The sequence below is a fragment of the Rhodoferax sp. GW821-FHT09E07 genome, assembly GCF_059416145.1.
In genome coordinates, this window is record NZ_JBWKOP010000008.1 from 281,847 (window position 1) to 338,771 (window position 56,925).

A 56,925-nucleotide genomic window follows, 5' to 3' on the forward strand; every position below is an offset into this window, starting at 1 on the left:
CCTGCCCACGCAGGCGCGGCGCGTGGGCATTCTGTTCCAGGAGGACCTGCTGTTTGCCCACATGACAGTACGCGAAAACCTGCTCTTTGCCGTGCCCCCAGGCGCGCAGCCCGCGCGCGAAGCCCAGGTGCTGCAAGCGCTGGCCGATGTGGAAATGGCGCCTGCGCTGCACGCCAACCCGGCCACGCTCTCGGGCGGCCAGCGCGCCCGCGTGGCGCTGGCGCGTGCTCTGCTGGCCCAACCACGGGCGTTGCTGCTGGATGAACCTTTTTCCAAACTGGACGCGGCCTTGCGGGGCCGCATGCGCACACTGGTGTTTGGCCTGGTGCGGACGCGCCAGATTCCCGCGCTGCTGGTGACCCACGACGCCGCCGACGTGGCTGACCCCGCCCACGTCACCCAACTCGGTTCGGCCTGATTGCCAGCGCAACGCGTAAGAATTCGGCACTGTGAGCGACCAAGGTGTGTCCCCTCCCCATCCACCTTAGACTCCCCACCATGACATACCCCCTGCTCCGGCTTGCCACCCTGGTCGTTTTCTGCCTGGGCACTGGCGTGCAGGCACAACCCTCGCCCACCACGGTGCTGCCCGGCAGCAGCCTGCAGTTCAGCGCCAGCGACGCCAAGGGCCAACCCTTCCAGACCTCCGCCATCCGCAACAAGGTGGCCGTCGTCTTCATCTGGTCCACCGCCTGCGCGGTGTGCCGCGACAGCCTGCCTGAACTGCGCGCCAACCAGCGTGGCTGGCAAAACAAGCCCTTTGCCCTGGTCAGCGTGAACGTGGACCGCAAGACCGAAGACTGGCTGGCCTACGAAACCGCCGTGGGCCAGACACAGACGCCAGGCAGTGGCTGGATCAGCGTGCACCAGCGCGCGGAAGCACCGCCCACCGCCCGCCTGCCCGTGACCCTGCTGGTCAACCCCCAAGGCAAAGTCATCTCGCGCTTTGAGGGCCGGCTGGCCCCCGAGGTCTGGGACGGCGTGGCCGAGATGCTGCCCTGACTCTGCACCCCACTTCCCATGCTGGACCGCTACCTCACCACCCTGGTTCGCCCGCCGCTGCAGGCAGTGGCGCGCGTGCTCGTGCGTGCCGGTGTGGGAGCCAACACCGTCACGCTGCTGGGGTTTGGCATTGGCATGCTTGCTGCAGTTTTGATAGCTAATGGCGCTTATTCCATGGGGGCTATAGCCATCTTGGCTTCCAGATTGTGTGATGGCCTGGATGGCGCCATAGCACGCCAGACCCAGGCCACCGACGCCGGGGGCTTTCTGGACATCACACTGGATTTCCTGTTCTACGCCAGCATCCCGCTGGGCTTTGCCGTGGCCAACCCGGTGGAAAACGCATTGGCTGCGGCCGCGCTGCTGGCAAGCTTCATTGGCACCGGCTCCAGCTTTCTGGCGTTTGCGGCACTGGCTGCCAAGCGGGGCATCCAGGACCTGTCCACCCCTGACAAGTCGTTCTACTTTCTGGGCGGACTGACGGAAGCCACCGAAACGCTGGCCTTCTTTGTGGCCATGTGCCTGTGGCCCACCCACTTTGCCATGCTGGCCTGGATCTTTGCCGGCTTGTGCGCGGCCACCATCGTCACCCGCATCTGGTGGGGCTGGGAAGCGTTTCAGTGAAGCGCAGCCAATGGGTGTTGTTGCTGGGCTTTGTGGGCCTGGTGGCGGCCTTCTTTGCGCTGGGCCTGGGGCAATACCTGAGCCTGGACGCCCTGCAGCAAAGCCACGCGGCACTGGAAGACTTCCATGCCCAGCACCGCTGGGGCGCACGCGCGGCCTACTTTGCGGTGTACGTGGCGGTGGCTTCACTGTCGCTACCCGGTGCGGCGGTGCTCACGCTGGCCGGAGGCGGTGTGTTTGGCCTGGGTTGGGGCCTGCTGCTGGTGTCGTTTGCCTCCAGCATCGGTGCCACGCTGTCGTTTCTAGCCGCGCGCTTTGTGCTGCGCGACGCCGTGCAGGCGCGCCTGGGCCAGCGCCTGACCGAGGTGAACCGGGGCATTGCGCAGGATGGTGCGCTCTACCTGTTCAGCCTGCGCCTCATCCCCGTGGTGCCGTTTTTTGTGATCAACCTGCTCATGGGGCTGACCACGCTGCGCACCTGGACGTTTTACTGGGTCAGCCAGCTGGGCATGCTGGCGGGCACCGCGGTCTATGTGAATGCGGGCACGCAGCTGGCCAGCATCCAGTCACTGCGCGACGTGGCCAGCCCCGGCATCCTCGGTGCGTTTGTGCTGCTGGGCCTGTTTCCCCTGGGCGCAAAAGCCGTGATGAACGCCTTCCAGAAGCGCAAGGTGTACGCGCGCTGGAACGCCGTGCGACCCAAGACGTTTGACCGCAACCTCATCGTCATCGGCGGGGGCGCAGGCGGCCTGGTGTCGGCCTATATTGCGGCCGCTGTCAAGGCCAAGGTCACGCTGGTGGAAGCGCAGCAGATGGGCGGCGACTGCCTGAACTTTGGCTGCGTGCCGAGCAAGGCCTTGATCAAAAGCGCCAACCTGGCCCACCAGATCCGCCACGCAGAGCGCTATGGTTTACATAGCGCTTCGCGCAATGGTGACGGGGGCCAGGCACCGTTTTCATTTAAAGCTGTGATGCAACGCATCCAGACCGTGATTGCCGCCATTGCGCCGCACGACAGCGTGGAGCGCTACACCGCGCTGGGCGTGGAGGTGTTGCAGGGGTATGCCAGTATTGCCAGCCCGTGGACGGTGGAGATTGCGCTGAACGACGGCAGCACACAGACACTGACCACGCGCAGCATCGTCATCGCGGCAGGCGCCCGGCCCGTGGTGCCGCCGCTGCCCGGTCTGGAAGACGTGGGCTATGTGACCAGCGACACGCTGTGGGAGCGCTTTGCCCTGTTGGACGAGATTCCTCGCCGCCTGGTGGTGCTGGGCGGCGGCCCCATAGGCTGCGAGCTGGCACAGGCCTTTGCGCGTCTGGGCGCGCAGGTCACCCAGGTGGAAATGGCCCCGCGCCTGCTGCTGCGTGAAGACGACGACGTGGCCGCGCTGGCCACCCAGGCCCTGGAGGCCGACGGCGTGCGGGTGCTGACCGGCCACCGGGCGCTGCGCTGCGAATGGGCGGAGGGCGAGAAGGTACTGGTGGTGGAGCACAACGGCGTGGAACTGCGCATCGCGTTTGACGAGCTGCTGTGCGCCGTGGGCCGCAGCGCACGCCTGAGCGGCTATGGCCTGGAGGAATTGGACATCCCCACCGACAAGACGGTGCAAACCAACGAGTACCTGCAAACCGTGTACCCCAACATCTATGCCGCGGGCGACGTGGCCGGGCCCTTCCAGTTCACCCACACCGCGTCGCACCAGGCCTGGTACGCAGCGGTGAACGCGCTGTTTGGCGATTTCAAGCTGTTCAAAGCCGACTACCGCGTCATCCCCCGCGCCACCTTCATCGCCCCCGAGGTGGCCAGCGTGGGCCTGAACGAACAGGACGCCGCCGCCCAGGGCCTGGCCTGCGAGGTCACCCGATACAACCTCGATGACCTGGACCGCGCGATTTGCGACGGCAAAGCACAGGGCTGGGTGAAGGTGCTGACCGTGCCGGGCAAGGACACGATTCTGGGCGTGACCATTGTGGGCAGCCACGCGGCTGAGCTGCTGGCCGAGTACGTGCTGGCCATGAAGCATGGTCTGGGGCTCAACAAGATTCTGGGCACCATCCACACCTACCCCACCTTTTCCGAGGCCAACAAGTACGCGGCCGGCGCATGGAAGCGCGCCCACCAGCCCGAGCGCCTGCTGGACTGGGTGCGCCGCTTCCACGACTGGAGGCGCGGCTAGGTGCAAGCGCCGACTACCCCGATCAGCCGCGACATCGTTTTGGTGGGCGGCGGCCACAGCCATGTGGGTGTGCTGCGCCACTTTGGCATGCACCCGCTGCCGGGCGTGCGCATCACCCTCATCTGCACCGACGCGCACACGCCCTACTCGGGCATGCTGCCGGGCTACATCGCAGGCCACTACAGCTATGACGAGGTACACATCGACCTCAGCCGCCTGTGCACCGCCGTGGGTGCGCGCTTCATCCAGGCCGAGGTCACCGGGCTGGACCGAGACGCCCGCTGCGTGCAGCTGCGCGGGCGCCCCGACATGGCCTACGACGTCGTGTCTATCAACACCGGCTCCACCCCGCAAACGCAGACTGTGCCGGGGGCCACCGCGCACGTGGTGCCTGTCAAGCCCATCACCCGGTTCAACCAGCGCTGGCTGGCGCTGCTGGCCCGCGTGCGTGACCACGCGGGATGCACCACCCTCGCCGTGGTGGGCGGCGGGGCCGGCGGCGTGGAGCTGTGCCTGGCGCTGCAATACCGGCTGCGCCATGAAATGCAGACCCTGGGCCGCAACCCCGACGCGCTGAAGTTTCATATCTTCAGTGCAGAGGGCCTGCTGCCCACACACAACCCAGGCGTGCAGCGGCGCTTTGCCCAGGTGCTGGCGCAGCGCGGTGTGCAGGTGCACGCACATGCGGCCGTGGCCGAGGTGCAGACGGGCCGCCTGCGCACCGCCGACGGTGCGTGGTATGACGCCGACGAAGTGGTTTGGGTCACGCGCGCCACAGGTGCCGCCTGGCTACGCGGCACCGGCCTGGCACTCGACGCCAAGGACTTTGTGCAGGTCACCGACTGCCTGCAGTCCCCCACGGACCCGCGGGTGTTTGCCGCGGGCGACGTGGCCAGCCTGCCGCAACCGCTGGAAAAAGCCGGCGTGTTTGCGGTGCGCATGGGCATGCCACTGGCCAAAAACCTGGCGCGTGCCGTGCAGGGCATGCCGCTGCAGCCCTACCATCCGCAACGCCGCTGGCTGGCGCTCATCAGCACGGGTGACCGGTACGCCGTGGCCTCACGTGGCGCGCTGGGCTTTGCCGGGAGATGGGTTTGGCGCTGGAAGGACCAAATCGACGAGCGCTTTATGCGCCGCTTCAACGACTATCAGCCGCGCCCCGGCATGGCCGCCGCACCTGCGCAGGCCCTGCCACTGAGTGCCGAAGAATCGCAACAAGCCATCTCGGCCATCGCCATGCGCTGCGGCGGTTGCGGGGCCAAGGTGGGGGCCACGGTGCTGTCACAAGCGCTCAGCGGTTTGCAGCCCGTGGCGAATGCAGACGTGCTGATTGGCCTGCACGCCCCCGACGATGCGGCCGTAATGCGCGTGCCGCCGGGCCAGGCTTTGGTACATAGCGTCGACTTCTTTCGTGCCTTTGTGGACGATCCCTATCTGTTTGGCAAGATTGCCGCCAACCACGCGCTGGGCGACCTGTTTGCCATGGGGGCTAGGCCCCACACCGCCACCGCGGTGGCCACCGTGCCGCCCGGCCTGGAGCGCCAGGTGGAGGCCACGCTGCGCCAGATGATGACGGGCGCGGTAGAGGTGCTGAACGCCGCGGGTTGCACACTGGTGGGTGGCCACACCGGCGAAGGCGCCGAGCTGGCACTGGGTTTTGCGGTGAACGGTTTGGTGGACGTGGCGGCCGACGGCAGCCTGCCCACGGTGCTGCGCAAGGGCGGCATGCAAGCCGGCGACGTGCTGATCCTGACCAAACCCCTGGGCACAGGCACGCTGATGGCCGCCCACGCGCAACTGCAGGCCAAGGGCCGCTGGGTGCAGGCCGCACTGACCCACATGGCACACAGCAACCAGCAAGCGGCACACACGCTGCGCGCGCATGGCGCCACCGCCTGCACCGATGTCACCGGCTTTGGCCTCTTGGGCCACTTGGTGGAAATGACGCGGCCCAGTGGCGTGGACGCGCAGCTGAACCTCGATCAACTGCCGCTGCTGGACGGCGCGCAGGACTGTGTGGCGCGGGGCATCGTCAGCTCCTTGCAGAGCGCCAATGTGCGGCTGCGCCGCGCCCTGCGCGACCAGGAACGCTGGGTGCACCACCCGCGCTACCCGCTGTTGTTTGACCCACAAACCGCCGGGGGGCTGCTGGCCAGCGTGCCTGCGGCGCAGGCCCAGGCCTGCCTGGCTGCGCTGCAGGCCCAGGGCTACACCCAGGCCTGCGCCATCGGCCATATTGCTGCCCAGAGCGATGCGCTGGCACCGGTGGTATTGGCCGCCCACTCATGAAACAATAGCGCCATGAACGCTCTGGCTGCGCATCTCAAAGACCATGCCGAATCGGCCCACGGGGGGGACGCCCATGGCTACCAGCCCCGGCAGCTGGTGCTGCTGGGCGGTGGCATGGCGAATTTGCAGTTGCTCTCCAGCCTGGCCGCCAAGCCGTTGGCCGAGATGCGCATCATTCTGGTGGCGCCCTACCCGCGCAGCATCTACCCCGGAATGCTGCCCGGCTTTGTGGCGGGCCGCTACGCGCTGGACGAATGCGCCATCCCGCTGGAACCGCTGGTGCGACGCGCCGGCATCCGCTGGCTGCCCCGTACCGTGCGTGCGCTGAATGCGGTGACCCAAACCCTGGAACTCGACGACGGCAGCAGCCAACACTATGACTGGCTATCGGTGAACACCGGCCCGGTGCAAAACCGGGAGCAGATCGAACGCGACATTCCGGGCGCGCGCGAGCACGGCTTGTTTGTACACCCCATGGAAACCTTTGCTGCGTTGTGGCCCCGCGTCTGCGAGCTGGGCCAGACCCGCGCCCTGCGGGTGGCCGTAGTGGGCGGTGGCACGGCGGCCATGGAACTGGCGCTGGCCGTGCGCCAGCGCCTGACGGACAGCGCCGTGACCCTGGTGGCCCCCCCGCTGGCCGCCGACGGACCGCCGGCCAGCCCCACCGAGCTGCGGTTGATCGCTGCCATGAAAACCCAGCGTGTCACCGTGCTGCACGACACCGCAGTGGGACTGAAAGCTGACGAAATCAAGCTGGGCTGTGGCGCACGCTTGGCCTGCGATGTGCCCCTGCTGGCCATCGAAGGGCAAACTCCGGCCTGGCTGGCCAGCAGCGCGCTGGCGCTGGATACGCATGGCCAGATTGCCACCGACGCCTACCAGCGCAGCACCAGCCACCCCCAGGTGTTTTCCGTAACCGACAGCAGTCTGGCCTTGGCGCACAACCTGCCCGCGGCCACCACGGGCAAGCACTTGCACACGCCACGCCAGGCTTCGCATGCGCTGCAGCTGATGTTTGGCGGGGCGCACCAGGCCGTCGCCAGTTGGGGCACGTACAGCGCCCAGGGTCGGCCCTGGAATTGGCTCAAAGACTGGACCGACCGGCGCTTTGTGGCACGCTATCTGCAAGGCAGCTCCTGAGCGTTTTTTTTGGTAACCGGTTGGTAACACTGCTTTGGTGCGGCAGCCCACATAGGCACCGCGGCTGAGCGACAATGGTTTGCAAAGGCGCAGACCGCAACACCGTCGTTGCCACCCAACCTCCTACCGCAACTGCGATGAATTTTTTCCACCAGATTGCCTATGTCGCCCGCAACGAAGCGCAAGCCTTTTTGCGCTTCCCCAAGCTGATGCTGGCCACTGTGGCAGTGGCTCTGCTGCCTGCGCTGTACGCGGTAATCTACCTGTCCAGCGTATGGGACCCCTCCGCCAACACAGGGGCGCTGCCGGTCGCGCTGGTCAACCTGGACGATGGCGTGGAATACCGCGACCAGGTGTTCAACGTGGGCTGGCAGGTGGTGTCCAAGCTCAAACACTCGGGCCGGTTCGGCTATCTGGATTACCACGATGCTGAAGCCGCTCGCCAGCGTGTGCGCCAGGGCAAGCTTGCGTTCGCACTGATCATTCCGCGCGACTTCAGCTCCAACGCTATTCCAGGTGCACAGCCTGGTGGCGGCAAGCTGGTGATCTACACGTCGGAAGGCAATAACTACGAGACCGCGTCGATTGCGCGCCAATTCGCCACCGAACTCGGACACGAGGTCAATGAGAGCCTCAACGAACGCCGCTGGGCGCTGGTCCTGACCAACGCCGCAGGCTCGCAGCGCAGCGTGTCGCAGCTGCGCGCGGGGGTGCACCAGTTGCAGGTGGGTGCCCAGGAACTCAGCGCGGGTACGACCCAGACAGCCACCGCCGCCAAGACCCTGACCAACGGCGCCAACCGCGTGAGCGATGGCGTGGGCCTGCTGACCAGCGGTATGAAGCAACTGGGCGCCGGCCTGCGCACCATGGATGCACGGCGCCCACCCAATTCCGAACTGAACCGGCTCAGAAGTGGCGCTGAGGCCCTGGCGGAGGGCCATATCGAACTGGGACAAGGCATGGAGGCCCTCCAGTACGGAAACCAGAAAATCCTGGAAGGCGTGAATGGCTTCAAGGACGAGGCGAACAACAGCATGCTGGTGCCGACCAAAGTGAAGGAAAGCATTGGCCAGTTGTCCAGCGGCCTGTCGCAACTGGACGATGGCCTGAAATCGGCGGCAGAAGCACAGCAAAAGCTCAGCGACGGGGCTAGCCGCCTGAGCGCGGGCGTGGGCACCCTGACCAATGGCATGCGTGCCCTTACCGGGGGAATACGTACGGCGGTGTCCAAGCTGCCCGAGGACAGCCAGCTCGACGACCTGGGATCAGGCGCCAGTGCCGTGGCCAGCGGCAGCAATGCGCTGGCAGAGGGCCTGCAAAAGGTCAAGAATGGCACCCAGACGTTGAACGGCGGCTTGGACCTGCTGGCCAACTCACTGCCCGCCACCATCGACACCCCCGAGGGCAGTGCCGAGGGTCTGGCGAACTCGGTACAACCCGTGATGGAAGTGGAGGCCCAGGTCCAGAACAGTGGCAGTGGCTTTGCGGCCAACATCATCCCTGCATCGCTGTGGCTGGGCGCCGGGATTGCGGCCTTCCTGATCCATGTGCGCTCCCTGCCACGCCAGGCACAGCGCTTTGCCCGTGCCGCCCAATTGCTGGGCAAGCTCGTCCTGCCGATGGCCGTTGTGATCTTGCAGGCAGCCCTGGTGTGGGTAACGGTGCTGTACGTGCTGAAGATCCGGGTGCTCACGCCCGGGGCCTTCGCCCTCACGCTGGGCATCGCCGCCGTGACATTTTTGGCGCTGGTGTTCCTGCTGACCAAGGCCTTTGGCGACGCGGGCAAGGCCCTGGCCATGGTGCTGCTGGCGGTGCAGCTGTCTTCGTCGGGCGGTGTGCTGCCGGTCGAACTGAGCGGTGGGCTGTTCGCCCAGATCAGCCCCTGGTTGCCGCTGACCTGGGTGGTGCGGGCCATCAAGGCCAGCATGTTTGGCGCCTATGACGGCAGCTGGCACCAGCCGCTGCTGCTGGTAGCCGCCGCGGGAGCCGCGGCGCTGCTGGTGGCGGCCTATCTGGGGCACTGGCGCTATGTCAAGGCAGGCGCCATGCGCCCCGCAGTGGACCTGTAAGGCCTGCCTGGCGCCTTATTCGATCTTGGCGCCCGATGCCTGGACGATGACCTTCCACTTCGCATAGTCAGTCTTGAGCAGGCTGGAGAACTGTTCGGCTTTCATCGCAAGGGGTTCTGCGCCCTGGGCCTGGATGGCGGACTTGACTTCCGGGTTGGCCAGTAGCTTGTTGATCTCAGTATTTAGCGTGGTAACCACCGCAGCGGGCGTGCCCGCTGGCACAAAGACGCCGTACCAGGTGCTGACATCAAAGTCTTTGTAGCCCGACTCGGCCACGGTGGGAACATCGGGGAGCGAGCTGCTGCGCGCAGCCGAGGTCACCGCCAGGGGACGCAGCTTGCCTGCCTTGATTTGCGCAATGGCCGAGGGCACCGAGGACACCAGCAGGTCAATATTGCCGGCCAACGCGTCCATCAGCGCGGGGTTGGAGCCTTTGTACGGAATGTGGCGAATCTTGATGCCGGCCGCCTTTTCAAACAAATCACCCGCCAGATGGATCGTGGTGCCATTGCCGGGCGAACCATAGGTGATGGCGTCGGGCGCAGCCTTGGCCGCGGCCACCACATCGGCCAGGGTCTTGAAGCGCGAACCGGTGCTGGTCGCAATCACCACGGGGGTGTAGGCCACATGGGCTACCGCGATCAGGTCCTTGGTCGGGTCCCAGGGCAGGTTACCATACAGCCAGGGGGCCACGACCAGGTTGTCTTTCTGGCCCATCACGATGTCATACCCCGTGGGCGCCGCCTTGACAATTTCGCTGATACCGATGGTGCCGCCGGCACCCGCGCGGTTGTCGGGCACCACGGTCCAGTGGTTCATCTCGGTCAGCTTGTTGGCCACCAGGCGCGACAGGATGTCGGTCCCCCCGCCCGGCGGGAATGGAACCACCATGCGAATGGGTTTGGCAGGGTAACTGCCCTGTGCAAATGCAGCGGGCAGCGCCGCTGCAGAAACCACGGCGATTGCAAGCAACTTTTTCAGCATGGTGAATCCCAGAAGGTAGGCGGTGAAGACAGTCTGCGTCCCGTGCACACCGCACGGGCCACTCATTCTGCCTCACGACCAGCCACACGGCGCAGGGCGGGCCACGCCTTGGGCGATGGTGCCCGCGCCGAAATAGGGGGAATTTTCCACGCGATTGAAAGAAACTAGGGTTTACCCTATACTGCAGTGCAACATCGTTCTTTCTGGAGAAGCCACCATGACCACCACGACCCTGCAGAACCGCCCCTTTGCGCAAACCGCCCGCCCCAGCGTCGGCGAAGCCTTGCAAGCACTGGGAGTGTCGGCCCGGAACCTGGCATCGGCGCTGTGGAACACGGCGACCACACGCACGGTGGTGCAGACCGAGGCGCCCACGGCACAGGACGAAGTGACCTACTTGCGCAGCCTGGCAGACGCAGCCGTCGCCAAGGACCCCGGCTTTGCACAAGACCTGTACGCCATGGCGGACCGGGTGGAGCGCGAAGCACTGGCAAACCACGCTGCCTGATCCCCCACGGGCCCTGCGGCCCGCACTAAATTCCACGCCATCTTCGGATGGCGTTTTCATTGGTGCCCTTGAAAGCACCCCAAAAGCCCTTATCATTAGCACTCGTTGAGGATGAGTGCTAACAGCACCCATCCCACAAGTTCATGTGTGCCCACCTCTGGATGGACACCTGTTCCCTTTCTGTTTCAAAACCTAGGAGATTCCTCATGAAACTGCGTCCTTTGGCAGACCGCGTGATCGTCAAACGCGTCGAAAGCGAAACCAAGACTGCCTCCGGCATCTACATCCCCGACAACGCAGCCGAGAAGCCTGACCAAGGCGAAGTGCTGGCGGTAGGCCCCGGCAAGACCAACGACAAGGGTGAAACCAAGGCTTTGACCGTCAAGGTCGGCGACCGCGTGCTGTTCGGCAAGTACTCCGGCCAGACCGTCAAGGTGGACGGCGACGAGCTGCTGGTCATGAAGGAAGACGACCTGTTCGCAGTCGTTGAGTCCAAGTAATCACTATCAAATCAATAGCTGGCTGCGCAATATCCACGCTGGCTGGCGGTTTATTTAACCTTTATTAGGAGCCTAACATGGCAGCAAAAGACGTAATTTTCGGCGGCGAAGCCCGCGCACGCATGGTTGAAGGCGTGAACATTTTGGCCAACGCGGTCAAAGTGACCCTGGGCCCCAAGGGCCGTAACGTGGTGCTGGAGCGTTCTTTCGGCGCCCCCACCGTGACCAAGGACGGTGTGTCCGTGGCCAAGGAAATCGAGCTGAAGGACAAGCTGCAAAACATGGGTGCGCAGATGGTCAAGGAAGTCGCTTCCAAGACCTCTGACAACGCGGGCGACGGCACCACCACCGCTACCGTGCTGGCCCAAGCCATCGTGCGCGAAGGCATGAAGTACGTGGCCGCTGGCATGAACCCCATGGACCTGAAGCGCGGTATCGACAAGGCTGTGACCGCCCTGATCGAAGAGCTGAAGAAGGCTTCCAAGCCCACCACCACGTCCAAGGAAATCGCCCAAGTCGGTTCCATTTCCGCCAACTCTGATTCCTCCATTGGCGAAATCATCGCCAACGCGATGGACAAGGTCGGCAAGGAAGGCGTGATCACCGTGGAAGACGGCAAATCCCTGCAAAACGAACTGGATGTCGTCGAAGGCATGCAATTCGACCGCGGCTACCTGTCCCCCTACTTCATCAACAACCCCGAAAAGCAAGCGGCTTTGCTGGACAACCCCTTCGTGCTGTTGTTCGACAAGAAGATCAGCAACATCCGTGACCTGCTGCCCACCCTGGAACAAGTGGCGAAGGCTGGCCGTCCCCTGCTGATCATTGCTGAAGATGTCGAAGGCGAAGCCCTGGCAACTCTGGTGGTGAACACCATCCGCGGCATCCTGAAGGTTGTTGCAGTCAAGGCTCCTGGCTTCGGCGACCGCCGCAAGGCCATGCTGGAAGACATCGCCATCCTGACGGGCGGCAAGGTCATCGCTGAAGAAGTGGGTCTGACCCTGGAAAAAGTGACTTTGGCTGACCTGGGTTCCGCCAAGCGCGTGGAAGTGGGCAAGGAAAACACCATCATCATCGACGGTGCTGGTGCTGCTGCCGACATCGAAGCCCGCGTGAAGCAAGTGCGCATCCAGATCGAAGAAGCAACGAGCGACTACGACCGTGAAAAGCTGCAAGAGCGCGTGGCCAAGCTGGCCGGCGGTGTTGCCGTGATCAAGGTGGGCGCTGCTACCGAAGTCGAAATGAAGGAAAAGAAGGCCCGCGTGGAAGACGCCCTGCACGCTACCCGCGCTGCTGTGGAAGAAGGCATTGTGGCTGGTGGTGGCGTGGCTCTGCTGCGCGCCAAGCAAGCGGCTGGCACCATCAAGGGTGACAACGCTGACCAGGAAGCCGGTATCAAGCTGGTCCTGAAGGCCATCGAAGCGCCCCTGCGCGAGATCGTCTACAACGCCGGTGGCGAAGCCTCTGTGGTGGTGAACGCTGTGTTGGCCGGCAAGGGCAACTACGGCTTCAACGCTGCCAACGACACCTACGGCGACATGATCGAAATGGGTATCCTGGACCCCACCAAGGTGACACGTACTGCACTGCAGAACGCTGCCTCCGTGGCATCCCTGATGCTCACGACCGAGTGCATGGTGTCCGAAGCGCCGAAGGAAGAGTCCGGCGCTGGCGGCGGCATGCCTGACATGGGCGGCATGGGTGGTATGGGCGGCATGGGCATGTAATTGCCCACGGCCTGAGGGCGCAAGCCCTCCTGCTGCCAACAAGAAAGCCCCGCAAGGTTTTGCCTTGCGGGGCTTTTTTACGTCTGTATTACTATGTTTTTGATAGCTGCTTGCGCAATAAATACGGGGGCTAGAGGCCGATTTTGCTTAAACCCCAGGCCTGCAGATCCTGCGTGACCTGGGTGGCATTTTTGAAGTGGATGCCGTGCCAACCCTCGGCACGCGCGGCTTCGATGTTGCCCAGCAGGTCGTCGATGAACACCGTCTTGGCTGGGTCCAGTGCATAGCGGCTTTGCAGCAGCTGGTAGATGGCGGGCTCGGGTTTGATGAGCAGCACATCGCCCGAAAAAATGCCGCCGTCAAAATTCAGCAGAAAGGTGTGCAGATGCTCCAGCGTGCGCGCATAGGGCACGGGCATGTTCGACAGGAAGTAGAGATGCAGCGGCTCGCCACCCCGGGTCTGTTGCTGGGTGCGCAGTGCATCCAGCCGGTTCAGCAGTGCCATGGACTCGGGCATGGGAACCAACCGTTCACCGATGCTCTCCACCAGCTTTGTCAGCGCCGCCCGGTCCAGCCCCAGGCGGGCGACGGTACGGTCTATCACCTCGGGCATGGAGACCGCACCGCGATCGAACCCCTGCCAGTCGGCGTGGCCGAACACCTCGTGCGCCAGGTGACCGGCCTGCGCGGCTGTGGGCGCGCGTTCGGGAAAGCATTCGGCCACCAGGTCCACCGGGCGCCAGGTGAACAGCACCGCACCAAAGTCAAACACCACGTTCATGCGTCAGGTCTTTCGAGTTTCAAATTCTTCAGGGCACGCCGCAATGGGGCGGCCAGCTTGGCGGGTTGCGTCTGGGTGATGCGCACCTGCGGCGTGCCGTGCCAGCTGGCGCTGCGCTGGATGGCGTGAGCCACGTTAGCGATCTGCTCGTCGGTCCACACCAGGCCGGGCTGGGCATACAGGGCCCGCACCTCAAACACGCCATCGGCACGGTGCGCCTTGGCGTCCAGCCGGCCTATGAGTTCGCCACGGCACAAAATGGGCAGCACAAAATAGCCGTAGACACGCTTCTCTTCAGGCGTGTAGCACTCCAGCCGGTAGTCAAAATCAAATAGGGTGGAACCACGCTCGCGGTCCCACACCACGGGGTCAAACGGCGACAGCAGCGCAGTGTGCGTGGCCTGCAGCGTGCCGGCGCGGGCCTTCTTCAGCAGTGCGGCATGGCTGGCGTGCACATAGCCGGGCGCGTCCCAGCCGTCCACTGCCACGCGCTCCAGGGTGCCGGTGCCCACCAGTACGTCCAGGTCCACATCCTTGAGTCGAGGCTTGGTACGGAAGTAGTCGTGGATCCAGCGCGCCTGGGTGATCCCCAGCGCCGTGACCGATTTTTCGATGAGTTGCGCATGCAGCGCAGCCTCGCTGTGCTGGGGGGTGTGCTGTAGCAGCTGGGGCGCCACGCGTTCGCTGAGGTCATACACGCGGTGGAAATTCTCGCGCCGCGCAATCATCAGTTCGCCCAATGCAAACAGGGCTTCCAGCCAGCGCTTCTCGTCCTTCCAACCCCACCAGGCGCCGCCCTTGCCCTCGGGCCGTTCAAAGTCGGATGACTTCACCGGTCCATTCGCGCGGATGTGTTCCAGCAACTTGTCCAGGTGCGGGCGCTGCGCCGCATGGCTCTCTGCTGCCTTGGCCAGACCCCAGTGGCGGCGGGTATGGCGGTTGTAGCTGCGGTGGACGTGCAGGTCCTCCACATGCGCAAAGCAGGCCTCGTGGGCCCAGGTTTCAAACACCTGGGCGGCGGCCAGCGTGTCTTCCAGCCATTCGCGTGGGTAGTCCCCCAAGCGGGAATGCAGGACAAGGTAGGGACTGCGCGACACCACATGGATGGTGTCGATCTGCAGCAGCGCCATGCGCTGAATGCAGGCCGCCACGTCAGCGCGTTTGGCGACCCGCGTGGGTGGCTGCAATAGGCCCTGCGCTGCGAGGTGCAAGTTGCGGGCTTGCGCAAGCGAAAGGGAAATACTCATGGAGAGATGAGATCTACGCCACCCAACGCCCCGCAGCATGCAGGGGCGCGGTGGCGGGCGATTTCTGCGCGTTTGGCAGTATGAGCCCGCCGCCGTGCGCCTGCGTGCTGTGCGAGTGCCAGACAACGCACAGGCAAAGGGTCAGCTCCGCAAGCGCGCCAGCAAGCCGGCGGTGGAGCCATCCAGCCCAGTGACATCACCCGAGGCCAGGCGCGGCTCAATCTCCTTGGCCAGCACCTTGCCGAGCTCCACGCCCCACTGGTCAAAGCTGTTGATGCCCCACAGGCTTCCACTCACAAACACGCGGTGCTCCTGCAATGCAATCAGCGCGCCCAATGCGGCGGGGGTCAGGTCATCCAGCAACAGGAAGGTGCTGGGGCGGTTGCCCGTGAAATGCTTGTGGCCGCCGGCATCGCTCTTGCCCTGCAGCAGGGCCTGGGCTTGCGCCAGCACATTGGCCAACAGCAGCGGCTGATGGCCCTTCAAGTCGTGACGCGCATTTTTGACGGCGATGAACTCCATGGGCACCACGTCGGTCCCCTGGTGCAGCATCTGGAAATAGGCGTGCTGGCCGTTGGTGCCAGGCTCGCCCCACAACACGGGCGAGGTGCCAAACGGCAGCGCTTCGCCCGAGGCGTCCACGCGCTTGCCATTGCTTTCCATCTCCAGCTGCTGCAGGTAGGCCGGCACGCGGCGCAGCGCGCTGTGGTAAGGCGCAATGCTGCGGCTGGTGAAGCCGTGGAAGTTGCGGTACCAGATGTCCAGCAGACCCAGGCGCACCGGCAGATTGCTTTCCAGCGGCGCGGTGCGGAAGTGCTCGTCCATGGCGTGCGCACCGGCCAGAAATTCGCGGAAGCCCTGAGCGCCGATGGCGATGGCAATCGGCAGGCCAATGGCCGACCACATGGAATAGCGGCCGCCCACCCAGTCCCAAAAGCCAAAGGTGGTGGTGATGCCAAAGGCATTCGCCGCGGGCACGTTGGTCGTCAGCGCGGCAAAGTGGCGCGCAATGTCGGTGCCGCCCTGCGATTCGAACCAGGCCTTGGCCGAGGCGGCGTTGGTCATGGTCTCGATGGTGGTGAAGGTCTTGCTGGCGATCAGGAAGACCGTGCTCTCGGCCTTCAGGTGCGGCAGCTTGGCGGCCAGTTCATGGCCATCCACATTGCTCACGAAATGCAGGCGCTTGCCGGTGGTGGCAAAGGCGTCCAGCGCCAGCACCGCCATTTGCGGGCCCAGGTCAGAGCCGCCAATGCCGATGTTCACCACGTCGGTGATGGCTTGATCAGCCCGCACCTTTTCGGCGTAGGCCAGCATGGCGTCCAGCGTAGCATGCACCTTGGCCTGCTCACCCGCTACAAATTCCGTAGCTGCTCCCGCATAGTTGACGGGGGCTCCGGGTGGATTTCGCAACAGAACGTGCCAGACCTCGCGTTGCTCGGTGTTGTTGATCTTCTGGCCCGCGAACATCGCGTCGCGGTGTTCCAGCACGCCGCTTTGGCGCGCCAGGTCGAACAACAGGGCTTCGGTCGCCGCGTCGATGCGGTTCTTCGACAGGTCGGCAAACACATAAGGCGCCTCCTGGCTGAAGCGGCCAAAACGCTGAGCGTCGGCCTTGAAGGCCTCGCGCACATCCAGTGCTTTGCCCGACGCATCGTAGGCAGCTTGCAGAGCACCCCAGGCGGGCGTGCGGTCACAACGGGTACGTGCCATGTCGCCCGCCCCTTACGCTGCCAACAACAGCTGTTCCAGCTTCACAGCGTCCACGCAGAACGCGCGGATGCCTTCGGCCAGCTTCTCGGTCGCCATGGCGTCGTTGTTCAGCGCGAGGCGGAAGCTGGCTTCGTCGTAGCTCACGTGCTCCAGTGCCAGGTCCTTGGCCGTATCGGCGTTCAGGGCCTGGGTCAGCGGTGCGTCGGTGGCGGCCAGGATGGCCAGCAGGTCGGGGCTGATCGTCAGCAGGTCGCAACCGGCCAGGGCCGTGATCTGGCCCACGTTGCGGAAGCTCGCGCCCATCACCTCGGTTTGGATACCGAACTTCTTGTAATAGTTGTAGATCTGCGCCACGGACTTCACGCCGGGGTCGTTCGCAAGCGCGTTGTCGGCTTCCACCCAGGCGGCGCCGGCGTTCTTTTTGTACCAATCGTAGATACGGCCGACAAACGGGGAAATCAGCTGCACCTTGGCCTGGCCACACGCCACAGCCTGGCAGAACGCGAACAGCAGGGTCAGGTTGGTACGGATGCCCTTGCGCTCCAGTTGCTCGGCGGCCTTGATGCCTTCCCAGGTGGAGGCGACCTTGATCAGCACGCGGTCGGAATGGATGCCTTGGGCCTGGTACAGCTCGATCAGGCGTTCGCCACGGGCCACGGTGGCGTTGGTGTCAAAGCTCAGGCGGGCATCCACTTCGGTGGACACGCGGCCAGGGATGATGGAGAGGATTTCGCAGCCAAAGCGCACCAGCAGACGGTCCACGATCTCGTCCATGGCGCGGCCACGAAACTGGTTCACCGTATCTTTCACCAGGGGGGCGTAGTCGGCCTTCTGCACCGCCTTCAGGATCAGCGAAGGGTTGGTGGTCGCATCCTGGGGCTTGAAAGCGTCCAGCTGTTTGAAGTCGCCGGTGTCAGCCACCACGGTGGTGAATTGTTTGAGTGCGTCGAGTTGGTTCATGGAGGGCGCGGGCCAAAGGCCAAGGTTGAAGACTAGGGATAAACCAGCAATCTCTTGCAGTTTGTCCCCTTGAATTATCAATGAAACAAAGTTACATTACAACGTCATCTTTCATGTAACTCTTAAACGTACCACCTGTCTTATGAGCTTTGATCTAGTCATGTTTGGCGGCACCGGCGATTTGGCCTGGCGCAAGTTGATGCCCGCGTTGTTCCAGGCGTTCCGCCACGGCTCCCTGCCAGAAGGTGGACGCATCATCGGCGTCGGCCGTGACAGCCTGAGCCACGAACAATACCGCGCGCTGATCCAGTCCCGCTTCGAGAAGGTGGAACTGGCCAAGCGCCCCAGCGCTGAAGAGTTTGCCCGCTTTGCCGCCATCCTCGAATTCCAGCGCATGGACCTGTCCAAGCCCGATGATTACGCGGCCCTGGCCGAAACCCTGAACACCCGCAATGCCGACAGCGTGGTGATCTACGTGGCCACTGCGCCCAGCCTGTTCACCAATGTGTGCGAACAGCTGGCCGCTGCCGGTCTGAACACGCCCAAGACCCGCGTGGTGCTGGAAAAGCCGTTGGGCCATGACCTGGCGTCCAACCGCGCGATTAACCAGACGGTGCGCCGCTTCTTCGAAGAGAAGCAGATCTTCCGCATCGACCATTACCTGGGCAAGCCTTCGGTGCAGAACCTGTTTGCCATGCGCTTTGGCAACGCCTTGTTTGAACCACTGTGGCGCCGTGAACACATCGCCAACATCCAGATCACCATCGCCGAAGACCTGGGTGTGGAAAGCCGCGGCGCGTTTTACGAGACCACCGGCGCGCTGCGCGACATGGTGCAAAACCACGCGCTGCAACTGCTGTGCGCGATTGCCATGGAACCTCCGATCAACTCGCACGCCGACGCCATTCGCGACGAAAAGCTCAAGGTGTTGCGTTCGCTCAAGCCCTGGACGGCGGAGACGCTGAAACAGGACGTGGTGCGCGGCCAGTACTCCGCGGGTACCAGCGGCGGCAACAAGGTGCCGGGCTACCGCGAAGAAACCGGTGTCAATCCCAAGAGCAACACCGAGACCTTTGTCGCCCTGCGTACCGAGATCGCCAACTGGCGCTGGGCGGGCGTGCCGTTCTACATCCGCACGGGCAAGCGTCTGGCAGGTCGCGATGCGCGCATCGTCATCAACTTCCGTCCCACGCCGCACGCCATCTACGATTCCAACGAAGGCGCAGCCAACCGTCTCATCATCAACCTGCAACCCAAAGATGGGCTAGAGCTGCATTTGCTGGCTCAGGGCCAGGACAACCGCCAGTCGCGCACCACCGCTTCGCAAACGCTGGCGCCCGTACAGCTGGACTTGGACTTTGACAAGCGCTTTGGTTCTGAACGCGTGGGCGCCTACGAACGCCTGCTGCTGGACGTGATTGACGGTCGCCTAAACCTCTTTGTGCGCAGCGACGAGCAAGAAGAAGCCTGGCGCTGGGTCGAGCCCATGCTGGAACACTGGGCGGCGGACACGCAAGGTCCGCGTCTGTACGCGGCTGGCACTTGGGGCCCTAGCGCCTCCAGCGCCATGATTGCACGCGACGGCTTCTGCTGGAGCGAAGAAAGCTGAACCCTATGTTGGACCGAATCAAAGCCTCGCTGCCATCCCTTGCACCCGCCGAACAGCGGGTGGGCAAACTCTGCCTGGCAGACCCCCGCGCATTTGCCAAGCTGCCCGTCAGCGAGTTGGCCGATCGCGCCCATGTGAGCAAACCCACGGTGGTGCGGTTTTGCCGCAGCGTAGGCTATGACGGTCTTTCGGATTTCAAGCTGAAACTGGCGGGCACCGTCAATGAAGGCGTGCCCTTCATCCACCGCAGTGTGGACGCTGACGACAAGGTTGGTGATGTCATGGTCAAGGTCATCGACAACACGGTAGCTGCCTTCCTCAAATACCGCAACGACGCTTCCACGCTGGCCATCGACAAGGCCGTCACAGCGCTGGTCGATGCTTACAGCGCTGGCAAACAGATCCAGTTCTTTGGTGTCGGCAACTCCGGCATCGTGGCGCAAGACGCCCAACACAAGTTCTTCCGCCTAGGCATCAACACCACCGCATACAGCGATGGCCACATGCAAGTCATGAGTGCTTCCATCCTGGGGCTTGGCGACTGCGTGGTCGTCATCAGCAACTCTGGCCGCACGCGCGACCTGATGGACGCCTGCGACATTGCCCGCAAAAACGGCGCCACCACCATCGTCATCACCGCCAGTGGCTCGCCCTTGGCCAGCGCTGGCCACATTCACCTGAGCGCCGACCACCCTGAAGGCTTCGACCGCTACAGCCCCATGGTGTCACGCCTGCTGCACTTGATGATCATCGACATCCTCGCCACCTGCGTGGCCCTGCGCATTGGCAGCAACAAGCTGCAGCCTCTGCTGCGTGAGATGAAACACAACCTGCGTAATAAGCGCTACGCCTAAGCTTTTAGGCAAGCCTCCGCGGCTCGGTTTCCCATTTTTAAAACACCCATAAAAAAAGCCTGCCGGTTGCCCGGCAGGCTTTTTCACATTTCAAATCCAAGCTGGCTTACGCCAGCCGTGAATTAGAAGGAGTGAGACAGGTACACGCGGAAACCTTGCTGAGATTCCACTGGAGCAGCTGTGGAAGCAGTAAGAGCTTGCTTCCAGGAAGCGTAGCTGGTGGAAACGTTGGTGCGCTTGCTCAGATCGTACTGAACGCCCAGAGAGTAGCCGGTCACATCTTGTGTATTAGTACGAGTACGTTGACCGTAGTCGATACCGAATGTCAAAGCGCCAGCGGGCACTTTCAAACCGATCAAAGTTTCAGTATCAGTAACGCTCGTAGTGGTGCTCAGGTTGGAGTAACCACCGCTCAAGCGAGCCACGCCAAAGTCGTAACCAGCAGACAGGCGGTAACGGTTCTTGTTGATGTTGGATGTCACGTCGGTGTCATTTTGACGACCCCAGTTAGTGGCATCCAGCTTAGCAGCCAAAGGACCAGCAGCGTATGTTACGCCAATAGTGAACGAAGGTTGTGCACCAGCGGTACCGGAGGAACCTTGGCCCAGGCCAGCGGAGTCGTCACCAGCGGCAGCGCCACGGTCAACGTAAGAAGCACCCAGAGTGAATGCAGAAGACAAAGGCACTGCCAGAGCCAGCACGTCGATAGTGGTGGAACCAGAAATCACCTTGCCGTCCAGACCGTAGCCGGAAGCGCCAGAAGAACCGATAGCCAGCAGGCCGTTGGTGGATTCAATAGTACCGCCGGTCAGCGTGAAAGCGCTGGTACCGATGGATACGGAAGCAGTGTTACCAACAACGGCTTGCTTACGGTTAGCGTTGCTGATGCCCATCTTGGCAGAAGCCTTCAGGCCACCACCCAGATCTTCGGAAGCTGCGAAGTTGATGTCGGAAGTGTCTGTACCGATACCAGAAGACTGAGCAACGCCGCCACCGGAAGTTTGTGCGTAACCGAAGGTGTAGTTACCAGAGATGGTAGCTTGAGCGAAGGAAGCGCCGGAAGCAGCCAGAACTGCCAAAGCGATGAGGGTCTTTTTCATGTAGAAATACTCCAAGGTTAAACATAGGGCTCCGGACCGATTGTTCGGAACCCCGGGCCAACCTCCTTGTCCAGGAAGTTGTAGCTATTGCACCAGACCGCCCCTGCTTTGGCAAAGAAAACAGACAAAAAATCTGCTCTTTCGAAGTTACCGTTGTTGGGTTGCAACAATTTGTTTGTCCTAGCGCAGAACCCCAAAACTGCCGCCCCGCTAGACTCAGTCCATGCCTACTCGCCACACCCCTCTAGATAGCGTCCTGGCTACGGCCGACGCCGCGCTACGCACCCTGTTTGCCCAGCCACACGCCGCACATCCCTGCCCCACCGTGCCAGAACATGCATCCACATTGACGGACGACGAGAAACGCAAAGCGGCAGGGTTGATGCGGGTAAACCATGTGGGGGAGGTCTGTGCACAGGCGCTGTACACCGCCCAGGCCTTGGCCACACCCAACGCCGGTCTGCGGGCGCACTTTACACAGGCCTCGCTGGAAGAAACCGACCATTTGGCCTGGACGGCCCAACGCCTGGAGGAACTGGGAGCACGGCCTTCACTGCTGAACCCGTTGTGGTACGCCGGCGCGTTTGGACTGGGACTGCTGGCTGGACGCATGGGCGATGCCGTCAGCTTGGGATTTGTGGTGGAAACGGAGAAACAGGTGGGTGCCCACCTGCAGAGTCACCTGACTCTGCTGCCAGAGGGGGACCACGCTTCGCGCGCCATCGTGGCGCAAATGCACGATGACGAGCTGCGTCATGCCCAAGATGCGCTGGCCGCAGGCGCTGTGGAGCTACCTCCGCCCGTAAAGGAATTAATGCGCGCCGCCGCCAAGGTGATGACCACTGTGGCGGAGCGGATTTAACGACTGTTTACGCCTCGACCAGGTCGAACCCGGTCGTGATCTCCGCCGTTTTGCCCAGCATGATGCTGGCGGAACAATATTTTTCGTGGCTCATCGCAATGGCACGCTCCACAGCGCTGGCGGGAATGCCCTTGCCGGTCACGGTGAACTGCATGTGGATCTTGGTGAACACCTTGGGATCGACCTCGGCGCGCTCGGTGGTGAGCTTGACGGTGCAGCCACGGATGTCATGGCGGCCGCGCTTGAGAATCAGCACCACGTCATAGGCGGTGCAGCCGCCAGTGCCGGCCAGCACGGTTTCCATAGGGCGTGGTGCCAAGTTTTGGCCACCATTCTCGGGCTTGGCAGCGTCAGGCGCGCCATCCATCGTCAAGATATGGCCGCTGCCCGTCTCGGCTACAAAGCCCATCCCTGAACGGGTATTCAAGGCGCCGGTCCAGCTCACTGTACATTCCATGGTTCTCATCCTTCAATAAATTGCCCCGCGCGGGGCCAAAAACAGTCCGCTACAATGCAATCTAGCAGCCCCGCGCGGAGCTGTCCAATTGCGTTTTCGCATATTCATATCGGAGTGTAGCCCCGTGAGTTCCCCCCAGCAGACCCCAGCCCCCCACCTCACCCCGGCGGATTACCTCAAAAAGATCCTGACAGCGCGCGTCTACGACGTGGCCAGCGAGACCGCGCTGGAGCCCGCCCGCGCCCTGAGCCGCCGCCTGCACAACACCGTGCTCTTCAAGCGCGAAGACCAGCAACCCGTGCGCAGCTTCAAGCTGCGCGGCGCCTACAACAAGATGGCGCAGATGCCGCCCGAGCAAATCGCCAAAGGCGTGATCTGCGCGTCGGCCGGCAACCACGCCCAAGGTGTGGCCCTGTCCGCCAGCCGCATGGGAGTGCGCTCGGTCATCGTGATGCCCACCACCACGCCGCAGCTCAAGGTGGATGCGGTACGCGGCTTTGGGGGTGAAGTGGTGCTGTTTGGCGAGAGCTATTCCGACGCCTATGGCCACGCGGTGACCTTGCAGGAAAAGGAGGGCCTGACCTTTGTCCACCCGTTTGACGATCCGGACGTGATCGCGGGCCAGGGCACGGTAGCGATGGAAATCATGCGCCAGGTGCAGACCTTGGGCGCCGACAAGGCGGCCAAGTCCGGCCACAAAACCGGCAGCAAAACCGGCCCCGGCCTGGACGCCGTGTTTGTGGCCATCGGCGGCGGCGGCCTGATCTCGGGCGTGGCCAACTACATCAAGGCTGTGGCGCCAGGCGTCAAGGTCATTGGTGTGCAGATGAACGACTCCAACGCCATGATCCAGTCGGTGGACGCCAAGCAGCGCGTGACGCTGCCCGACGTGGGCCTGTTCTCCGACGGTACGGCCGTGAAGCTGGTGGGCGAGGAAACCTTCCGCATTGCCAGCAACCTGGTGGACGACTATGTGACCGTGGACACCGATGCGGTGTGCGCAGCCATCAAGGACATCTTCGTGGACACCCGCTCCATCGTGGAGCCCGCCGGCGCGCTGGCCGTGGCGGCCATCAAGCAGTACGTGGCCACGCACAAGACCAAGGGCGAGACCTACGCCGCCATTTTGTGCGGCGCCAACATGAACTTCGACCGCCTGCGTTTTGTCGCCGAGCGCGCCGAGGTGGGCGAGGAGCGCGAAGCGCTGTTTGCGGTGACGATCCCCGAGGAGCGCGGCAGCTTCAAGCGCTTTTGCGAGCTGATTGGCGAGCTGCCGGGCGGCACACGCAATGTGACCGAGTTCAACTACCGCATCAGCGACGCGGCCAAGGCCCATGTGTTTGTGGGCCTGAGCACGCAGGGCAAGGGTGAATCGGCCAAGGTGGCAAAGAACTTCGAGAAGAACGGCTTCCAGACCCTGGACCTCACGCACGACGAGCTGGCCAAGGAGCACATCCGCCACATGGTGGGTGGCATCTCCAGCCTGGCACAGGACGAACGCCTGCTGCGCTTTGTGTTCCCCGAACGGCCCGGCGCGCTGATGAAGTTCCTGAGCCTGATGCGCCCGGGCTGGAACATCAGCCTGTTCCACTACCGCAACCAGGGTGCCGACTACGGGCGCATTCTGGTAGGCCTGCAAGTGCCTGCGGCGGACAACCAGGCGTTTGCCCAGTTTCTGGAAACGCTGGACTACCCGTATGTGGAAGAAACCGCGAACCCGGTGTACCGTATGTTCCTGCAGCGCTGAGCGCTTGCTACCAAAAAAGTAGCTGCTCGCGCATATTCCACGGGGGCTAGGGCGCTGTTTTCCCTTTGATGGTAAGCGCGGGGGTGGCAGTCAGCGTATCGACAGGTTTGCCAGATGCGGATTGGGCTGCCGCCACAGCGGCCGCCATGGACTGGGCGGGCGCAGCTACCGCCGCTTTGGCCACTGGCACCGCCGCGGCAGACACACCCAGTGGCGCCTGCACCAAGGCCGGCAGCTCCAGCACCATTTCCGCACCGTTGCGTGCCAGCGTGGCACGGCGCCCCTGCACCGACTGCAGCGTCCAACCATCCACCACCGCGGCACCCACGGTGTAGGGCTTGGCGGGCTTGCCATCCACCGACACCAGGGCTGCGCCTTTAGCGTTGGGCTGGGCTACTACGCCCATGAGCGCAAAGCGTGCCGACTCCAGCACCGGCGCGGCCTGCGCCGTTGCGGGGGCATCGCCTATTGCTGCACCGCCCAGTGCGCGGGCCACGGCCACAGCATCCGGCGCCACTACTGGGGCAACCACGGCTGCAATGCTGCTGGCCTGCACCGGCGCGGCCACGCGCAAACCCCATACAGCGGCGCTGGCAGCCGCCAGCGCCGCCAGGACGAATGCCGCCAAACGCGGCCACCACAGGGAAGGGGCAGACAGGACCATGCGGCGCATTATCATGGAAGGCCCATGCGCACTGCCTTGGCAGGCGCCCCGTCCAACGCACACCACCTCGGCTTCCACACCATGCGCATTGCCTCCCGCCCTACTGCACTTGCCCGCGGCTTTACCCTGATCGAGCTCATGGTGGTGCTGGTCATCATCGGTGTGCTGGCCGCGCTCATCGTGCCCAACGTGCTGGACCGTGCCGACGACGCCCGCGTGGCCGCTGCCAAAACCGACATTGCCAACCTCACCCAAGCGCTCAAGCTCTACAAGCTGGACAACCAGCGCTACCCCAGCGGTGAGCAGGGCCTGCAAGCTCTGGTGGCCAAACCCACCACCGGCGCAGTGCCGCCCAACTGGCGCCCCTACCTGGACAAGTTACCCAACGACCCCTGGGGCCGCGCCTACCTGTACCTGAGCCCTGGTCTCAAGGGCGAGATCGACGTGATGAGCTTTGGCGCCGATGGCCAGGCGGGCGGCGACGGCAAAGACGCCGACATCGGGAACTGGTGAGACCGCGCGGCTTCACCCTGCTCGAACTCCTGCTGGTGGTCGCCATCGTGGGAGTGGCCGCAGCGGGGGTGGCCTTTGCGCTGCGCGATGCAGCACAGTCCCAGTTGGACCAGGAAGCCCAGCGCTTGGCCGCGCTGCTGGAATCCGCCCGCGCCCAGTCCCGTGCCAGTGGTCGCCCGGTGCAGTGGCGCCCCACGGCACAAGGCTTTGTGATCGAAGGCCTGCCGCCAGTGAAAGACACACCGCCCCTGCCCACCACCTGGCAAACCGCGGGCACGCAAGCCCAAAGCGATGCCCTGCTGCTGGGCCCTGACCCCCTGCTGCCGCCCCAGGCCGTGCGCCTGTGGAAGCAGGACCGGCCAGAGCGTAGCCTGTGGGTGGCCACCGATGGCGTGCGGCCCTTTGCTGTGCGCAGCAGCGCGCCATGACCATTGCGCACCACAGACTGCAGGGCTTCACCCTGATTGAGGTGCTGGTGGCGCTGGCCATCGTGGCCGTGACGCTGATTGCGGGCCTGCAAGCCACCTCGTCCATGACGCGCAACACCAGCCGCCAAACCGAGCGTGTGCTGGCCCAGCTGTGTGCCGACAATGCGCTGGCCCAGGTGCGCCTCTCGCGCCAGCTGCCCGACGTGGGCGACAGCACTCGCACCTGCGAACAGGCCGGCCGCACGCTGGACCTGCGGCTGCTGGTGCAGCCCACACCCAACCCCAACTTCCGCCGCGTGGAAGCGCGCGTGGCACTGGACGGCATGCCCCTGCTTCAGCTGGGCACCGTGGTGGGGCGCTACTGATGCGAAGGCTTCGCGGCCCGCGCGGCTTCACCCTCATCGAGTTGCTCGTGGCACTGGGCGTGATGGCGCTGATGGCCGTCATGGGCTGGCGTGCACTGGCCGGCATGCAGCAGGCCATGGACAGCAACCGTGAACATGCCGACGCCGTGCTGGCGCTGGACGCTGGCCTCTCGCAATGGACCAGCGACCTGGACGCGCTGACCGAGCTGCCCCAAACCCGTACGCTGGAATGGGACGGCCGCGCACTGCGCCTGACACGCCGCGCCGCGTCGGGCGACAGCGCTGGTGCGCAGGTGGTGGCCTGGACGCGCGCCGAGCGCGAGGGCCGCGCCCAGTGGCTGCGCTGGCAGTCCGCCCCCGTGCGCACGCGGGAAGAATGGACCGCTGCCTGGGCCGCGGCCGATGGCTGGCTGCAGGGCGCTGGTGCCGACAGCGCCGACGGCGTGCGCATACGCGAGGTGCGCATTGCCGCCTTGGACCAGTGGCAGCTGTTTTTCTTCCGCGGCGGCGCCTGGAGCAACCCACTCTCCAGCGCGGGCAGCAATGCCGCAGGCGCCGAGCCCGCGGCCAATGTTCCCGACGGCGTGCGCTTGGTACTCACCGTGTCGCAACCCCACCCGCTGGCCGGCGCGGTGATACGCGACTGGGCACGCGCCAACAGCGGAGGCACACCATGATGCGCGGGCCGCGCCAACGTGGCGCCGCCATCCTCACCGCCATGCTGCTGGTCACACTGGTGGCGGCGATCAGCAGCGCCGCACTGTGGCAACAGTGGCGCACGCTGGAGGTGGAAACCGCCGAACGCCAGCGCACCCAGGCCAGCTGGATCCTGCAGGGCGCGGTGGATTGGGCGCGCCTGATCCTGCGCGAAGACGCGCGCACCGGCGCCATCGACCACCTGGCCGAACCCTGGGCCGTGCCCCTGCAGGACGCCAAGCTCTCAGCCTTTCTGGCCAGTGAAGGGACCGGTGCGCTGGATGCGCTACAGGACGCCAGCCTGTCCGGCCAGATCCTGGACCTCCAGGCACGGCTGAACCTGCTCAACCTGGTGCAAGAGGGGCGCCCCCATGCGGCCACGCTGCAGACCGTCACGCGCCTGTTTGAGGCGCTGCACTTGCCACCCACCGAGTCGCGAGTGCTGGTGCGCAACCTGCAGCTGGCGCTGGAGCCGCCCGACACCCCGACTGCTACCAACCAGCCGCACCCGCTGTTGCCCCGTAGTGCAGAGCAGCTGGGCTGGCTGGGCCTCTCACCTGCCACGGTGCGCGCGCTGCAACCCTACGTAGTGCTATTGCCCGAGCGCACACCGGTAAACCTCAACACTGCACCACCCGTACTGCTGCAGGCCTGCCTGGGCCTGGACGCAGCCGGTGCGCAGCGCCTGGCAACCGCACGCGTGCTCAACCCCTTCCACTCGCTGGCCGAGGCCGTGCAGGCCGCGGGGATGCCGGGCCTGGTCGCGGTGGACACGCAGCACAGCGTGAACTCGCGCTACTTCGAAGTGCGCGCACGCCTGCGCCTGGGCACGCTGGACACCCAGGAACGCACCGTGGTGCAACGCGAAGGCCTGCTGGTAAAACCCCTATGGAAAGAGCGTCTGGCGCCCGAGGTGGCGTCCGTACAATGAAACGCCCCTTTGCCCCCCCTTCCATGACCCGCCCGCTTGTCCTGTTGCCCTTGCCTGCCGACCTGACTGCCACCCCCGTGGCGCAGTGGGAATGGGTGGGCGCGGGAGCCGCACCGCGTGCCGGCCACATCACGGCAGTGGTGCCGGCACAGGCCTTGTCGTGGCACCGCGTGCAGCTGCCAGCGGGCGTGCAACGCCAGGGCCCGCGCCTGCGGACGGTGCTGGAGGGCCTGCTGGAGGACCAATTGCTGGACGACCCCGCCCAGGTGCACTTTGCCCTGGAGCCGGCGCCCGCCCTCCAAGGCCCCGTGTGGGTGGCCGCCTGCGCACGCACCTGGTTGCGCCAGGCGCTGCTGGCACTGGAGCAGGCAGGCCACCAGGCCAGCGCTGTGGTGCCTGAATGGGCGCCGCAAGCAGACACCAACACCCTGTGGGTCACCGGCAACGCCGACGCCGCCCAAGCCGTGTGGGTGGATGGCGATGGCGTGCACCTGCGGCCGCTATCGGCGAACCACCCGTCGTCCGCCGCCATTCCAGAATCCTGGCACCCGTTGACCGTGCAGGCTGAGCCCGCAGTGGCCGGTTTGGCCGAAGCTCTTCACCGCGGCGAGGTGCATGTGCTCTCGCGGGAAGAGCGCCTGCAGCACTGCACCCACAGCGACTGGGACCTGGCCCAGGGCGACATGGCACGCAGCCACCCGGCCACGCGCCGTCTGCAGCAAACCGCAGCCACCCTATGGCATGCCCCGCAATGGCGCCCGGCACGCTGGGCCGCCGCGGCCCTGCTGGGGGTGCAATTGCTCGGGCTGAACGTGGCGGCCTGGCAAGCGAACAGCCAGCTCGCACAGCAGCGCAGCGCCATGCAGGCCACACTGCTGGCCACCTTCCCCAAAACCCCCGTGGTGGTGGACGCCCCCCTGCAGATGGAGCGTGGCGTGGCCAGCTTGTGGCAGGCCAGCGGCAACGCTTCGGCACGCGACCTGGAGAGCCAGCTGGCCGCGCTGGGAGGTGTGGAGGGTTTTGAGGCGCTAGCCCCCGAAAAATCTTCGCCTGCAGCTATTGATTTCGTAGCAGGCTATCTGCGCGTGCGCGGTCTGACCCTGGCCCCTGAACAGCTGCCCGCGTTGCAAAACCAGTTGCAAGCACGGGGCTACAGTGCCCGCCAAGAAGGCGACACGCTACAGCTCAGCCCGCGGAGTACGCCATGAGCGCGTCGCTGCGCCGCTGGTGGGGCCAACGCGCTGCGCGTGAACAGCGCATGCTCGGCATTGCGATGGCGCTGGTCGCGGTGGCCCTGCTGTGGTGGGTGGGCGTGGCCCCGGCGCTGCGCAGCCTGCGCCAGTGGGAAACCCAGGCCCCGCGGCTGGAGGCCCAACTGCAAACCATGCGCAGCCTGCAGGCCGAGGCCCAGACCCTGCTGGCCCAACCCCCGCTGTCCAACGCTGCCGCCCAGCAAGCCCTGCAAAGCACGCTGGGCGGGCTGGGCACCAGCGGCAGCCTGGTGGTGCAAGGCACCCTGGCCACGGTCACACTGCGCGGCGCCAGCCCGCAGGCGCTGGCCCAATGGCTGGCCCGGGCACGTACCGAGGCGCGGCTGGCCCCCAGCCAGGCGAACCTGAGCCGCGATGCCAAGGGCAACTGGAACGGCACGCTGCAACTCCCCCTGCCGGGCAATTGACCGCACTCCACACCATGGCTGCCTTGTCCGCCCCCCTCTCCCTGGCTGCCCCACACCGGCGTGGCGCGCCATGGACGTGGGCCATGGCGGGTGTGCTGGCCGGCGGACTCATGGCCACCGCTCTTTTTGCGCCTGCGCGTTGGTTGGCCTGGGGCGTGGCACAGGCCAGCCAGCAGCGCGTGCAACTGCTGCAGCCCCAGGGCACCGTGTGGCAGGGCAGCGCCCAACTGGTGCTGGGAGCCGACCCCGCTGTGGCCACCGCACTACCCGGACGGCTGGAGTGGCGCCTGCGCCCGCAGTGGCTGGGTGCTGCGCTGCGTCTGCACGCGCCGTGCTGCATGACCACGCCCTGGGACCTGACCCTGGAGGCCGCTACGCGTGCCGTGCAATTGCGTACATCCGACCTCGACGCTGGGCAGGCCATCCGCCTGCCCAGCGCACTGCTGGCCGGCTTGGGCACGCCGTGGAACACCATCCAGCTGCAAGGCACGCTGGCCTTGCAGCCCCAGGGTCTGACCCTGCAATGGCAGCCCGGCGCGCTGGCGCTACAAGGCCGCCTGCAGATCGACGCGCTGCAGATGCGCACGCGCCTCACACCGCTGCAACCCGTGGGCAGTTACCGGATTGAACTGCTGGGCGGTGACGCGCCCACGCTGGCACTGCAAACGCTGGATGGCGCGCTGCAGCTGCAGGGCCGCGGCCAGTGGCTGCAGGGCCGGCTGCAATTTGAGGGCGAAGCGCGCGCCGCCGCAGGCCGCGAAGACGCGCTGGCCAATCTGCTCAACATCATCGGACGGCGCGACGGCGCGCGCTCCATCATCCACGTGGGTTAACCGCATGCACCAGTCCCCTTCCCTCTCTACCCTTCCGAAGCGCACGCGGCTTGCTATGCATTTGCTAGCTGCAGGCGCATTGTTCATGGGGGCTAGCGGCCTGTTTGGCACACAAGCGTGGGCGCAGACGGCTCCCGTGAAGCGCGGTGAACCCATCACCCTGAACTTCAGCAATGCCGACATCGAGGCCGTGGCCCGCACCATGGCCATGCTGACCGGGCGCAACGTGGTGGTGGACCCGCGCGTCAAAGGCACCATCACGCTGACCACCGAAGCCCCCGTGTCGCCCGCCGTGGCCTACAACCAGTTCCTGGGCACGCTACGCCTGCAGGGCTTTGCCGTGGTGCAGACCGAAGGGCTGGACAAGATCGTGCCAGAGGCCGATGCCAAGCTGCAAGGCGGCGTAGTCTCCGCCACCGATTCGGGCAGCCCGCAGGGCCCGGGCAACCAGCTGGTCACGCAGATCATCAAGCTACAGTACGAGAACGCCAACAACCTGGTGGCCGTGCTGCGCCCGCTGATCAACCCCAACAACCCCATCAACGTGAACCCCGCGACCAACTCGCTGGTGATCACCGACTACGCCGACAACCTGCGCCGCCTCTCGCGCGTGGTCGCGGCGCTGGATGTGCCCAATGCCACCGATGTGGAAGTCATCCCTGTGCAGCACGCCAACGCCAGCGATCTGGCGCCGCTGGTGCTGCGCCTGCTGGAGAGCACGGGCACGCCCGGTGGCGGCCAGGCCGACGCCAGCTTCAAGACCGCAGTGCTGGCCGAGCCGCGCAGCAACGCCCTCATCGTGCGCGCAGCCAACCAGGCACGCCTCACCCTGGCCCGCTCGCTAATCAGCAAGCTGGACCAGCCCACCGCGGGTGGCAACGGCGCAGCCGGCAACATCTATGTGGTCTACCTGAAGAACGCCAACGCCGCCCAGCTGGCCACCACGCTGCGCGCCGCCATCAGCAGCGAGGCACGGGCGCCCGTGGCCGCCACGCCAGCGCCCGCTGGCCCCGGTGGTGCCACCACCACGGCCGCGGCCAACGTGCCCAGCACGGGCGGCCAGATTCAGGCCGACCCGGCCACCAACTCGCTCATCATCACCGCCAGCGAACCGCAGTACCGCCAGCTGCGCGCCGTCATCGACAAGCTGGACGCACGCCGCGCCCAGGTCTATGTGGAAAGCCTGATTGCCGAAGTGAGCGCCGACAAGGCGGCCGAGTTCGGCATCCAGTGGCAGGGCGCGCTGGGCAATGCGGGCGACAGCGTGATTGGCCTCCTGGGCACCAACTTTGGCAGCGGTGGCAAGAACATCATCAACCTGGCCACGCAGGGTGCAACGGGCACGGTGGCGCCCTCGCGCGGGTTCAACCTGGGTGCCGCCAACAAGACCAATGGCGTCTACGTGCTGGGCTTTCTGGCGCGTTTCCTCGAAGAATCGGGCGCCGGCAATGTGCTCTCCACGCCCAACCTGCTGACGCTGGACAACGAAGAGGCCAAGATCGTCATTGGCCAGAACGTGCCCTTTGTGACGGGCCAGTTCACCAACACCGGTGGCGGCAACAACGGCACGGTCAACCCCTTCCAGACCATTGAGCGCAAGGACGTGGGCCTGACACTCAAGGTCAAGCCCCAGATCAGCGAGAACGGTACCGTGAAGCTGGCCATCTTCCAGGAGGTGTCCAGCGTGTTGGCCTCCACCGCCAACGCCACCAACGGCCCCACCACCAACAAGCGCACGATCGAATCCAACGTGCTGGTGGAAGACGGCGCCGTCGTGGTGTTGGGCGGCCTGCTGCAGGACGAGTACGCCGGCAACCAGGAAAAGGTGCCCGGCCTGGGCGACCTGCCCTTCTTCGGCAACCTGTTCAAGAGCGAAGCGCGCAGCCGCAAGAAGACCAACCTGATGGTGTTCCTGCGGCCCGTAGTGGTGCGCGACGCCGCCGCCAGCCAGGCCCTGTCCAACGACCGCTACGAGCAAATGCGCAGCGGCCAGCAAAGCGGCCAACCCGAAGCCAGCACACTGGTGCCCATCAACGAGGCACCGGTGTTGCCGGCGCTGCCAGCCAAACCGGCGGCCAAGTAGGCCATGCGCTACCCCCTGCCCTACGCCTTTGCCCGCACCCAGCAGCTGCTGCTGGAGGACGCCGACAGCACGCTGACGCTGTGGGTACATGCGGCCACGCCGCCTTCGGCGGTGGGGGAGACGCTGCGCAAGTACGCGGTGCACAGCGTGCAGACGCAGGATGCGGCGACGCTGACGCAGCGCATCAGCGCGGCCTATGCGCAGGGCGAATCGAGTGCGGCCACGGTGATGAGCGAGGTGCAGGGCGAGGCGGACTTCAGCCGCATGATGCAGGAACTGCCCGCGGTGGAAGACCTGCTGGAGACGGCGGACGACGCGCCCATCATCCGCATGCTCAATGCGCTGCTGACGCAGGCCGCGCGCGATGGGGCCAGCGACATCCATATCGAACCCTATGAGCGCCACAGCAGCGTGCGCTTCCGCGTAGACGGCACGCTGCGCGAGGTGGTGCAGGCGCACCGCGCGCTGCATGCGGCGCTGATCTCGCGCCTCAAAATCATGGCTGACCTGGACATCTCCGAGAAACGCTTGCCGCAGGACGGGCGCATCAGCCTGCGCATCGGCACGCGCGCGGTGGATGTGCGCGTGAGCACGCTGCCCAGCGCCCATGGTGAACGCGCCGTGCTGCGCCTGCTGGACAAGAGCCAGGACCAGCGCAGCCTGGAATCCGTCGGTATGCAGGGTTCGGTGCTGCAGCGTTTTGAGGGGCTCATCGCCCAGCCGCACGGCATCATCCTGGTGACCGGGCCCACGGGCTCGGGCAAGACCACCACGCTGTATGCCTCGCTCTCGCGGCTGGACGCGGCGCGGCAGAACATCATGACGGTGGAAGACCCCATCGAGTACGAGCTGCCCGGTGTAGGTCAGACCCAGGTCAACCCCAAGATCGACCTCACCTTTGCCAAGGCCCTGCGCGCCATCCTGCGGCAGGACCCGGACGTGATCATGATTGGCGAAATCCGCGACTTCGAGACCGCGCAGATCGCCATCCAGGCGTCGCTCACCGGGCACCTGGTGCTGGCCACGCTGCACACCAACGACGCGGCCAGCGCGGTGACGCGGCTCATCGACATGGGCGTGGAGCCGTTTCTGCTGAGTTCATCCCTGCGCGGGGTGCTGGCCCAGCGCCTGGTGCGCAAGCTCTGCACCCACTGCAACGGCAGCGGCTGCGCCCACTGCGGGCAGACCGGCTACGCGGGGCGCACCGGTGTGTTTGAACTGCTGGTGGTGACCGACGCGATTGCCGAGCTGGTGCACCACAACGCTTCCGAGGCAGAGATACGCGCCGCGGCCACCGCCGACGGCATGGTGCCGCTGCGCGCGGATGGCGAGCGCCTGGTGCTCAAGGGCATCACAAGCCGCGAAGAACTGGTGCGTGTGGTCAGGGACTGAATCCCCTCACCCAAAGAAAAAGGGCTGCCCATGGCAGCCCTTTTTGGTGTTGGGGCCAAAGCCCCAAGCCTTCAATCAGTTGATGATGAAGGTCGCGTCCGCCTTCTCAATCGCAGACGAGGTCGGCAGGATAGGTTCGCTGTAGAGCAGCGAATCGCGGTGGCGCAGGAAGTTGCCGGGGAAGTTGATGGACTCGAACGACACCTGGTTGGCATTGGCCCAGCCGTTGCGCACCATCCAGGTCGCGTCCTTGTCGAACAGCGCCGTGCCATCGCGGGCGTCTTTCCAGATCTCGCCATTGCGGTGGCGCAGGTACTGGCCGGGGAAGTTGATGGACTCAAACGACACGGCCAGCGGATCGGCCAGACCGGGCACCATGCGCCATTGCGAATCCGCGGCGGGGCTCACATTGGCGTCGATGCGTGCACGGCTGTTGACGTGGCGAATGAACATGGTGCTGAGGTTGGACGCTGCGAAGCGGTTGTTCGCGGCCTGGAAGGCTGCTGCCATCACAGTGACCGGCCTGCGTGCCATGCTGGGGGTGGACCAGGTGACATGCATATTCGATGCGCCCGTGCCGTGCACGTACTCCACCTTCACGGGGTAGTTGGTATTGGCCGTCAGCGCAATGTTGCCTTGCACCGTGGCGCGGCCACCGGCGGTCTTGTTGATGACCTGCACACCGTTCACCCAGACGCGGGCGATGTTGTCGCTATCCGCATAGAAGGTGTAGGTGTTGGTGGCGGTGGGGCGGATGATGCCGTTCCAGCGGATGGAATAGTTGGTCTCGCTCACACCGGCAGACGCATCGGGCGAGGCAGTGCCGGGTTCGGTGTTCAGGTCAAAGTCGATCAGCGGGGTGATGGACGACTTCTTCAGCGTCGCAAAGTTGCCGTTGTAGTAGTCCACATTGAACACGGGCATGTTGGCGACGGGACCATTCAGTGCCACCACGTCGGCCGTGGCCCAAGGGTGGCCGTCAGGGTAGACGATGCCGTGGAACGGGGTGGCGGGTTCGGCCGCACCGTCCGGGCTACCCCAAGGGAAGCGTGTGTTGCTGCGGCCAATGCCGAATTCCCACATGATGTAGCCGGTGTTGCGGCCACCATAGTTGCTCACGATGCCGGGCACGGTTTGCGAGCCGCGGTTCATGCTCTCGGAGTTGACCACCGTGGGGCCGTAGGGGCCGGCGTAGTCGCTGCCATAGGGATGGAACGAGAAGAAGTCTGAGAAGTACCAGGGCTCCCACTGCTGCACCGAGGGCGAGCCCACGGGAATGGTGGTGCCGGTGTCCTTGATGGCGATGCGCGCATCGTTCATCAGGATCACGTTCATGGCCTTCTGTGCGCCGCCAGAGTTGCAACCGGGTTCGTTCTGCTGTTCCCAGAACAGGATGCGGTTGTCGGTCTTGTGGGCGTTGACCACGTCCTGCACATAGTTGCGGATCTTGGTCTTGTAGCTGGCGTAGTAGTTGTCCTTCACCGGTGCGCCGGGAGACTGGATCCAGCGGCTGTTGTGGCGGCCGGGAATGGGCGCGCCCTGGTCACCCAGGTGGGGGTTGGGGTCCCAGCAGTCATCAAAGAAGATGGGCGTGACCTTCATGCCGTGGTTGTTGGCGATCTGCAAGAAGTTCTCGAACTTGTTCAGCAGGTCGGCGGCGTTGTTTTCCCAGTGCAGGTAGTGCAGGTAGATGGCCACTGTGTTGATGCCGTAGGTCTGCGCATAGCCCAGCTCACGGTTCACGTAGTTGGCATCGTAGTTCTGCCACCACTCCAGGTAGTTCACCGTGTTGGTGGGGCTGTAGACCGCACCCTTGATGCTGGAGAAGTTGTAGGTGGGGATGGCGATGTTGCCGTTGTCCACCACGCTCACGTTGGAGAAGTTGGCAGACGCCCCCATCACGCGCAGGCCCGAGGCACCCGACATGTAGATGTCGTCACCCGCGCTGAGCACGTGCACGTTGTTCACGTACACCTCGATGTTCTTGTGCTGCGACACCACCTTGAGGTGGTAGTTGGTGTTGGCGTTGATGGTGAACGGGTAGCGGATCATCTCCGTCCAGTTGTTGTTGGCGCGGCCCAGCACCACCGAGTTGTTGAGCGTGCTCAGGCCCACGTAGTAGCCCGAGTAGGCGTCAGTCCCCGTGCCCAGGTTGCTGGCGCGCAGCACAAAGCCCGCGTCGCCCCCGGCGCCCACGGAAATGTCGGCCTCCATGGTGGAGCTTTGGTAGCTGGTGCCGGCAATCATGGCCTTGCTGCCCAGGCCGGAGTTCACCGTGTGGTTGGCGCCCGAGTGGGTCCAGGTTCCCCCGTAGTTGGTCCAGGTCTGGGCGAATGCCGCAGACCCCAGGAACAACATGAGGGTCGAGAAAATTGCATGTTTGAGTTTCATGGCGTGTCTCTTGTTGTGGTTGTGGATACCCGCACGCGCTCGTCGCAGCACAGCAGGCACCCGCATAGTATTAGTAATAATTACTAATACTATGCGGGTTATCACTAATCAAAAAGAGCCGCGTTTCGCCTAAAAAGCGTGCCGCCCTCAGGGCGTGTACGCGGCCAGGCGTGGCCGTTCGCTGGCGCTGAATTGCGCCTCCTGCAAGGCGTCCAGCGCGGTCTGGCGCTCGGCCTCGCTGGCGTTGGCCAGCGACTGCAGCACGCGGCTGCGCTCTGCCAGATACGTGGCAATACGGCCCTTCCAGGCCTGCTCGTCACGGTCCACCTCGGCCAGCCGCGTGGCGGCGGCCGGGTCCAGCGCCTTGGCACGCAAGCGGAACACATCGTCCTCACTGCCGCCCTGCGCGCGCAGGGATTGGGTCATTTCGTCCAGGCGGATCAGGGCGCGCGGCGCCTCCCGGTCTTCGCGCAGCGCTTTGGGCATGGTGGCGTCCAGTGTCGCCAGCTGCTCGCGCTTTTGCGTGGCGCTGAGCTGCGGGTTGGCGACAATGTCCAGCCGCGCCAGTGCGTCCATGTCTGCGGCGTCTTCCAGGCCAAACATGGCCTGCTCTTCCTCGGCGTTGAAGAAGCGGGTGCGCAGGGTTTGCATGGCGTCAAAGCGCAGGCGCAAGGTCTCGGGCCCTGCAGGCTGGCTGGCAAACTGCTTTTCCAGCGTCACCAGCTCGCGCTTGAAACTGAGGTATCGGCCCAGCAGGCGCTTGGCGGCTTCAGCGCGCGTGGTATCCAGGGTCTTGTCCAGCTCGGTGCGGATCTGCTGCGCAATGGCGTCCACCGATTGCTCGCCCACCGTGCTCAGGTAGTAGTCAAACAGGCGCTTGAGTGCGCCATAGTCCAGCCCGCCAGTGGCAGTCGCTCCCGGCAGTGCATTGAGCGCCCCGGAGAGGGGCAGACCATCGGGCACCGTGCCTTGCAGGGAACGGGCGACGGCACTATCGCCCGCAGGGCTTGCGGCGGTGGTTGCCGGCGTGGCGCCCTCCGGGCGGCTGGCCCACCACAGGGCCAGAGCCACCACCAACACGCCGAGCAGGCTGGCGCCCACCCGGCTTCTAGTAGACCGCAGCAAGGCCTACAGCCCCGCGTTCTTCAGGCGGTTGGCCTGCTGGCGGAACAGCGTAACCGGGCTGGTTTCAAACAGATTGGTCAGGCCCACGGTCTGGTTCACTTCGTCCAGGTGGTTGATGGCATAGTCATCGCGGATCACCCGTCCCAGGCGCGAGGAGCAGCTGCTCACCAGGCCGTCGTTCTTGGCACCTGCAAACGCCAGCGAAGTCAGCGCCAGCCCGGGGTCAATGATGTCCAGCACATTCGTGTAGGGCTGGGCACCGCTCCACGAGTAGTAGGCCACACCGTTCACGCTGTAGGCACCCTCGCCGCAGGCAGTGGTAGGCACACCCTGGGGATGCGCCGCATTGAACTTGGCTGTGCCCGCCGTGCTGAGCGACTGCGCAGCGGCCAACGAGTTTTGCGTGAGGCCTCCACCACCCGACAGGAAGTTGATGATGGTACCCAGACCGTTGGTGATGGACACCAGCACGGTGTTACTCAAGCTACCTGCCGGTGCCACGCCCAGCAGCACGTCGGCCACGGCCGAGCCCTTGTTCACCCCGCCAATCGAGGTGACCGAAGCCACCAGGTCGGGGCGCACCGAGGCCACATAACGGGCGGTGGGCCCGCCATGGCTGTGGCCCATCAGGTTCACCTTGGCAGCGCCCGTGGCGGCCAGGATTTGCTTCACCTGGGTGAGCAGCTGCTCGCCGCGCACCTCGGTGCTGTTGGCGGCCGCCACCTGCACCACATAGACCTTGGCGCCGTCTGCACGCAGGGCCGATGGGATGCCGTAGAAATATTCCACGGGGCCGATGTTGTCAAAGCCAAACAAGCCGTGCACCAGCACGATGGGGTACTTGGTCTGGGTGTAGCCGGCCGCGGATGCGGTGGCGGGGAACAGGCACAGGGCCAGCGCGCACGCGGCCAGCCAGGTCATCACGATTCTCTTCACAAATGTCTCCTCGGGCCCTCTGAGGGGCGATGGGGTTGAAGGGGGATACGTCGATATAACCGGTGCGACCTCTGGGGTGGGGCGCTGTCGCAGGGGAGCTGTGGCCCAACGCTTGTGTCGGTGGATGGAGCTCTTAAATAGCACGATCGTGCTTTTATGTGAGCATAAAGGCCGGGGCATGTCTTGTCATGGTGGAAAACCCGCGCACCACGCTGCCGCTACCATTGCGCCATGCCCGCCTACTCATATGCCGCCCTGGACGCCGACGGTAAAACCCGCACCGGCGTGCTGGAGGCCGATGCGCCGCGCGCCGCGCGCAGCCAGCTGCGGGCGCAGCACCTGGTGCCCCTCAGCGTGCAAGTGCTGGGAACGGAGGCCCAGGCCAGCACCGCAGGCGTACGCGGCGGGCGCCGCGCCTTCAGCAGCACGCAGCGCGCCGTGTGGACGCGCCAGCTGGCCGGCCTGGTGTCCGCGGGCCTACCGCTGGAGCGGGCCCTGACCTCGCTGGCCGATGAGGCAGAAACTCCGGCCCAGCGCGATGTAGTGGCGACCCTGCGGTCCGAGGTCAATGGCGGCTCCACTCTGGGCGCGGCACTGGCCCAGCACCCGCGCGAGTTCTCCAACATTTATGTGGCCGTGATTGGCGCGGGCGAACACAGCGGCCAGCTCGGCCTGGTGCTGGAGCGACTGGCCGACGAGCTGGAAGAACAGCACAACTTGCAATCCAAACTGCTGGGCGCGGCGCTGTACCCCGGTGTGGTGAGTGTGGTGGCGCTGGCCATCGTGCTGTTCCTGCTGGCCTATGTGGTGCCGCAGGTAGCCAATGTATTTGCGGGCTCCAAGCAGGCCCTGCCGCTGCTCACACGCGCCATGCTGTGCATCAGCGGCGCGGTGCGTTCGTACGGCTGGGTGGCGCTTATTGCTATTTTTTTGGTAGCTGGTGGTGCACGTTTGGCGTGGGCTGGGGCCGCTTTTCGCTTGAAGGTGGACGCCGCATGGCTGCGCCTGCCGATTCTGGGTCGGCTGGCCCGCAGCTACAACGCCGCACGCTTTGCCAGCACGCTGGCCATGCTGGCCGCGGCCGGCGTGCCCATCCTCAAGGCGCTTCAGGCCGCGGCCGATACGCTCTCCAATCGCGCCATGCGCGAGGACGCGCTGCAGGCGCTGGTGCTGGTGCGCGAAGGCGCGCCGCTGGCCAGCGCGCTGGCGCATGAGAAACGTTTTCCGCCGCTGCTGGCCATGTTTGCCCGTCTGGGCGAGCAGACCGGCCGCCTGCCCCACATGCTGGACCGTGCCGCACTGCAACTGCGCACCGAGGTGCAGCGCCGCGCGCTGCAACTGGCCACGCTGCTGGAGCCGCTGCTCATCGTGGCCATGGGCGTGGTGGTCATGCTCATCGTGCTGGGCGTGCTCATGCCCATCATCCAGCTCAACCAACTTGTGAAGTAAAGACCCATGGCACTCACTCTCGACGGCAAGCTGGTGGTCGCCATCTCCAGCCGCGCGCTGTTTGACTTTGAAGAAGAGAACCTGATCTTTGAGCAGGGCGACGACCGCGCCTACATGCAGCTGCAGCGCGACCGCCTGGACATTCCGGCCAAGCCCGGCGTGGCGTTCTCGCTGGTGCAAAAGCTGCTGGCCTTCAACGAAACGCCATCGCAGCGCGTGGAGGTGGTCATCCTCTCGCGCAACGACCCGGTCAGCGGCCTGCGCGTGATGCGCAGCGCAGCGCATTACGCCCTGCCCATCATCCGCTGCTCGTTCACGCGTGGCGAGGCACCCTGGCGCTACCTCAAGCCGCTGCATGCCAACCTGTTTTTGAGCACCCACCTGAGCGACGTGCGTGCGGCCCTGGCGGCGGGCGTGCCCGCAGCGCAGGTGTACCCGCACAGCGCGCACGCCAGTGACGCCCACCCCTCCGAAGTCCGCATTGCATTCGACGGTGACGCCGTGCTGTTCAGCGACGAGGCCGAGCAGGTCTACCAAAGCGGCGGCCTCTCCGCGTTCCAGAAACACGAGACCGACAAGGTCTCCCAGCCTCTGCCAGACGGCCCCTTCAAACCCTTGCTGGTGGCCCTGCACCGCATGCAGCAGGCGGCCATCCCGCACATGCGCATCCGCACCTCGCTGGTCACGGCACGCAGCGCCCCTGCGCACGAGCGCGCCATCCGCACGCTGATGGACTGGAACATCGAGGTGGACGAAGCCATGTTCCTGGGCGGGCTGGACAAGGGCGAATTCCTGCGCGAGTTCGAACCCGACTTCTTCTTTGACGACCAGACCGGCCACATTGAATCGGCCGCGCGCCACGTGCCTGCGGGCCATGTGGCCAGCGGCGTGAGCAACATACCGCGCGGCTGACCCACCAAGCCGTAAAGCTTTGTAAAGCCTGCCCCGACCGCGGGCTAACCCGTAGGCGCAGGGCGGCGCGCTGGCGTTGTGCGGGAATGCTTATCACCCCCACCTCTCTGCCCCGCCGCAGCGCCCTGCGCGCCCTCTCTACCGTGGCTCTGATGGGCAGCAGCGCCCTGGTGCGCCAGGCCTGGGCCCAGGGCAACACAACACCGCTGAACAGCACCGCGCTGACCTGGCGTGCACTGTCTCGCATGGGCTACGGCCCCACAGCGGCGCTGGTGCAGGCCGTGCAAGCAGCCCCCAGCCCACGCGACTGGGCACTGGCCCAGGTAGACGCCGCCTACACCGCCAGCCAGCAGCCCCCACGCATTGCGCCCGAATGGGCCGGTATCAACGCACCGCTACCCGAGATCTTTGCCAAGTTCCGCGAGGAACGTCAGGAGCGCGCCCGCGACAAGGGCAGGCCCAAGAACCGCGAAGACAAACCCAACCGCCAGGAGCTGTTGGCCGGCGACCCCGAGTATTTCAGCCGCTCCATGGCGCTGCAGTCCGCCGCCTGGCACCTGAGCAGCTGCAGCGAACCCGAGAGTGAAAATCCACTACTGGCGCGGCTCACCGAGTTCTGGTTCAACCACTTCAACGTCTACGTGGGCAAGGGCGCGGTGCGCCCCTTTGTAGGCCACTACCTCATCAACGTGGCGCGCGGCCACGCACTGGGCAAGTTTGAGGACCTGCTGCTGGCCAGTGCACGCCACCCCGCCATGCTGGCCTACCTGGACCAAGCGCAAAGCGTGGCCGAGAACGGGCGTGGCCCCATGGGCAAGTCGCGCGGCCTGAACGAAAACTACGCCCGCGAACTCATGGAGCTGCACACCCTGGGCGTGCACGGCGGCTACACGCAGACCGATGTGCGCGAGATGGCGCGCATCCTCACGGGCTGGACCGTGGGGCCGCAGGACAGCTCGGGCTTCCGCTTTGTGCCGCGCCTGCACGACACGGGCAGCAAGAGCGTGATGGGCCAGCGCTACTCGGGCATCTCGTTCGGCGGCGGCGAGCAGGAAGGCGTGGACGCCATCCGCCTGCTGGCGCGTCACCCCAGCACCGCGCAGCGCGTGTGCCTGCGCCTGGCGCAGTTCTTCATTGCCGACCAGCCCAGCCCGGTTGCAGTGAAAAAGCTAGTGGATACGTTCTCCTCCACTGGCGGCGACCTGCGCGCAGTGATGCGCACGTTGCTGCAGCTGCCCGATTTCTGGCAAGCCGAGAACGTGTTGTTCAAGACGCCCATGGACTACGCCTGCTCGGTGCTCACCGCCACCCAGGGTGCACGCGAAAACCGCAACCTGTTTCTGGCCGCCGGCTTTCTGGCCAACGCGGGCCAGCCCCTGCATGGCTGGCAAACGCCAGACGGCTATGCGTTTGACGCCGCCACTTGGCTGGTGCCCGAGGCCCTGACGCGGCGCGCCGACTTTGCGCTCAGCATCGTGCGGCCCGCGGACACCAGCTTCCTCACCCCCTTCCTCAGCGCCACCACGCTGGCCAGCATCAACCAGGAACGCCCCGCGCTGCGCACGGGCCTCATGCTGGCTAGCCCTGATTTCATGAACAAGTGAGCACCCCATGACACAGCACCCCCTGAACCGCCGCAGCCTGCTGGCCACCACACTGGGCGGCGTGGCCGCCTGGGCCGCCCCCCAGGCCTGGGCCCAATCCAGCCGCACCAGTGCGGGCGACGACGCCCGGCTTGTCGTCGTGTTCCTGCGCGGCGCCTACGATGGCCTCTCGGCCCTGGTGCCGCATGGCGACGCCAACTACTACCGCCTGCGCCCCAACATCGCCATCGCGGCGCCTGACAGCAGCGCGCAGACCACGCTGGCACTGGACAGCACCTTTGGCCTGCACCCCGCGTTGGCGCCTCTGCAACCGCTGTGGCAGCAGGGTGTGCTCGCCGCCATTCCCTGTGCGGGCTCGCCCGATGCCACGCGTTCGCACTTCGAGGCGCAGCACCATTGGGAAATCGGCATCCCCGGCAAGAACAGCGCCTCGCCCGGCTGGTTGAACACGCTGGCTGGCCAGCGCCATGTAGAAGCACTGGGCGTGGGCGAAGCAAACCCCTTGATCCTGGCGGGCAACGCCCAAGTGCAGCTGGTCCCCAAGGGCGAGGCCGCGACCAAACAAGGCGCGCTGGGCAACCCGCGCACGCGGGACGCGGTGATGAACCTCTATGCGGGCGACGATGCCCTGTCCAAGACCTTCCGCGCAGGTGCCGAGAGCCGTATGGAAACCGCCAAGGCCCTGAGCGACGACGAGATGCAGGCGCAAGACATGGCCGGCGGTGCCATGGCGAACCGCAAGGAGATGGCGGCCGCCGACAACGGCGCCGGCAGCGCCAAGGGCCTGCTGCTGGACGCCCAGCACCTGAACACACTGATGCGGCAGAACCGCAACCTGCGCCTGGGTTTTCTCTCGGCTGGCGGCTGGGACACGCATGCCAACCAGGGCAACGCCAGCGGCGCCCTGGCCAACAACCTGGGCAGCCTGGCGGCTACGCTGGTGCAGCTGCGCCGCGAGTTCTCACGGCCCAACGATGTGGTGGCCGTGGTCAGCGAATTTGGCCGCACCAGCGCCGAGAACGGCACGCGCGGCACCGACCATGGCCACGGTAATGCGCTGTGGCTCATGGGCAACCGCGTGCAGGGCGGGCGCTGGCATGGACGCTGGGACGGCCTGGCACAGGGCAATCTGCACGAAGGCCGCGACCTGCCCGTGCACCACGACTTTCGCGCGGTGCTGGCCCAGGTGCTGCGCAGCACGCAGGGCATCAACGCTCAGGGACTGGACGCGCTGTTCCCCGGCTTCGCGTGGGACGCCAAGCTCGACGGACTGATGCATGCCTGAGCCCGCAGGTAGCTTTACGTATGCATTTGGTAAACCTATGTAAAAGCGGCTGACAGCCGCACCAGCACTGGCTAAGCTGGTGACATGCGCAACGTGATGTCCTCACCGCCCCCCTCTTCCGCTGCCGACGAAGGCCGCCGCGCGGAGATGGCACGCCACCACGCCCAGCTGTCCGAAAACGCCGAAGCTTGGCGCCAACTGGCGCTCAAAGGCTATGGCCACACCGCCGCCAAAGTGCGCGCCACGCAGCCAGCAGCCCTGCAGCGCGACCGCGACGACGATGAGTTGTCCGACAGCGCCTACCAAGACCTCTGAACAATTCCCCGGTGGCCACACCGACTAACATGCGCCCTGTGCAACCCAGGGTGTGAGGTCGGCACGTATGCCGCGTTTTTAACCGAGGAATCCGATGGCTTTGATGACTGCTGTGGGCGCCAAGCTGGCGTCGATCCGACAAATGCTCCAGCGGGTGTGGGCACTGTCCACGCCCTACTTTGCCTCCGAACACAAATGGAAAGCCCGCGGCATGTTGGCCGCCATCATTGCGCTGAACCTGGCCTTGGTCTACATGGCCGTGCTGTTCAACGACTGGAACAAGCTGTTCTACGACGCGCTGCAAGACAAGAACGCCACCGTGTTTTGGGCGCAGTTGGGCCGCTTCACCTACCTGGCGTTCGCCTTCATCGTCATCGCGGTCTACAAGTTTTACCTGACCCAACTGCTGGAGATGCGCTGGCGCGCCTGGATGACCGGTCACTACCTGCAGCGCTGGCTCAGCGGTCAGGCCTTCTACCGGCTGGAGCTGGCCCGCTTCACACACGCGGCCAACACGGCAGCCAACCCCGACAACCCGGACCAGCGTATCCAGGAAGACATCAACCAATTCACCACCTACACCATTTCGCTCTCCATGGGCCTGCTGAACGCTGTGGTCACGCTGGCAAGTTTTGTGGGTATTTTGTGGAGCCTTTCGGGTGGTTTCGCTTTCAAGCTGGGCGGCAGTGAATACAACATTCCGGGCTTCATGGTCTGGATGGCAGTGCTCTACTGCGCGGTGGGCAGTGTCATCACCCAGTACATCGGCCGGCGCCAGATTCCGCTGAACTTTGAGCAGCAACGGGTGGAAGCCGACTTTCGCCACTACATGGTGCGGGTGCGCGAGTACAGCGAATCCATCGCGCTGGACAAAGGAGAAGCCGTGGCGACCCGCCAGTTGGGCCAACGCTTCGACAAGGTACTGGGCAACTACCTCGCACTCATCAAGGCGCAGAAAAGCCTGATCTGGTTCACCAGCTTCTTCGGCCAGGCCGCGGTGGTGTTTCCGTTTGTGGTGGCAGCACCGCGCTTCTTCAGTGGTGCGATCCAGCTGGGCGAGCTGATGCAAATCTCCAGCGCTTTTGGCCAGGTGCAAGGCTCCCTGAGCTGGTTTGTGGACAGCTACAGCAGCTTGGCCACCTGGCGTGCCACCATCGATCGGTTGACCAGCTTTGAGGCATCATTTCAGGCGCTAGCCCCCGTGAATACTTCGCAAGCAGCTCCTGAATCCATAGCAGAACCCAACCGCTTGTCGGTCCATGGCCTGGACCTGTCACTGCCCAATGGCACCCAGTTGCTGGCCCACACCGACCTGCAAGCCCAAGGCGGCGACCGCATCCTGCTGCAAGGTCCCTCGGGCAGCGGCAAGTCCACCTTGTTCCGTGCCATCGCCGGCATCTGGCCTTTTGCCCACGGTGCCGTGCAAGCTCCGGCAGACACCATGTTCTTGCCCCAGCGCCCCTACTTTCCCAACGGTCCCCTGCGCGACGCGCTAGCCTATCCCCAGGCCCCCAGCACGTACGGCGACGCCCAGCTGCAGCAGGCCCTGGAGGACGCGCTGTTGCCACATCTGGCAGGTGAGCTGGACCGCGTGGACGCTTGGAGCCAAAAACTGTCGGGAGGCGAGCAGCAACGCCTGGCCATTGCCCGCGTGCTGCTCAAACAGCCGCAATGGGTGTTTGCCGACGAGGCCACCAGCGCGCTGGACGAAACGGCGGAGCACACGCTGTACCAGCGCCTCAGCGATCTGGTCGCCCGGCGCGGTGGCGGCATGGTGTCCATCGCCCACCGCCCGACCGTGGCGGCCTTTCACACGCGGCAGTGGACGCTGACGCCCAATCAGGGAACAGGCGCCTTGTTCACCTTGTCCGAAAACCGCGCATAGCCCTTGGCCCGCAGTTCGCACGCGGGGCAAGTTCCGCAGCCATAGCCCCAGGCCTGGCGGTGCGTGCGGTCGCCCAGGTAGCAGGTGTGGGTGTGCTCCACCACCAGATCCACGAGCGCCTCCCCACCACCGGCCACACCGGACTGCTCGCCCAGCGCGTAGGCGAGCTCCCAAGTCTGCGCTTTGTCGATCCACATGAGCGGGGTTTCGATCAGGAAGCGCTTGTCCATGCCTAGCGAGAGGGCCAGTTGCAGGGCCTTCATGGTGTCGTCGCGGCAGTCGGGGTAGCCAGAGAAATCGGTCTCGCAGACGCCGGTCACGATCACCTGCAGCCCGCGCCGGTAGGCCAGGGCCGCGGCCAGCGTCATGAACAGCAGGTTGCGCCCCGGCACAAAGGTATTGGGCAGGCCGCTGGCCTCCATCTGGAAGGCGGTGTCGCGCGTGAGTGAGGTTTCGCTGACCTCCCCCAGCACGGCCAGATCCAGCAGGTGGTCTTCGCCCAGTTTGGCAGCCCATCGCGGAAAACGGACACGCAGCTCGCGCAGCACATTGAGGCGGGCTTCCAGCTCCACGCTGTGGCGCTGGCGGTAGTCAAAGGCAATGGTTTCAACGCGCTCGTAACGCGCCAAGGCATGGGCCAGGCAGGTGGTGGAGTCCTGGCCGCCGGAGAAGAGAACGAGTGCGGAGGTATGCATACCCGCGATGGTAGAACAGCGCGGCGCTAAGCGGGCTGATGCCCGCCTAGATGTTTTCGGTCTTCTTGATCTTGCTGGGCGTGTAGACCAGCGCCTGCTTGGCCAAATCGCCGGGGACCTCGGTGGGCACCACGTTGATCGGTGGCGTCAACTGGTCTTTCACCTGTTCAATCTGGATAGCACTGGCGCTGGCGGTCCAAACCGTCTTGAGATGATCCATCAGCACCTGCGAGATGGGCTTGGGTGGAGGGTCCTCCACTTTCTGCGGTGCGGGGTGGTGGATGGTCCAGTCCTTCTGCGGAGCGGCGGCCTCTTTCGTGTGGCTCATGGGATCAGGCACGCTGCTGTAGGGTCCGCCAGCCTCCTGCGGTTTCAGGGCGGGATTGACCATGTCGATCACACCTGGGGTTCGCTCAATAGACGGGCTGGGGCTGACTGACGGGTTAACCGGAGCAACTGGGATAACCCTATTTGCCCCAGACGAAGCCGCATCTACGCCAGATGGGCGTACTTGCGGGGTTCGATCAATGGATGGCAATTGCATTTTGGGTAGGCTTTTCAGCCCCTCCGGTTACTTTTAGGAGTTGACGTACGTTTCTTAACGGCAGATTTAGAGGGTTATTTAGGCCTATTTCTAAAAATTTTAAAAATTTTTTGACCACCACATACGAAAGCGCCCTAAATCGCACCAAAACAGTGCAAACACCCCAAAAGCATAGCGCCCAACCGGCGCCTCCTGTCAAGCCCGATGAGCCAGCGCCAATGCGCCGCTACGGGCCCCACCACCGGGCAGGGTAAAACGGCCAACCAGTTGGTCCAGCAGCGCCGCCTGCTCCCGCAACGAGGCCGCTGCCGCCGCGCTCTGCTCCACCAAGGCCGCATTTTGCTGGGTCATTTGCTCCAGCTCGGCCACGGCGGTGCTGACCTGCTGCATGTCTTGACTTTGCTCGTTGCTGGACGCGGTGATGTCGCCAATGATGCCGGTCACGCTTTGCACAGAGCTCACGATGTCCTGCATGGTCTGCCCCGCACCGTCCACCAGGCGCGAGCCATGCTCGACATTGGCCACCGAACTGCCAATCAGCGTCTTGATTTCCTTGGCGGCATCGGCGCTGCGCCCTGCCAACGCCCGTACCTCGCTGGCCACCACGGCAAAGCCACGCCCCTGCTCCCCGGCGCGGGCGGCTTCCACTGCTGCGTTCAAGGCCAGGATATTGGTCTGGAAGGCAATGCCGTCGATGACCGAGATGATGTCCACAATCTTGCGCGACGAGGCGTTGATCTCATGCATAGTGTTGACCACCTGGGAAACGGCAGCGCCGCCGTTTTCTGCCACGGCGTAGGCCGAGCCAGCCAGGGTATTGGCCTGGCGGGCCGATTCGGCAGACCGCTGCACAGAACCATTCAGGTGCTCCATGCTGGACGCCGCCCTCTGCAGGTTTTGCGCTGTGTGCTCGGTGCGGTTGGACAGGTCCTGGTTGCCATGCGCAATCTCGGAACTGGCCACACTGATGCTGCTGGTGGATTTGTGCAACTGACCCACCAGATGCGCCAGGGAATCTGCCATGTGGGCCAGCGAGCGCAGCACATCGCCCATTTCATCCTGGCGTGTCGTGTGGATGGTCACACTCAAATCGCCATTCCCGATGGACTGGGCCACGCGAACAATGTCTTGGAGCGGGTCACACACATTGCGCTGCAACATGCGGGTTCCTGCAGAGATCAGCACCACGATGAGGCCCATGATGCCGGCCACAGACCACACGGTGCGCATGCGCTCTGCCCCGGCCTTGTCACGCAGCTCGGTGGCGCCTTGTTCGGTCAGACGCACCATGTCTTGCTGGGCTGCCAGAAAGGCGTTGAGTTCGGATTGGGTAGCGGTTTTGATGTGGGCTGCAACGGCGGCGGCATCGCCCGCGGCTTTGAGTTCCTGGGCTTTGGCAATCGATGCATTGAGCGCTTGCGCCTTGGCTTTGACGGCTTCAAGAGCCCCCCGCTCCATGGCGCTTTGCATCACCTTGTCCAGCCCAGCTTCCAGCGTGGCCATCTCCTGCTTGGTGGCCTCCTGGCCGGCCTGCAGCAGCTCACCAGCGGCGGCGTCCGCATTCAGCGCAGCCCCGATGCCGCGCAGGGCATTGGCCTCCCCCAAGCCGCGCCATCGTGCGGCCATCTCCAGTTTGCTTTGCTGTTCCGATTGCTCGGACACGGTGAGCGCCTGGGAGTGGATGGTCCGCACGGCAGAGCCTGCCGCCATGGCCACCAGGCCCACACTCACCGCAATGGCCGGCAACCACAGCTTCAACGCAATACTCAGGGACTTCATGGACACGCTCCGTTATTCGGTGCGGGCCAGTATCCAAGCTGCGCACACCAGGGTCAATAGCGAACCAGTGCGCGATAAGTCAAAACAGTACTGCCCTCCGCAGGTACATTGACCTTCCAAACTGCGGTATTGGCAGCGCCTTTGGTGTAGCTGTGGCTGGTGCTCAGGATTTGCCAGTCACCGGGCACGGGTTCCTGCACGGTCACCGTCACGGCCTCTTTCTTGGCATTCTTCAGCACCAGCTCATAAGCGCTTTCAAACACGTAGTTGTATTTGCTGGTGCCGCTGAGCTTCTTGAAATCGGTTTGCTTTTTATCGGCCGTCACATCAAAGGCCTCTCCCAGTTTGAGGCGTACTTTTTCGTTCTTGGGTGTGTGGTCCACGCGGTCTTCGCCGATGAACTGTGCATTGCCTGCGCCGTCTTTCTTGTAGACCCGCAAGACGCCTTTGGGCAAGGGCATGCCCAGGTGCGCAGCTTCCTTGTTGTCAAACTCCACGAACACGGCCACCTTCATTTTCTGGCCCAGTTCAGCGGAAGCACCCTGGTAGTAATAGTCATTGCCCTGCAGCAGCAGCTCCTTGCGCGCAGGTACGCCAGTGGCGGACAACAGCGCGACCTGCTTGGTCTGGTTCTCGGCGATGGTGGTGGGGCGGCTCAGGGTGTAGAGGTGGTATTCAAACAGGGACTCTTCCGCCATGCGTGAATCCTTGGCCACGGCCATGGAGGGGGCCGCCATGGGCCTTACCAGCCCGCCTCTCAGCATTTCCGGCGCCACCTGGTTCACATCGCCGGCCACCAGCTGCAACTTGGCATTGCGGTAGCTGGCACCACTCGTGTTGGTAAGGGTGACCCAGCCGGAGATGTCGAGCTTGTCATCGCTGGCATTGAGCTCCACCACATAGTCCGCCTTCCAGGCCAACCCACCTGTGAGGTAGCTGAGCTCCACATCCTGCTGGACCGCCCCCGTGTTGTCCAAGGCCATGACCAGCGTAGGGCGGTCCCGCAGATTGGCGGGTACATCGCCAAACACCAGCCGGCCCGGTATGCCAGTCTCGATGCGCTGTCCAATCTTCAGCACCACGCCGTTGTTGGCCGAGAGCACCGTGGCGACTTCGCTGCTCTCCACGCCGGTGGCTGGGTTGGTGCGCACCACGTTCACGGTACGACCCACATATTTTTCGAGCATCTTCTGGGGGGTGAGCAAATCAAAGTCGAAGTTCTGCTCTTGCACACTGAAGCTGCCGGGCGCACTCACACTGCGCAGCAGCGCCGTCTCCGGGCGCATGCGTGCGCTGACATCGCGAAAGGCCAGCGCGGTCGCACCCGCTTTGAGCGACACACGGCGCTGGTCTTTCACCAGAGCCAGGTTCTCGTTGTAAATGGTGACGGCAACCTCTTGCTGGTCATCCAGCGTGCTGCGCTGTTCAGCTGCCTGGGCGAAGCTGGCCTGCGTCAGGAGAGTCAGGGCGGCAAGGGCGAAAGGGGCGGAGACAGTGCGCATGAAGGGCTTTCTGCAAAACAGGGAAGGAACGGCAAACCGCAAGGCTGCGGGGCACAAACAGCATAGCGTTTGTGCCCCGCCCCCATGCAACGCAGGGCGTTGTCCGCGCGCCGACTGTGTTGCAGAGTGTTACCTTCCGCCCCTCATGCGCCCACCCTAACTTAGGAGTTTGATCAATCCGTCCGGGTGCAGCGCCCAGCCCGCCAAGCCTGCAGCACCCATCGCAACACCAAATCCCGAAGGCAGCAAGGCCAACAGGTACAACCAGGGCAGCTGCGTGAGCGATGCCACCGCAAGCAGAGAGATGGCGATGGCGATCGATGCATCGGACAGATCGAATTGGTCGTCGCGGTAGTTGAGTGCGTCGTAGTTGGCCTGATCCTTCTCGGCTTGGCCTTTCAGCTCATCCTTTTTGCTGTTCTGCTCTTTGGCCAGGGTCTCGTACGCCTGGATCTGCTCAGTGTAGGCAGCTTGCTGCGTGGGCGTGGCGGCCAGCGCCTGCAAGCGCAATTGCACGAGGGTGGACTTGGCTACCTCTTCACGGATATTGCGGGCCTGGTAAAACTGCCAGTGGTCCAGCTTGTCGGCCTGGGCCTGTTGCATGGCCTGAACGATGTTGTCATCCTTGACCTTGCAAATGCCCATGAACGTGGCCAGCAGCGCCACGGTAATGGCGACGGCTGGGTTCAACCAGGCCGCCCGCGGCTTGCGCGCCCCCGATTGGGCCGTCTCAACGATCTCCAGCGGATCAATGTCCATATCCATTCCTCCTGTGCGAATCTAAAAACTGGTGGCAATCATCACGATCACTGCGGCAGCCATCACCATGGTCGCCGTCCAGCCCAACCAGCGATGTTTGCGGCCGATGGTATGCGATCCCATCAAACGCTGAGACTGGCCAATCCACAACAGTGCCGCCATGATGGGAACAGAAATGACACCGTTGACAATGGCACTCCAAACCAGGGCCTGCAAGGGGTCCACCTCCAGGTAGCCCATGAGTGTGCCTATCCCGGTAGCGGCCACAATGATCAGATAGAAGCCCTTGGCTTCATGAAAATCGTGCGACAACCCCGCCGTCCAGCCGTACAACTCACTCACCGCGTAAGCGGCAGAACCTGCCAGCACCGGCACGGCCAGCAAACCGGTGCCGATGATGCCCAATGCAAATACTGCAAAAGCGAACTCACCCGCCACAGGCCGTAGCGCCTCCGCTGCTTGCGCAGAGGTCTGGATGGATGTGATGCCCTGCAGATTGAGAGTGACGGCGGTGGCCACCACAATGCACAGTGCAATGACGTTGGAAAAAGTCATCCCCACAAAGGTGTCTTGTTTGATGCGGGACAAATGCTCTGCCGCATATTCTGGATGCAGCCGCAAAGCCCGCGCGTCTGGTCGACGGCTGTTGTCTTCGACTTCTTGCGCGGCCTGCCAGAAGAACAGGTAGGGGCTGATGGTGGTGCCCAGCACGGCCACCACCATGGCGGCGTAATCTTTGAGAGACATACCCCGCGGGAAAAACTGCCAGGGCCGGAGTGACTCCGCAAAAACCTGTCGCCAGGGCACGCGCACCGTCAAAATCACGGCCACGTAGGCAAACAGCACCAGCGTCAGCCATTTGAGGATGCGCACGGTACGCTCGTAAGAGAAGAACACCTGGGTAGCAATACACAGCAAGCCGAAGCCCACCACGTACAGAGCGAGCGATCCGCCGGCCAACAGCCGCATGGCTTCGCCCATTGCGCCAATGTCGGCCGCGATGTTGATCGTATTGGCCAATACCAGAAGGCTGACCAAGCCCGTGGTCAACCAGCGCGGGAACATCTTGTTGATGTTGGCAGCCAACCCCTCGCCGGTCACCCAACCGATGCGAGCTGACAACATCTGGATGCCAATCATCAACGGGGTGGTGACCAACAAGGTCCAAACCAGCCCGAAGCGAAATTGAGATCCTGCCTGCGAATAGGTGGCAATGCCGCTGGGGTCGTCGTCCGCAGCCCCGGTGATCAGACCAGGGCCGAGCCGGCGTACAAATTCTTTGGCGGTTTGGGTCACCATGAAAACTCCTTGTGCCACTGGCAGACATGCCAGCATGCATATGCGCGTGTCGCGCCAGACTGTGAATAGCCCAAGGCGTAAGGCAAACGATGTTCATGGGATCGCTTGCCTGGCTCGCCGGGCACGGATGAATTTGCCTCCGTGCCGAATCTGGCGAACGCATACGAAGAAGAGTGTTATGCGGTGCTCAACTCGGGCGAAGGCTTGGAACTATGCGGGTCCATGGCATTGGCCGGTAGTGGATGACGAGCGCGATTCTAAAAAGCTTGCGCAGGCTTGGCGCACATTGCTGTGTAAAGACGGGGTAAAGGGATGCCGACTCAGCCAGCAGGCGCAAATACATGCGCATGGCCTTGTACCGAGATGCTGACCGTGGCACCAACGGCGGGGGCGTGCAGACCGGGAGTGCGGACCAGCAAGGGCGCGGTACCCTCATGCGCGAGCAAGCGTACGGTCAACTCGGATACCGGCCCGCAAAAGTCTGCTTCCAGCACCGTACCCAGGCAAGCACTGGCTCCGGCGGTGGTTGCTCCGCTGGCAGTCACCTCATTCAGCTGCAATTGCTCCGGGCGCAGCATGATCTGCCCCGTCCCACTGCGTTGCATATCGTGGATGGCGACACGGCCCAACGCGCACTCGGCCCAGCCCGCAGACAGCTGCGCAGGCAAGACTACGGCCTCACCCAGGAAGTTAGCCGTCGCCGGGTCCGTGGGGCGCAAATACAGGTTCAGTGGACGCCCCACTTGCGCCAAACGGCCCTCACGCATCACAGCAACCTGGTCGGCAAAGGAGAGCGCCTCGGCTTGGTCATGGGTCACCAGAATCGTAGTGATACCGGACGATTGCAACAGCTGTGCGACGGCCTTGCGCGTGGCTGCGCGCAAACCGGTGTCAAGTGCCGAAAAAGGCTCGTCCAATAGCATGAGCCGCGGCCGCAAAGCCAGCGCGCGGGCCAGCGCGACACGTTGTTGCTGACCGCCAGACAGCTCGTGCGGGCGGCGCTGCAACATGGGCTGGTCCAGTGCCACCATGTCCATCAATTCCGCGATGCGCTGGGCGCGCTGTGGCGTGTGTTTGGGCAGTCCGAAGCCCACGTTGTCTGCCACGCTCAGGTGTGGAAACAGGGCTCCATCTTGCGGAACATAGCCAATGCCGCGCTGGTGCGCTGGCACGATGGCCGGACCATCTGCCAGCAGCTGGTTACCCAGTAACACCCGGCCCGCATCGGGCGCTTCAAACCCGGCAATGATGCGCAACAAGCTGGTCTTGCCGGAGCCCGACGGGCCCACGATGGCAGTACGGCTGCCCTCACTCACCTGCAAGTCAATGCCGGCTAGTGCAGTCACTGCGCCATAGGTTTTGTGCACTGCGTGCAGGTCAAGGGTTGTCATCGTCCGGCAATGCGTCTGGATTGAAGGTAAAGCAGCCAAGTCAGGGGCAGCGACAGCAGCACCATGATCAGCGCATAGGGGGCGGCACCCGCGTAGTCAATCTCACTGCTGTGGGACCAAAAGGCTGTGGCCAGGGTTTGCGTGCCGTTGGGCGAAAGCAGCAGCGTCGCGGTGAGCTCATTCGTAATGGCCAGGAACACCATGGCCACACCTGAGGCGGCACCAGGAGCCGCCAGCCGCATGGTGATGTGCCACAGCGCCTGGGTTGGGGATCTGCCCAGGCTGCGCGCGGCCTGCTCCAGCTCCACCGGCGCCTGGGCAATACCGGCGCGCAGGCTGACCAGCGCGCGCGGCAAAAACATCAGCACATAGGCCACCAGTACGGTAACCACCGTTTGGTAAATCGGCAGTGCCACTCGAACCGTGATGGTCACCAAAGCCAAAGCGATCACGATGCCTGGCAAGGCGCCGGCAAGGTAATTGCCGCCCTCCAGCATGCGCTGCACGCGCCCTGGTGCGCGTATGGAAAGCCACGCCATGGGCACCGCGACCACAGTGGTCAGCAACGCGCCAGCCAGCGCCAGCACCAAGGTTTGCCACAGCGCAGGACCCAACTCGGACAGGTTCCATACGCCTGCGCCGCCCGCCACCAGCCAGCGCCCAAGCGTGACCAAAGGCACGCCCAAGGACAGCACAGCAGTCACTACGGGCAGCAACAGGCATGGCGCGGTCAGACGCCCCAGGCGGCTGCGCTGTGGTTGCCGGGCCGAACCCGCTCCCACGCGGGCATAGCGTTCGTGCCCGCGGGTTCCAGACTCCACACCCAGCAGCACAAAACAGCACACCACCAGCACCCCTGCCAACATATTGGCTGCCGGGCCGTTGTAGGTGGACTGAAACTGGTCCACGATGGCTGTGGTGAAGGTGTCAAAACGGATCGTGACGTACAAGCCGTATTCGGCCAGCAGATGCAGGCCTACCAGCAAAGCGCCGCCCCAAATTGCCAGACGCAACTGCGGCAGTACCACACGAAAGAACACCTCCCAGGGACCTTCACCCAGCGACGCGGCGGCATCTTCCATTGCAGGGTCCAGCCTGCGCAGAGCCGCCGCTACCGGCAGGTACAGAAAAGGGAAATAGGCAACCACCGACACCAGCACACCGCCGCCCAAGCCATGCAAACCAGGCACCAGGCTGATCCAGGCGTAGCTATGCACAAACGCAGGAACAGCCAAAGGTGCCGCGGCGAGCCACGCCCAGGTGCGTGCGCCTGGCAGATCGCTGCGTTCGGTCACCCAGGCCAAGGCCACCGCCAGCACCACGCAAATGGGCACAGTGACCAACACCAGCAATCCGGTGTTGACCAACAGTTCACCAACGCGGGGACGGAACACCAGCGCCGACACCGTAGCCCAGCCCGACTGGATACCCACCCAGACGACAAAGCCCAGTGGCAACAGGGCCGCCAACGTGACCAGCACAGCAGCAACCGTCACCCACGACCAACGCCGTTGCTGCGCGATGCGCAGCAACGGCGTGGTGACGCGAATCGAAGAAGCGGTCAAAGCAGGATTACAGCAGGCCAGCCTGGGTCATCAGGTCAGAGACCTTTTTGCTGTTGAGCTTGGAAGGCTCGACTTTGGGAGCCTGCAGTTCAGCCAAGGACACCAGATTGCGATTGGACTGGGCACCTGCACCCACCGCATATTCGAACGAGCTGCCGGTGCGCAAAATTTCCTGGCCACCCTTGCCTGTGATCCATTTCACAAAGGCCTGGGCTTCGGATTTGTGTTTGCTGGAAGCCAACACACCACCGCCAGAAATGCTGACAAAAGCTCCCGGGTCTTCGTTGCGGAAGTAGTGAAGGCCGGTCTTCTCACTGTTCTCGCCAGTCTTGGCCATGTCGCCAAAATAGTAGTAGTGGTAAATCAAAGCGCCATCCACCTGTCCAGCGTTCACCGCCTTCATGGCAATGCTGTTGCCCTTGAAAGGGACGACGTTTTCTTTCATGCCCTTGAGCCAGGCTGCCGTTGCGGCTTCCCCTTTGAGCTCCAGCAGCGCACTGACGATGGCCTGAAAGTCAGCGCCCGCAGGCGCAGCGCCCCAGCGTCCCTTCCACTCCGGGTTGGCCAAATCCAGCATGGACTTTGGCAATTGCGCAGGTGTGAACTTGGTTTTCTTGTAGACAAACACCGTGCTACGGGCTGCAATGCCCACCCAACGGCCATGGGCCGTGCGGAAGTTGGGTGCCACTTGAGCCAGGGTCGCCGGGTCCAGCGGCGCAAACAAGCCCGCACCGTCCACCAAGGCCATGGCGGGGGAGTTCTCGGTCAAAAAGACGTCGGCTGGCGAGTTAGCGCCCTCTTGCACCAGCTGGTTGCCCAGCTCGGTGTCGCCGCCATTGCGCACGGTCACCTTGATACCGGTTTCACGCGTAAATCCGTCCACCCAGGCTTGCGTCAGGCTGGCATGTTGCGCGTTGTAGACCACGATGCCATCCGGCGCGCTTTGCGCAGAAGCGCCCAAGGAGGCAGCAAAAAAACTAGCAGCCAGCGCCGCAGCGCGTACCAACGGAAAAGACAGGTTTTTTTTCATGAGGCAAGCCCGAATCAAGAAAGGGTGGCACGAACGTTGTGGTTACAACGCAAATAACAATAATTCGCATTTGTATTGTAATCCGTTCTGTCCGCCTCTCACTCCACGGTCACGCTCTTGGCCAGGTTCCGGGGCTTGTCCACATCCGTGCCACGCGCGCAGGCCGTGTGGTACGCCAATAGCTGCAAAGGCACCACGTGCAACAGCGGCGACAACTCGCCGTAGTGTTCGGGCATGCGAATCACATGCAGGCCTTCACCACTCTCAATGCGGGTGTCGGCGTCCGCCAAGACGTAGAGCACGCCGCCACGGGCACGCACCTCGTGCAAATTGCTTTTCAGTTTTTCCAGCAATGCATCATTGGGCGCCACCGTCACAACCGGCATGTCACTTGTGACCAGCGCCAGCGGACCGTGCTTGAGCTCACCCGCCGGGTAGGCCTCTGCGTGGATATAGCTGATCTCCTTGAGCTTCAGGGCGCCCTCCAATGCAATCGGGTAGTGCAGCCCGCGTCCCAAGAACAAGG

51 protein-coding genes (2 of these 51 running past the window's edge) are annotated in these 56,925 nt (G+C 64.2%); 30 read left to right on the forward strand and 21 right to left on the reverse strand.

The features are described from left to right. The 7 genes from AC07OE_RS17530 to AC07OE_RS17560 all read left to right on the forward strand — a co-directional run. Window positions 1–418: the 3' portion of an ATP-binding cassette domain-containing protein gene (locus tag AC07OE_RS17530; RefSeq protein WP_495071854.1), read on the forward strand. The gene continues 212 nt to the left of window position 1, outside the view; only the last 418 of its 630 coding nucleotides appear in the window; the start codon falls outside the window, past its left edge; the stop codon is at window positions 416–418. An 80-nt stretch (window positions 419–498) separates the two neighbouring features. Further along, complete coding sequence (locus tag AC07OE_RS17535; protein WP_495071855.1) at window positions 499–1,002, forward strand: TlpA family protein disulfide reductase; 504 nt, start codon at window positions 499–501, stop codon at window positions 1,000–1,002. Between the two features lie 18 nt (window positions 1,003–1,020). Then, window positions 1,021–1,626, forward strand: coding sequence for a CDP-alcohol phosphatidyltransferase family protein (locus AC07OE_RS17540; RefSeq protein WP_495071856.1), 606 nt, complete (start codon window positions 1,021–1,023; stop codon window positions 1,624–1,626). Next, window positions 1,623–3,806, forward strand: a complete 2,184-nt coding sequence (locus AC07OE_RS17545) for a dihydrolipoyl dehydrogenase family protein (RefSeq protein ID WP_495071857.1) — start codon at window positions 1,623–1,625, stop codon at window positions 3,804–3,806. The genes AC07OE_RS17540 and AC07OE_RS17545 overlap by 4 nt, the downstream gene beginning before the upstream one ends. Continuing rightward, window positions 3,807–6,095, forward strand: a complete 2,289-nt coding sequence (gene selD, locus AC07OE_RS17550) for a selenide, water dikinase SelD (RefSeq protein WP_495071858.1) — start codon at window positions 3,807–3,809, stop codon at window positions 6,093–6,095. It begins immediately after the preceding gene. Window positions 6,096–6,107: 12 nt separating this feature from the next. Continuing rightward, window positions 6,108–7,235, forward strand: coding sequence for an FAD-dependent oxidoreductase (locus AC07OE_RS17555; RefSeq protein WP_495071859.1), 1,128 nt, complete (start codon window positions 6,108–6,110; stop codon window positions 7,233–7,235). A 137-nt stretch (window positions 7,236–7,372) separates the two neighbouring features. Continuing rightward, complete coding sequence (locus tag AC07OE_RS17560; RefSeq protein WP_495071860.1) at window positions 7,373–9,304, forward strand: YhgE/Pip family protein; 1,932 nt, start codon at window positions 7,373–7,375, stop codon at window positions 9,302–9,304. Between the two features lie 15 nt (window positions 9,305–9,319). Here AC07OE_RS17560 and AC07OE_RS17565 read toward each other — a convergent pair whose 3' ends face one another. Continuing rightward, the gene (locus AC07OE_RS17565) at window positions 9,320–10,288 is read right to left on the reverse strand and encodes a Bug family tripartite tricarboxylate transporter substrate binding protein (RefSeq protein WP_495071861.1); all 969 of its coding nucleotides are present in this window, start codon (window positions 10,286–10,288) and stop codon (window positions 9,320–9,322) included. Window positions 10,289–10,505: 217 nt separating this feature from the next. Between AC07OE_RS17565 and AC07OE_RS17570 the strand changes: the two genes are divergently transcribed. The 3 genes from AC07OE_RS17570 (at window position 10,506) to groL (ending at window position 13,023) form a co-directional block, all read left to right on the forward strand. Then, complete coding sequence (locus AC07OE_RS17570) at window positions 10,506–10,796, forward strand: hypothetical protein (RefSeq protein ID WP_495071862.1); 291 nt, start codon at window positions 10,506–10,508, stop codon at window positions 10,794–10,796. A 206-nt stretch (window positions 10,797–11,002) separates the two neighbouring features. After that, window positions 11,003–11,296 (forward strand): co-chaperone GroES, encoded by a 294-nt coding sequence (gene groES / locus AC07OE_RS17575; RefSeq protein WP_094477374.1) that lies wholly within the window; start codon window positions 11,003–11,005, stop codon window positions 11,294–11,296. 77 nt (window positions 11,297–11,373) lie between these two features. Then, a complete protein-coding gene (groL, locus tag AC07OE_RS17580) occupies window positions 11,374–13,023 on the forward strand; it encodes a chaperonin GroEL (protein ID WP_495071863.1) in 1,650 nt (549 codons plus the stop codon). Window positions 13,024–13,153: 130 nt separating this feature from the next. Here groL and AC07OE_RS17585 read toward each other — a convergent pair whose 3' ends face one another. The 4 genes from AC07OE_RS17585 to tal form a co-directional block, all read right to left on the reverse strand. Next, on the reverse strand, window positions 13,154–13,804 hold the full coding sequence (locus tag AC07OE_RS17585; protein ID WP_495071864.1) for an HAD family hydrolase: 651 nt from the start codon (window positions 13,802–13,804) through the stop codon (window positions 13,154–13,156). Beyond that, window positions 13,801–15,051 (reverse strand): winged helix-turn-helix domain-containing protein, encoded by a 1,251-nt coding sequence (locus tag AC07OE_RS17590; RefSeq protein ID WP_495071865.1) that lies wholly within the window; start codon window positions 15,049–15,051, stop codon window positions 13,801–13,803. Before AC07OE_RS17590 ends, AC07OE_RS17585 begins: the two co-directional genes overlap by 4 nt. A gap of 141 nt (window positions 15,052–15,192) precedes the next feature. Next, complete coding sequence (pgi, locus tag AC07OE_RS17595) at window positions 15,193–16,761, reverse strand: glucose-6-phosphate isomerase (protein ID WP_495071866.1); 1,569 nt, start codon at window positions 16,759–16,761, stop codon at window positions 15,193–15,195. Between the two features lie 12 nt (window positions 16,762–16,773). Next, window positions 16,774–17,721, reverse strand: a complete 948-nt coding sequence (gene tal, locus AC07OE_RS17600; protein WP_495071867.1) for a transaldolase — start codon at window positions 17,719–17,721, stop codon at window positions 16,774–16,776. A gap of 142 nt (window positions 17,722–17,863) precedes the next feature. Between tal and zwf the strand changes: the two genes are divergently transcribed. Then, entirely contained in the window at window positions 17,864–19,330 is a 1,467-nt protein-coding gene (zwf, locus tag AC07OE_RS17605) for a glucose-6-phosphate dehydrogenase (protein ID WP_495071868.1), read from the forward strand. Between the two features lie 5 nt (window positions 19,331–19,335). Further along, the gene (locus AC07OE_RS17610) at window positions 19,336–20,184 is read left to right on the forward strand and encodes a MurR/RpiR family transcriptional regulator (protein WP_495071869.1); all 849 of its coding nucleotides are present in this window, start codon (window positions 19,336–19,338) and stop codon (window positions 20,182–20,184) included. Between the two features lie 122 nt (window positions 20,185–20,306). On the opposite strand, the gene AC07OE_RS17615 is transcribed toward AC07OE_RS17610, so the two are convergent. Continuing rightward, window positions 20,307–21,284, reverse strand: coding sequence for a porin (locus AC07OE_RS17615; RefSeq protein ID WP_495071870.1), 978 nt, complete (start codon window positions 21,282–21,284; stop codon window positions 20,307–20,309). A gap of 223 nt (window positions 21,285–21,507) precedes the next feature. On the opposite strand from AC07OE_RS17615, the gene coq7 reads away from it, so the two are divergent. After that, window positions 21,508–22,146: a 2-polyprenyl-3-methyl-6-methoxy-1,4-benzoquinone monooxygenase gene (gene coq7, locus AC07OE_RS17620; protein ID WP_495071871.1), complete on the forward strand. Its 639-nt coding sequence runs from the start codon at window positions 21,508–21,510 to the stop codon at window positions 22,144–22,146. A 7-nt stretch (window positions 22,147–22,153) separates the two neighbouring features. Here the strand turns inward: coq7 and AC07OE_RS17625 are convergent, their stop codons facing one another. Continuing rightward, entirely contained in the window at window positions 22,154–22,603 is a 450-nt protein-coding gene (locus tag AC07OE_RS17625; RefSeq protein WP_495071872.1) for an OsmC family protein, read from the reverse strand. Window positions 22,604–22,727: 124 nt separating this feature from the next. On the opposite strand from AC07OE_RS17625, the gene ilvA reads away from it, so the two are divergent. Beyond that, window positions 22,728–24,350 carry a threonine ammonia-lyase, biosynthetic gene (gene ilvA, locus AC07OE_RS17630; RefSeq protein WP_495071873.1) on the forward strand — a complete coding sequence of 541 codons (1,623 nt, stop codon included), beginning with the start codon at window positions 22,728–22,730 and terminating at the stop codon, window positions 24,348–24,350. A gap of 46 nt (window positions 24,351–24,396) precedes the next feature. On the opposite strand, the gene AC07OE_RS17635 is transcribed toward ilvA, so the two are convergent. Further along, on the reverse strand, window positions 24,397–25,014 hold the full coding sequence (locus AC07OE_RS17635) for a type II secretion system protein N (protein ID WP_495071874.1): 618 nt from the start codon (window positions 25,012–25,014) through the stop codon (window positions 24,397–24,399). 81 nt (window positions 25,015–25,095) lie between these two features. Here AC07OE_RS17635 and gspG point away from each other — a divergent pair, with 81 nt between their 5' ends. Genes gspG through AC07OE_RS17685 form a run of 10 tightly spaced genes read left to right on the forward strand, consistent with a single transcriptional unit; the run spans window position 25,096 to window position 33,933 of the window. Next, entirely contained in the window at window positions 25,096–25,527 is a 432-nt protein-coding gene (gene gspG, locus AC07OE_RS17640) for a type II secretion system major pseudopilin GspG (protein ID WP_495071912.1), read from the forward strand. Next, window positions 25,524–25,955, forward strand: coding sequence for a GspH/FimT family pseudopilin (locus AC07OE_RS17645; RefSeq protein ID WP_495071875.1), 432 nt, complete (start codon window positions 25,524–25,526; stop codon window positions 25,953–25,955). The genes gspG and AC07OE_RS17645 overlap by 4 nt, the downstream gene beginning before the upstream one ends. Continuing rightward, window positions 25,952–26,320: a type II secretion system minor pseudopilin GspI gene (gene gspI, locus AC07OE_RS17650; RefSeq protein ID WP_495071876.1), complete on the forward strand. Its 369-nt coding sequence runs from the start codon at window positions 25,952–25,954 to the stop codon at window positions 26,318–26,320. Before AC07OE_RS17645 ends, gspI begins: the two co-directional genes overlap by 4 nt. Next, window positions 26,320–26,997, forward strand: a complete 678-nt coding sequence (locus AC07OE_RS17655; protein ID WP_495071877.1) for a PulJ/GspJ family protein — start codon at window positions 26,320–26,322, stop codon at window positions 26,995–26,997. The genes gspI and AC07OE_RS17655 overlap by 1 nt, the downstream gene beginning before the upstream one ends. Beyond that, entirely contained in the window at window positions 26,994–27,947 is a 954-nt protein-coding gene (gene gspK, locus AC07OE_RS17660) for a type II secretion system minor pseudopilin GspK (RefSeq protein ID WP_495071878.1), read from the forward strand. The genes AC07OE_RS17655 and gspK overlap by 4 nt, the downstream gene beginning before the upstream one ends. A gap of 23 nt (window positions 27,948–27,970) precedes the next feature. Further along, window positions 27,971–29,155 (forward strand): type II secretion system protein GspL, encoded by a 1,185-nt coding sequence (gene gspL / locus AC07OE_RS17665; RefSeq protein WP_495071879.1) that lies wholly within the window; start codon window positions 27,971–27,973, stop codon window positions 29,153–29,155. Then, complete coding sequence (locus AC07OE_RS17670) at window positions 29,152–29,625, forward strand: type II secretion system protein M (protein ID WP_495071880.1); 474 nt, start codon at window positions 29,152–29,154, stop codon at window positions 29,623–29,625. The genes gspL and AC07OE_RS17670 overlap by 4 nt, the downstream gene beginning before the upstream one ends. Window positions 29,626–29,639: 14 nt before the next feature. Beyond that, window positions 29,640–30,458: a type II secretion system protein N gene (gene gspN, locus AC07OE_RS17675; protein ID WP_495071881.1), complete on the forward strand. Its 819-nt coding sequence runs from the start codon at window positions 29,640–29,642 to the stop codon at window positions 30,456–30,458. Between the two features lie 55 nt (window positions 30,459–30,513). Further along, window positions 30,514–32,541 carry a type II secretion system secretin GspD gene (gene gspD, locus AC07OE_RS17680; RefSeq protein WP_495071882.1) on the forward strand — a complete coding sequence of 676 codons (2,028 nt, stop codon included), beginning with the start codon at window positions 30,514–30,516 and terminating at the stop codon, window positions 32,539–32,541. 3 nt (window positions 32,542–32,544) lie between these two features. Continuing rightward, window positions 32,545–33,933, forward strand: coding sequence for a GspE/PulE family protein (locus tag AC07OE_RS17685; RefSeq protein ID WP_495071883.1), 1,389 nt, complete (start codon window positions 32,545–32,547; stop codon window positions 33,931–33,933). A 75-nt stretch (window positions 33,934–34,008) separates the two neighbouring features. Here AC07OE_RS17685 and AC07OE_RS17690 read toward each other — a convergent pair whose 3' ends face one another. From AC07OE_RS17690 to AC07OE_RS17700, 3 genes are all read right to left on the reverse strand, one after another. Then, complete coding sequence (locus AC07OE_RS17690; protein ID WP_495071884.1) at window positions 34,009–36,324, reverse strand: AbfB domain-containing protein; 2,316 nt, start codon at window positions 36,322–36,324, stop codon at window positions 34,009–34,011. A 147-nt stretch (window positions 36,325–36,471) separates the two neighbouring features. Next, complete coding sequence (locus AC07OE_RS17695; protein ID WP_495071885.1) at window positions 36,472–37,449, reverse strand: lipase secretion chaperone; 978 nt, start codon at window positions 37,447–37,449, stop codon at window positions 36,472–36,474. A gap of 3 nt (window positions 37,450–37,452) precedes the next feature. Continuing rightward, window positions 37,453–38,370, reverse strand: a complete 918-nt coding sequence (locus AC07OE_RS17700) for a lipase family alpha/beta hydrolase (RefSeq protein ID WP_477885780.1) — start codon at window positions 38,368–38,370, stop codon at window positions 37,453–37,455. 246 nt (window positions 38,371–38,616) lie between these two features. Here AC07OE_RS17700 and gspF point away from each other — a divergent pair, with 246 nt between their 5' ends. The 6 genes from gspF (at window position 38,617) to AC07OE_RS17730 (ending at window position 45,835) form a co-directional block, all read left to right on the forward strand. Further along, window positions 38,617–39,834 (forward strand): type II secretion system inner membrane protein GspF, encoded by a 1,218-nt coding sequence (gene gspF, locus AC07OE_RS17705; RefSeq protein WP_495071886.1) that lies wholly within the window; start codon window positions 38,617–38,619, stop codon window positions 39,832–39,834. Window positions 39,835–39,840: 6 nt separating this feature from the next. Further along, window positions 39,841–40,746 carry a 5'-nucleotidase gene (locus AC07OE_RS17710; RefSeq protein WP_495071887.1) on the forward strand — a complete coding sequence of 302 codons (906 nt, stop codon included), beginning with the start codon at window positions 39,841–39,843 and terminating at the stop codon, window positions 40,744–40,746. 86 nt (window positions 40,747–40,832) lie between these two features. Further along, complete coding sequence (locus AC07OE_RS17715; protein WP_495071888.1) at window positions 40,833–42,350, forward strand: DUF1800 domain-containing protein; 1,518 nt, start codon at window positions 40,833–40,835, stop codon at window positions 42,348–42,350. A gap of 7 nt (window positions 42,351–42,357) precedes the next feature. Beyond that, window positions 42,358–43,635, forward strand: a complete 1,278-nt coding sequence (locus AC07OE_RS17720; protein WP_495071889.1) for a DUF1501 domain-containing protein — start codon at window positions 42,358–42,360, stop codon at window positions 43,633–43,635. An 84-nt stretch (window positions 43,636–43,719) separates the two neighbouring features. Next, window positions 43,720–43,950: a hypothetical protein gene (locus tag AC07OE_RS17725; protein WP_495071890.1), complete on the forward strand. Its 231-nt coding sequence runs from the start codon at window positions 43,720–43,722 to the stop codon at window positions 43,948–43,950. Between the two features lie 94 nt (window positions 43,951–44,044). Beyond that, on the forward strand, window positions 44,045–45,835 hold the full coding sequence (locus AC07OE_RS17730) for an ABC transporter ATP-binding protein/permease (RefSeq protein ID WP_495071891.1): 1,791 nt from the start codon (window positions 44,045–44,047) through the stop codon (window positions 45,833–45,835). On the opposite strand, the gene queC is transcribed toward AC07OE_RS17730, so the two are convergent. From queC to glmS, 10 genes are all read right to left on the reverse strand, one after another. Then, window positions 45,790–46,530, reverse strand: coding sequence for a 7-cyano-7-deazaguanine synthase QueC (gene queC / locus AC07OE_RS17735; RefSeq protein WP_495071892.1), 741 nt, complete (start codon window positions 46,528–46,530; stop codon window positions 45,790–45,792). The two genes, AC07OE_RS17730 and queC, sit on opposite strands and share 46 nt — an antisense overlap. Before the next feature lie 46 nt (window positions 46,531–46,576). After that, a complete protein-coding gene (locus AC07OE_RS17740; RefSeq protein ID WP_495071893.1) occupies window positions 46,577–46,921 on the reverse strand; it encodes a hypothetical protein in 345 nt (114 codons plus the stop codon). 348 nt (window positions 46,922–47,269) lie between these two features. After that, window positions 47,270–48,853, reverse strand: a complete 1,584-nt coding sequence (locus tag AC07OE_RS17745; RefSeq protein ID WP_495071894.1) for a methyl-accepting chemotaxis protein — start codon at window positions 48,851–48,853, stop codon at window positions 47,270–47,272. A gap of 53 nt (window positions 48,854–48,906) precedes the next feature. Beyond that, window positions 48,907–50,355, reverse strand: coding sequence for a DUF4139 domain-containing protein (locus AC07OE_RS17750; RefSeq protein ID WP_495071895.1), 1,449 nt, complete (start codon window positions 50,353–50,355; stop codon window positions 48,907–48,909). 156 nt (window positions 50,356–50,511) lie between these two features. Beyond that, a complete protein-coding gene (locus AC07OE_RS17755; protein ID WP_495071896.1) occupies window positions 50,512–51,114 on the reverse strand; it encodes a DUF4337 domain-containing protein in 603 nt (200 codons plus the stop codon). A gap of 21 nt (window positions 51,115–51,135) precedes the next feature. Next, window positions 51,136–52,413 (reverse strand): NRAMP family divalent metal transporter, encoded by a 1,278-nt coding sequence (locus AC07OE_RS17760; RefSeq protein ID WP_495071897.1) that lies wholly within the window; start codon window positions 52,411–52,413, stop codon window positions 51,136–51,138. A 320-nt stretch (window positions 52,414–52,733) separates the two neighbouring features. After that, window positions 52,734–53,804 carry an ABC transporter ATP-binding protein gene (locus tag AC07OE_RS17765; RefSeq protein WP_495071898.1) on the reverse strand — a complete coding sequence of 357 codons (1,071 nt, stop codon included), beginning with the start codon at window positions 53,802–53,804 and terminating at the stop codon, window positions 52,734–52,736. Then, complete coding sequence (locus tag AC07OE_RS17770) at window positions 53,801–55,369, reverse strand: ABC transporter permease (RefSeq protein WP_495071899.1); 1,569 nt, start codon at window positions 55,367–55,369, stop codon at window positions 53,801–53,803. Before AC07OE_RS17770 ends, AC07OE_RS17765 begins: the two co-directional genes overlap by 4 nt. A gap of 7 nt (window positions 55,370–55,376) precedes the next feature. Further along, window positions 55,377–56,399, reverse strand: coding sequence for an iron ABC transporter substrate-binding protein (locus AC07OE_RS17775; protein WP_495071900.1), 1,023 nt, complete (start codon window positions 56,397–56,399; stop codon window positions 55,377–55,379). 98 nt (window positions 56,400–56,497) lie between these two features. Next, window positions 56,498–56,925, reverse strand: the final stretch of a protein-coding gene (glmS, locus tag AC07OE_RS17780) for a glutamine--fructose-6-phosphate transaminase (isomerizing) (protein WP_495071901.1). The gene runs 1,468 nt beyond the window's last position; the window shows 428 of its 1,896 coding nt (coding positions 1,469–1,896); the start codon falls outside the window, past its right edge — the gene reads right to left on this strand; it ends in the stop codon at window positions 56,498–56,500.

Excerpts from the sequence above, each read along its gene's own strand:
- AC07OE_RS17625 (WP_495071872.1), bottom strand. The coding sequence starts at position 22,603 with ATGGAATGTACAGTGAGCTGGACCGGCGCCTTGAATACCCGTTCAGGG.
- gspK (WP_495071878.1), top strand. The coding sequence starts at position 26,994 with ATGATGCGCGGGCCGCGCCAACGTGGCGCCGCCATCCTCACCGCCATG.
- zwf (WP_495071868.1), top strand. The coding sequence starts at position 17,864 with ATGAGCTTTGATCTAGTCATGTTTGGCGGCACCGGCGATTTGGCCTGG.
- AC07OE_RS17765 (WP_495071898.1), bottom strand. The coding sequence starts at position 53,804 with ATGACAACCCTTGACCTGCACGCAGTGCACAAAACCTATGGCGCAGTG.
- tal (WP_495071867.1), bottom strand. The coding sequence starts at position 17,721 with ATGAACCAACTCGACGCACTCAAACAATTCACCACCGTGGTGGCTGAC.
- gspD (WP_495071882.1), top strand. The coding sequence starts at position 30,514 with ATGCATTTGCTAGCTGCAGGCGCATTGTTCATGGGGGCTAGCGGCCTG.
- gspI (WP_495071876.1), top strand. The coding sequence starts at position 25,952 with ATGACCATTGCGCACCACAGACTGCAGGGCTTCACCCTGATTGAGGTG.
- AC07OE_RS17540 (WP_495071856.1), top strand. The coding sequence starts at position 1,021 with ATGCTGGACCGCTACCTCACCACCCTGGTTCGCCCGCCGCTGCAGGCA.
- AC07OE_RS17535 (WP_495071855.1), top strand. The coding sequence starts at position 499 with ATGACATACCCCCTGCTCCGGCTTGCCACCCTGGTCGTTTTCTGCCTG.
- gspN (WP_495071881.1), top strand. The coding sequence starts at position 29,640 with ATGGCTGCCTTGTCCGCCCCCCTCTCCCTGGCTGCCCCACACCGGCGT.
- AC07OE_RS17700 (WP_477885780.1), bottom strand. The coding sequence starts at position 38,370 with ATGACCTGGCTGGCCGCGTGCGCGCTGGCCCTGTGCCTGTTCCCCGCC.
- AC07OE_RS17750 (WP_495071895.1), bottom strand. The coding sequence starts at position 50,355 with ATGCGCACTGTCTCCGCCCCTTTCGCCCTTGCCGCCCTGACTCTCCTG.
- AC07OE_RS17720 (WP_495071889.1), top strand. The coding sequence starts at position 42,358 with ATGACACAGCACCCCCTGAACCGCCGCAGCCTGCTGGCCACCACACTG.
- queC (WP_495071892.1), bottom strand. The coding sequence starts at position 46,530 with ATGCATACCTCCGCACTCGTTCTCTTCTCCGGCGGCCAGGACTCCACC.
- AC07OE_RS17590 (WP_495071865.1), bottom strand. The coding sequence starts at position 15,051 with ATGAGTATTTCCCTTTCGCTTGCGCAAGCCCGCAACTTGCACCTCGCA.
- AC07OE_RS17725 (WP_495071890.1), top strand. The coding sequence starts at position 43,720 with ATGCGCAACGTGATGTCCTCACCGCCCCCCTCTTCCGCTGCCGACGAA.
- groES (WP_094477374.1), top strand. The coding sequence starts at position 11,003 with ATGAAACTGCGTCCTTTGGCAGACCGCGTGATCGTCAAACGCGTCGAA.
- AC07OE_RS17615 (WP_495071870.1), bottom strand. The coding sequence starts at position 21,284 with ATGAAAAAGACCCTCATCGCTTTGGCAGTTCTGGCTGCTTCCGGCGCT.
- AC07OE_RS17690 (WP_495071884.1), bottom strand. The coding sequence starts at position 36,324 with ATGAAACTCAAACATGCAATTTTCTCGACCCTCATGTTGTTCCTGGGG.
- AC07OE_RS17560 (WP_495071860.1), top strand. The coding sequence starts at position 7,373 with ATGAATTTTTTCCACCAGATTGCCTATGTCGCCCGCAACGAAGCGCAA.
- AC07OE_RS17565 (WP_495071861.1), bottom strand. The coding sequence starts at position 10,288 with ATGCTGAAAAAGTTGCTTGCAATCGCCGTGGTTTCTGCAGCGGCGCTG.
- AC07OE_RS17670 (WP_495071880.1), top strand. The coding sequence starts at position 29,152 with ATGAGCGCGTCGCTGCGCCGCTGGTGGGGCCAACGCGCTGCGCGTGAA.
- AC07OE_RS17685 (WP_495071883.1), top strand. The coding sequence starts at position 32,545 with ATGCGCTACCCCCTGCCCTACGCCTTTGCCCGCACCCAGCAGCTGCTG.
- AC07OE_RS17635 (WP_495071874.1), bottom strand. The coding sequence starts at position 25,014 with ATGGTCCTGTCTGCCCCTTCCCTGTGGTGGCCGCGTTTGGCGGCATTC.
- AC07OE_RS17740 (WP_495071893.1), bottom strand. The coding sequence starts at position 46,921 with ATGGTCAATCCCGCCCTGAAACCGCAGGAGGCTGGCGGACCCTACAGC.
- AC07OE_RS17570 (WP_495071862.1), top strand. The coding sequence starts at position 10,506 with ATGACCACCACGACCCTGCAGAACCGCCCCTTTGCGCAAACCGCCCGC.
- pgi (WP_495071866.1), bottom strand. The coding sequence starts at position 16,761 with ATGGCACGTACCCGTTGTGACCGCACGCCCGCCTGGGGTGCTCTGCAA.
- AC07OE_RS17555 (WP_495071859.1), top strand. The coding sequence starts at position 6,108 with ATGAACGCTCTGGCTGCGCATCTCAAAGACCATGCCGAATCGGCCCAC.
- gspF (WP_495071886.1), top strand. The coding sequence starts at position 38,617 with ATGCCCGCCTACTCATATGCCGCCCTGGACGCCGACGGTAAAACCCGC.
- coq7 (WP_495071871.1), top strand. The coding sequence starts at position 21,508 with ATGCCTACTCGCCACACCCCTCTAGATAGCGTCCTGGCTACGGCCGAC.
- gspL (WP_495071879.1), top strand. The coding sequence starts at position 27,971 with ATGACCCGCCCGCTTGTCCTGTTGCCCTTGCCTGCCGACCTGACTGCC.
- AC07OE_RS17760 (WP_495071897.1), bottom strand. The coding sequence starts at position 52,413 with ATGGTGACCCAAACCGCCAAAGAATTTGTACGCCGGCTCGGCCCTGGT.
- AC07OE_RS17715 (WP_495071888.1), top strand. The coding sequence starts at position 40,833 with ATGCTTATCACCCCCACCTCTCTGCCCCGCCGCAGCGCCCTGCGCGCC.
- AC07OE_RS17655 (WP_495071877.1), top strand. The coding sequence starts at position 26,320 with ATGCGAAGGCTTCGCGGCCCGCGCGGCTTCACCCTCATCGAGTTGCTC.
- AC07OE_RS17610 (WP_495071869.1), top strand. The coding sequence starts at position 19,336 with ATGTTGGACCGAATCAAAGCCTCGCTGCCATCCCTTGCACCCGCCGAA.
- AC07OE_RS17585 (WP_495071864.1), bottom strand. The coding sequence starts at position 13,804 with ATGAACGTGGTGTTTGACTTTGGTGCGGTGCTGTTCACCTGGCGCCCG.
- AC07OE_RS17710 (WP_495071887.1), top strand. The coding sequence starts at position 39,841 with ATGGCACTCACTCTCGACGGCAAGCTGGTGGTCGCCATCTCCAGCCGC.
- gspG (WP_495071912.1), top strand. The coding sequence starts at position 25,096 with ATGCGCATTGCCTCCCGCCCTACTGCACTTGCCCGCGGCTTTACCCTG.
- AC07OE_RS17745 (WP_495071894.1), bottom strand. The coding sequence starts at position 48,853 with ATGAAGTCCCTGAGTATTGCGTTGAAGCTGTGGTTGCCGGCCATTGCG.
- AC07OE_RS17755 (WP_495071896.1), bottom strand. The coding sequence starts at position 51,114 with ATGGACATTGATCCGCTGGAGATCGTTGAGACGGCCCAATCGGGGGCG.
- AC07OE_RS17775 (WP_495071900.1), bottom strand. The coding sequence starts at position 56,399 with ATGAAAAAAAACCTGTCTTTTCCGTTGGTACGCGCTGCGGCGCTGGCT.
- groL (WP_495071863.1), top strand. The coding sequence starts at position 11,374 with ATGGCAGCAAAAGACGTAATTTTCGGCGGCGAAGCCCGCGCACGCATG.
- AC07OE_RS17730 (WP_495071891.1), top strand. The coding sequence starts at position 44,045 with ATGGCTTTGATGACTGCTGTGGGCGCCAAGCTGGCGTCGATCCGACAA.